Raw genomic sequence first — 55,120 nt, 5'->3', positions numbered from 1 at the left:
GCTCGGCGCGAGAGCCACCGGCATCGGCAATCCGGCCGGGCCGCTGGTGCGCGCGCTCACCGAGCGGGTCGGCGGTGCGGCCGCCGGCTACGTCCATCTCGGCGCGACCAGTCAGGACGTGATGGACACCGCCGCGATGCTGGTGACCGACCGCGCGCTGGCCGTACTCGACGAGGACCTGCGGGCCGTGGCCGCGCGCCTGGCCGAACTGGCCGAAACCCACACCGCCACCGTGCTGGCCGGTCGCAGCCTGCTGCAACAGGCGACGCCGGTCACCTTCGGATTCACCGCGGCCGGCTGGCTCGGCGGCATCCTGGCCGGCCGGGACCGCCTGACCGCGGTCCGCGCCGAGCGGCTCGCGGTGCAGTTCGGCGGCGCGGTCGGCACGCTCGCGGCCCTGGGCGACCACGGGATCGAGGTGTCGGCCCGGCTCGCGCGGCGGCTCGGGCTCGCCGTGCCGCTGCTGCCGTGGCACACCGAGCGCAGCCGGATCGCCGAGGTCGCCGCCGCGCTGGGGCAGACCTGCGGGGCGGTCGCGAAGATCGCCCGCGATATCGCGCTGCTCGCGCAGACCGAGGTCGCGGAGGTGTTCGAACAGGGCCCGGCCGGGACCGGCGGCTCGTCGACCATGCCGCACAAACGCAATCCGGTCGCGGCGGTACTGGCCGCCGCGGCCGCCGGGCAGGCGCCGGGCCTGGTCGCCGATCTGCTGGCCGCGGCCGTCCACGAACATCAGCGCGCCGCCGGGTCCTGGCACGCCGAATGGCGGCCGTATCGGGAACTGTTGCGTACCACCGGTTCCGCCGTGCACTGGCTGCGGGTGAGCCTCGACCGGCTGCGGGTGGACGCGGATCGCATGCGCGCCAACCTCGATCGCACCGGCGGTCTGCTGCTGGCGGAGAATGTCGCCGTCGAGGTGCTCGCGGCCTCCGGGGGTGAGGTGGGCCGGCAGGCCGCCGGGGACGCCGTGGCCGCGTGCTGCCGCGAATCCCTTTCCGGCGCGGGCGATCCGGCGGACCTGCTGGCCGCCGACGCGACGATCGGAAAGTATCTGAGCCGCGGCCGGATCGGCGAACTGCTCGATCCCGCTGGCTATCTCGGTTCGGCCGAGGCGTTCGTGACGCGAACGGTGCGGCACTGGAACGAGATTCGCGACGTGCCGGAGTCCGGAGAGGACGTGGTCCGATGAACGCCGTTGCCGTGCACCATGTGGTGGCGGGCCCGGCCGGTGGTACGCCCGTGGTGCTGTCCGGATCGCTGGGCAGCGATCTGCGCATGTGGGAACCGCAGGTGCGGGCATTGACGGCCGCGGGATACCGGGTCGTGCGCTACGACCATCGGGGACACGGGGATTCGCCGGTGCCGAGCGGGCCGTACACCCTGGGCGATCTCGGCGCCGACGTGGTCGCCCTGCTCGACCGGCTGGACGTGCCGGCCGCGCACGTGGTCGGCCTGTCGATGGGTGGCATGGTCGGCATGTGGCTGGGGGAGTATGCGCCGCAACGGATCCGGACGCTGACCCTGTGCTGCACCTCCGCCGCGCTGGGACCGCCGGAGAGCTGGGCCGCGCGGGCGGCGACCGTGCGCGCCGAGGGGATGCGCTCGATCGCCGAGGCCGTCGTGCAGCGCTGGTTCACCCCGGCCTGGCGGGCCGCCCACCCGGACCGCATCCGCTGGTTCGAGGATATGGTCGCGGCGACCCCGGCCGAGGGATATGCCTCCTGCTGCACCGCGATCGAGCGGATGGACATCGCCGGCGGCCTGCCGGACATCACCGCCCCCACCCTGGTGATCTCGGGTGCGGAGGATCCGGCGACACCGCCGGAGCACGGCCGGCGCATCGCCGCGGGCATCGCGCGGGCCCGGTTCGAGATCGTCTCGCCCGGAGCACATCTGGCCACCGCCGAATCGGCGGACGCGGTCAGCGACCTGATTCTCGGCCACCTGAAGGAGAATTCGTGAGCAGCAGCGCCGACGAGGGTATGCGGGTGCGCCGTGAGGTGCTCGGCCACGCCCACGTGGATCGGGCCGTGGCCCGGACCACCGAGTTCACCCGGCCGTTCCAGGAATACATCACCGAATCGGTCTGGGGTTCGATCTGGACCCGGGAGGGCCTGGATCGCCGCACCCGCAGTTGCGTTACCCTGGCGGTGCTCACCGCCCTCGGGCGGCACGAAGAGATCGGGATGCACGTGCGTGCGGCCGTCCACAACGGACTGACCGCCGCGGAGATCGCCGAGGTGCTGCTGCACACGGGGGCCTACGCGGGTGTGCCGGCGGCGAACGCCGCGTTCGCCATCGGCCAGCAGGTACTGGCCGAGCTGGGCGACGAGGCCGCGCGCATACGCCCGGCCGAGGAGGATGAGGATGACCAGCACCGAGCCGGACAACACGAATGACGACGGCGGCCGCGGCGCGCACTATGTGCAGTCGCTGGAGCGCGGCCTCGCGGTCATCCGTGCCTTCGACGCGGAACACCCCGATCTGACCCTCTCGGATGTGGCGCGCCTGACCGGCCTGACCCGGGCCGCCGCGCGCCGATTCCTGTTGACGCTCACCGATCTCGGATACGTCCGCACCGACGGGAAGCGGTTCTCGCTGACCGCGAAGGTGCTGGAACTCGGCTATGCGTACCTGTCCAGCATGACGTTGCCGGAAGTGGCCCAGCCACATCTGGAGCGCTTGTCCGCCGCGGTCCACGAATCGAGTTCGGTCTCGGTACTCGACGGCTCCGACGTGGTGTACGTGGCTCGGGTCGCGGTGTCGCGCATCATGACCGTCAGCATCAACATCGGCACCCGGTTCCCGGCGCACGCCACCTCGATGGGCCATATCCTGCTCGCGGGCCTCACCCCCGAGGAACTGGACGGCTATCTGGCGGTGACCCCGCTGGCCGGCCTGACCTCCAACACCGTCACCGAACCGGCGCAGCTGCGCGCGGAACTGGAAAAGGTTCGGGTGCAGGGCTATTCGCTGGTCGATCAGGAGCTGGAGGCCGGCCTGCGCTCGGTGGCCGCCCCGGTCCGCGACAATGCCGGTGCGGTGATCGCCGCGATCAACATCTCCACCCACGCCTCCCGGCGCGGTGTCGAGGAGATCCGCGGCGACCTGGTCCCGCACCTGCGGGCGGCCGCCCGCGGCATCGAACAGGACCTGGCCGCCACGCGTCGCGTCACCCGGCTCGGCTGAGCGGCCCGATCAGCTGACCTGGGTCCCCGACCAGCCGAAACTGAAGGAGTGCCCCTTCGAGGTGCAGCTGATCGCGCCCCGGCCGCCGCCGTTGCAGCTGGCCCCCGCATAGGAGATCGTGCTGTCGTATCCGTTGGCGTCCGAGGGCAGCGACGGACTGCCCGGCCGGCCGTGCCGGACCCATTCCGGATGCGCGGGCAGGAACGGGATGTCGATCGCCAGGTCGGTGACGGGAAGGATGTCGTACCAGCGTGCGACCCCCGCGGGCATATCGCATCCCACGCTGCCGTCGGCGTGGATGGCGCAGTCGGCGCTGCCCGCACTGAAGTAGGCCGTATCGCCCACCAGGTACGGCCCCGGGTCGACCTGGAGATCCGTCGCCCGCAGCGGCGACGCGCCCGCGACCGCACCGCCGGCGACCGCCAGTCCGGTCGCCGCGACCGCCGCACCCAGAATGCCTCGTACTCGCATGAACTCTCCTGTTCCGCACCGCCCCTGGGGACGGCAAATCTGAAACATCTTCTGTCGCTATCACTTTCGCCACCCGCAAGCACGGGATGTTCGGAGGTTACCCGAAAGCGGGCAATACATAGGACGTCCGGTGACTCGTGGCCGGTCTCCGCTGGTGCCCGTGCCGAATTCCCGCATGCGGGTGGACCACCGAGTGGCCCCCGGCCGGAAATCGAAGTGGCCCAGCGTCGTGCGCGCCGCCGCACGGCGGTCACCGGCACGACCGCGCTGATCAGCGCCATGGCGACGGGCCATCGGGGCATCCACCCGACCGTGGTGCCCGGATGTGCCGGATCCGAAACCGGAGGCAGTCGTATCGGGCGTTCCGGCCGAGGTCCGATCCGTCCGGACCGCGCGACCCTAGACTTCTCGGCGTGGTCCGAGTCCTGTTCTTCGTCCCGCTGGTCTGCTGGATCCTCGCGACGGGGTCGCGGCGGTCCCGGCCGCGCACCGGGCTGATCCTGGCGGCGATCGTCGCGGTCGAACTCGTGGTGACCTTGCTGCCCTGGCCGCTGCGGTACTGCCGGGACAGTGTCGAGGTGCTGCTGATCCTCGCCGGAATCGGCGTCCTGGCAGCGGGTCTCGCGGTCGATCGGGGATCGGGCGTGCGCGGCCGGGCGGGTGAGATCTTCACGGTGTTGTGTTGTGCCGGCAGTCTGCTCGGTGTGCTGTGGGTCGCGGCGATCGACTCCGGAATCGTCGACGGGCCCGGTGGTCAGGGTGGCGCCCGGCCGCCGGTGCCGAATGCGGACGGGTTGCTGCCGCTTCCGGCGGGCCTCGGGGTCCGGTCGGATTCGACCGTGTGCGCCGGCAGTATGTGGGGTCCGTTCTGTACGCGGACGTTCTCCGTGGACAGTACCGACGGCACGCCGGACGCCGAGGTCGCCGACCGGGTGCTCCGCCACCTCCATGATGCGCACGGCCTCGACCTGCCGCAGATCGCCGGTGGGCTGGAGGGCCGGCAGTGGGGGCGGTGCCGGACCGTCGGCTGGTGGCTCGACCGGGGGACCGAGACGGTCCTGGTCTTCAGCGCCACCCCGGGCCCGCCGCCGGAGGGGGCGACCGCCGTCGCCTACCGCGGCGCCGGCGCTCCCCGAAATGCCACCACCACAGTCGAATTCAGCCGGCACCACGAGGGATGCGGATGAGGCGGCGCCGGCACGATCGGGCCGCCGATCGGATAGGTTGAGCGTATTGTCCGGAACGAGGGGAGTCTGCGCCGATATGGCGACCATCCGCCACGAAGTTCTGATCGATGCGTCGCCACGGCACATCTGGGATGTGATCCGCGATGTCGGCGCCGTGCATCGGCGGCTGCTGCCGGGCCGCGTGGTCGGCACCCGGATCGAGGGCGTCGAACGGTTCCTGACGTTTCCGGACGGGCATGTGGTCCGGGAACTGATCGTCGCCGTCGACGACGAGGCGCGGCGCCTGGCCTATACCGTCGTGGACGGTGCGCGACCGGCGCTGGACCATCACCACGCCAGCTTCGAGGTGCAGGAGGCGGGGGAGCGAGGACGACTGGTCTGGACGACCGACATCCTGCCCGACAGCGCCGCTCCTGCGGTGCGGCGGCGCACCGGATTCGGGATCATCGATATGAAGCAGGCGATCGAGACCGCGGCGCCGGACCGTGTGTTCCAGTTTCGGACGCAACGGCTTTCGGATCACGACTGAATCCGCCGGCCGGTCACCCCGCCGGGGTGTAGTGGCGGGCGTCCGTGACGTACTCGGCTCGTCCGTAGGTGATCAGGCGGCGTTCGACCAGCGCGGTGGTGTAACGGTCGACGGCCCAGCGCAATCCGGGAATCCGATCCGCACCGTGGACGGCCAGTAGCCGTCCGATGAGGAACGGCGCCGTCGCGGCGATCCGGGCGATGTCGCCGGGCCCGATGGTGACGCCCATGGCGCGGGCCGAGTCCCGGTTCCCGTTACAGAAGGCGAGGATGAAACCGGCTCTGCTGTAACTCTTCTCGACCGCGTCGGCGATCCGGTCGAAGGGGGTGCGGCCGGGACGGAGGTAGGCGTCCATGGTGGATCGGATCAGTTCGCCGCAGGTGGCGTCGTCGAATCCGTCGCGCAGCAACGCGGCTCGTGCGTGGAAGACGTGGATGATGCCTGCCGCGGTGGTGGGCAGCAACTCCTCGGGCAGGCCGAGCAGGAAGCACCGGTAGCGGCCGAATTCGACGAGAGCCCGTTCCTCGTCGGTGAATTCGGTGCGGCCCTGCCGGCGCGCGCGGACGGCGAGCAGGTAGAGGTTGATCATCCCGGCGGGCATCTGGTCGACCTGCGGGACCGGCATCCCGTAGATGTCGGGGTCCCAGCGGCCGGAGCGGCGCAAAGCGTTGTAGCGCACCATCGAATGCATCAGGCGGACCATGGCCGCGGCCTCGAAACCGGGGCCGTGGCGGTCCAGTGCACCGGGCAGCGTGGTGACGGCGAAGAAGCTCGCGGTCTCGTTGACCCGGCGGGCCGCGCGCCTTCCGGACAACGCTCCGGTCAGCGCCATCGGCAGTGCCGCATAGGTATTGGTGAACGTGGCAATGAACGCGCCGCGAGTCACGAAGGGCGCCAGCAGCGCCGCGTCGATGCGCGCCTGCCGCGCGCCCTCTCGGACCAGCTCGGCGTCGACCCAGTCCGGTGTGGCCGCCATGGCCTCGATGAACGACACCAGCTCCGGCGGTGCGCCGAGCACGGCGTCGACCCCTTCGCGACACGCCAGCCGCACCATGGCGATCAGCTCGGTCACCCCGTGGCCGGCGGTCAGCGCCGCGAGCGGATCGGCGACGGTGTCGCCGAGCATCGTCGCGGTGGAGATCAGCTCGATGGTCCGCTCGTCGGCGAGGATCGGTTCCCGGTCCGCGACCCAGCGCGGCAACGCCGACGGCACACCCGGCTGCGTTGCCAGCCGATACGGCTGTTTGTCGAAATCCATGTCTCCGTAGAGATCCGGCTGCAGTTCGCGCTGACTGCGAACACGTCGAGCGAGCGTGGGGTAGTGCGTGGTCACCGCATCCTCCAACTAACAAGGTGTTAGTAAGATACTCACGCAGTGTTAGTTATGCTGTCAAGCATGACCTCGCAGCACCGACGCCGGATGACCGCCGAGGCGCGCCGCGAGCAGATTCTGGATGTGGCCCACACGATCATCGCCGCGGCGGGCTTCCACGCCGCGACCCCGCATCGCATCGCGGACGCGGCGGGTGTGAATCGCTCGTTGCTGTATCAGCAGTTCGGTGACCTCCCCGGCCTGTTCGTCGCGCTGATCGACCGCGAGGCCGCCAGGGCGGCAGCACAATTCACCGCCGCGATCGCGGCGGACGACGACTCCGGCGACGACCCGCTGCTGCACGCCTTCGACGGCGTGGTGAGCGCCGTCGACGCCCACCCCGAAACCTGGCGCCTGTTCCTGTTCCCGCCCGAGGGCGCACCGCCCGAACTGTATGAACGCCTGGCCATCTCGCAGGCCGTGGTCTGCGAATACTTCGTCGGCCAGCTCCTGCGGATCAACCCGGATCTGGAGGACCCGGAGTACACCGCCCGCGTATTGCAGGCCTCCGGCCGGGAACTGCTGCAATTGCGTCTCAGCGACCCGGAGTCGGCCACCCGAGAACGCCTGCGCGCCCTGGTCCGCCGCCTCAACTCCGAACTGCTGCACCGAATTCGGTAGCACTCACCATCGCCGCGGCGTCCAGCCGCCGGGATCGTGCAGGATGCCCGCCCGCAACCGCGACCCGAAATTGCCGATGGCATGGCGGAACAGCTTCTCGTCACCGACGAGTATCGCCGCGGCAGCCAATTGCAGAGTGAACCCGGCACGATGGCGCAGGGCCCGATCCAGCAGGGCGGGGTCCCCGCTGAGCGCGCCGACCGCGGCGGCGCCGTAGAAGCTGATCAGTGACGCGTAGTCGATGGCCGGATCGCCGACACAGCTGTGGTCGAAATCGATGAGCGAGCGGATCTTCGAACCGTGCCAGAGGATGTTGTGCGGCCCGAAATCCCCGTGCACGAAACAGGCCGGCACCGCCGCCTCCGCGGTGAGGATGTCCGCGACCACCCGGTGCGCGGCGGTGACGCCTTCGGCCGGTAACTCCGGAATCACGGAGTCGGTGACGATATCCGGCCACCGCGCACCGCCACACCAACTCCGCGGCGCGGGCATCGGCCCCACGGCCGTGCCGTGCAGGTCACGCAGCAGCGCACCCAGCTCGTCCGCGACGGTGTCCCAATCCGGTTGCGGCCCTTCGGCTCCGGGTGCGACGGTGACCAGCATCGCCGAACGGTCCCGGCGGTCGACCACCTCCGACAGCGGGCGGGGGTGTTCGACGGGCAGATTCGCCGCGGTGACGGCGGTGAGCGCGGCGTGCTCGCGGGCGAGGCGCTGCGGCTGGGAACCGTGCCGCGACACTCGCGCGACCGCGGAGCCGGTCACCGCGACATCGTGGAAACAGCCCTGCCGGACGGTGGCCCGCTCCCAGTCGTGGTCGGGCCAGACGTCCAGGAGCCAGGTGATCAATTCGCCACGCATCGACAGCCTTTCGACCGATGCCCGCATGCCCGTGGTGACCGAGCGCGAGTACCTCACGGGTAAGTATCGCCGCGGAGCGCCGGCCGGTGCTGGCCCCGGCGCCGCGGAGATGCTTCGATGATCAGATGTCGACGGAGTTCGAGCCCTACCGGGGTGAGCTGGCGGCGTACTGCTACCGGATGCTGGGCTCGGTCCACGAGGCCGAGGATGTGGTGCAGGAGACGATGCTGCGTGCGTGGCGGGCGCGGGATCGGTACGACAGCACCCGGGCCTCGATGCGGACGTGGCTGTACCGGATCGCCACCAACGCCTGCCTGACCGCACTCGAGGGACGCGGGCGGCGGGCGCTGCCGTCCGGCCTCGGCCAGGCCTCCGACAACACCGCCGCGGAACTGCTTCCGGCGCTCGACATTCCGTGGTTGCAGCCGTATCCGGACGCCCGATTCGAGATCGCGGCCGACCTGCGCCTGGCCCTGGTGGCGGCGATGCAGGTGCTGCCGCCGCGGCAGCGGGCCGTGCTGATCCTGCGCGAGGTACTGGAATTCAGCGCCGCGGAGGTCGCCCGGCAACTGGAGACCACGGTCCCGGCGGTGAACAGCGCTCTGCAACGGGCGCGGGCGGCGCTGACCGACGTGCCCGGCCCGGACCGGATCAGCGAACCCGAGGATCCCGAGGTACGCGCGGTGATCACGCGCTACGCGCGGGCTTTCGAGGCGGCGGACGTGCCCGCGCTGGTCCGGCTGGTGACCACCGACGCGATCATGGAGATGCCGCCCGTGCCGCTGTGGTACCGGGGCAGCGACGATTACGGCCGGTTCATGGAGCGGGTGTACGCGATGCGCGGAACGGATTGGCGCGCACGGCCGCTCACCGCCAACGGTCAGCCGGCGCTGGCCGCCTACGCGGGGGTGCCGGAGGGCGGCTACGAATTCCACTCGCTGCAGGTCTTCACCGTCACCGGCGGCCGCGTCGCGGTCAACGTGGTGTTCACCGACACCGCGCTGGCGAAACTGTTCGGCATCCCGGAGCACCTCCCCGCGTGAACCGGCGGCGCCGCAATCTCTTTCGCGGCCGCCGCCCGGCTCACCTCTTCGTGGCGGTGAAGACGAGAACGGCGCCGACCATCGCCGCCACGCCGCCGCCCAATTCGAGGATCGTCTTGTCCCGGTGTGCATCCCCGTCCCGGCGTGGCGCCACCGCGGCATCGGTGGCGCCGGGGTCGCGCGGTTCGGCCGCCTGCGGGTGGCAGATGTCGGCGGTCCGCGTCGGCCGAGGTTGGCAGTCGGGGCCGCCGATATCGGCACCCGGCAACCACAGGCCCCACAGGAAAGCGATGGTGCCCGCGAGCGCCAGCAGGCCACCCAGGGCATGATCCCTCTCGACGGTCTCGTTCTCCACCATCGGCCGAATTCCTCCCCTGGCGACGCGATTCCGGGCGCACCGATCGGCGCGGCCTATATGCCGACGATGTCACGCCGCCACGGAACTGTCCCCTGAATTTCGTGAAGTTCGGGCAATCGCACCTGCTCAGGCGCGAATCCGGTTGTTCCGGACCGGAAACCGACCGCGCGGGTCGGCGATGCCCGGATCGGGTACGGTGAGATATGGATTCCCGTTCGGGCCGTGCGGAATCGGAGCGGTCCGGGCTGCGGCCGACCAGGTGGCGCCGTCCGTTCGCGATCGTGTTCGGGATCGTCACGGCGCTGGTGGTGGCGGCCCTGGTGCCGGCGTGGTGGTGCGGCCGCGACGCCGACGGCTGGTACCGCGGCGAGGCCACCCGGGTGCACGGTCTCGCCGAGGAATTGGCGGCCTTCGAGGACGAGGACGACCACCTCCGCGCCACCGGATCGCCGGGCGCACTCGACGGGATGTGGGGCCTGCTGACCCATCAGATGGCGGCCCTGGGTCTGGCGCAGGTGTGCCTGTCTCATCCCGAATGGCGGAATCGGTACGCCCCCATTGCGACTCGCGCGGCGGCCAAGAGCCTCTCACCCGCCCTGCGCACCCTGTTCACCGATACCTGGCACGGCGAGGACGGCGAAACCGGCCTCGACGGTCCGCACGGCCACGCCTATCTCGCGTATCCCGCTCTGGCACTGGGGATGGCGCGCATGGTCGATCCGGCATTCCCGCCCGACCTCGCGCGGCGGCAGGACGCGCTGGTCGCCGCCTACGAACGACGCCTGCTCGCTTCACCGACCGCCCTGCTCGACACCTTCCCCGGCGAGGCCTACCCCACAGACGTGGCCGCGGTCGCCGCCGCGATCGCGGTGCACGGCCGCGAGACCGGCACCGATCACGCTGTGGTGCTGGCACATTGGGCACAGCAGGTGCGCGCGGTCCAGATCGATCCCCGCACCGGACTGATCGTGCAGCGCATGGGCACCGACGGACGGATGCACGACGCCCCCCGCGCGTCCGGAACCGGACTGGCCGCGTATTTCGCCGGTTTCGCCGACCGCGCCCTCGCCGGGGACCTCGCGGCCGCGCTGTTCCGTCAGGAGCGAACCGTCCTCGGCTTCAGCGCGATCCACGAGTACGGCAGCGGATACCGCGGCGCCGGTGATATCGACAGCGGTCCCGTGATCCTCGGAATATCGGTATCGGCAACGGGTTTCGCGCTGGCCCTGGCCAGATCGCTGGGTCGCCGCGATGTGTTCACCCGCCTGTTCCGCACCACGGATCTGGTGGGTGTGCCGCTGCGCAGCGGTTCCCGGCTGCGTTTCGCGACCGGCGGGGCGATCGGCAACGCATTGCTGCTCGCCTTCCTCACCTCCGGGCCGGAGGTGGCATGACCGGACGTACCGGCCTCGCGCGGCTCCGCCCGCTGGTCCTGTTCCTGCTGTTGGTCCTGCTGTACGCAGCCCTGCATGTGCTGCTGACGATGTTGTCGGGACGGCACGGTCTCGGATCACCCGGCGGGCTCGGCCTGCCCTATCCGGCCGTCGCCGCCGCCTTGGTGATTCTGCGCGTGGTCCTGCTGGCGGTCGTCCCGGCCGTCCTCACCTACCGCATCGTGTCGTTCCTGATCACCCGGCTGCTGCGCCGCACCGAATCTGCTGCGCTGCTGCGTCGTGCCGAATCTGCTGTGCTGGTCCGCGGTGCCGAATCTGCTGCGCCGGTGCGCGGTGCCGAACCGCCTGCGACGGTGGGGGATACGGGCACAACCACTCCCGTGGAGAGTTCCGGCACGGCTACGCGCCATTGAAGATCCGTGGGGGAGGATCCGCGGCCAGCCGACATCGGCAACAGGCCACTCAGTGGACGTCCTGCCGCTGCTCCCCGGTTCCACCGAGCCGCTTCACGAGAAAGCCGATGATCTCGTCGCGGGCCGCGACGGTCGGCTCGCCCGCCGCATCGATCAGATGCGCGGTGACCACACTGTGCGGGCAGCCGACGATCTCCGAGAAGAACGGGGGCGGAGCGGGATTCGCGGCATCAGCAGGCAGAACCCGTGACTCGAAACGCGGGCCCAGCGCCGCGGCATAAGCGGCGAAACGCTGTGCGGTACAGAAGCGGTCGCCTTCGAATCGGTAAGCCCGCACCACGAGATCCTCGCGATCGAGCCGCTCCCGCACCGCCGCCAGCTCACCGGGGGAGATCTCCAGCCCGTCCGGCCGGTCCAGTGGCAGCGACGGCTGGCACAGTACCGGCGCCAGCATCGCGGGCTCGAGCATCATGGTGAGCGCGAAATTGCCGGTGAAGCACATCCCCAGTGCCCCGACACCGTGGCCACCGCATTCGCCGTGCGCGAAGGCCGCCAGAGCACGCAGCCACACCGCAACCGGGCTGGACCTGCCCGCGCCGAAGGCGCGGAATTCCGCACTGACACAGGCGCGCCGGAAAACCTCCCTACCCGCTTCGGCCTCCGGATAGGCCCCGTCGCGGCCGAACAGCGAGGGCAGATAGACCGTGAGCCCGGCAGCACGCACCCAGCGGGCGAAACGCGCGACATCCGGACTGATGCCGGGCATTTCCGCCATCACGACGACCGCCGGTCCGGAGCCGCCGACATACACCGTCCGGGTGACTCCGTCGAGCGTGATCGACCGGGCTGTGAAATCGGCGAGGTCGTCATCGCGGGAGTCCTGAGGGGGAGTCTGCTGCACATACGAACCCTCCCGCAGCAGGTCAGCGCATCGCCAGTGGCGTGATCGACACTATTCGGTCTAATCTCGCCACATGATCACCCACCTCGCACTGGACGGTGTGCTGGAGGGCGCACTCGGCCTGGGAATCGACATCGTCGACACGGCCGCCGCCATCGCCGCACGACCGATCCCGTCGGCATCCGGCCCCCGGCGGAAAAGACCTGCCGCAGATGGTGAACCGCGAAACCCGCTGCGGCAGCGCGTCGTATCCCTCGACGGCGCACCGGTCCGATCCGGCGGCGGGCGACTCGTCAATGTCGACACCGAAACACCGTTCGGCTCGGTCGATTTCGGAACCGGCGACATCCTGGTGATACCGGGCCCGTCCGCCACCGACGAGAAGCTCGTGGACGAACTGCTGGCCCGGCCCGAGACGATGCGGGCAGTCGAAACCATCCGGCGGGCAGCCGATTCCGGTGCCACGGTCGCCGCCTCCTGCTCGGCCACGTTCGTACTCGCCGCCACCGGACTCCTGTCGGGCCGCGCCGCCACCACGAACTGGTGGCTGGCGCCCCTGTTCGCCCGCCGCTTCCCCGACGTCACCGTGCACGTCGACCGCATGGTCGTCGACAGCGGCGAAGTGCTCACCGCCGGTGCGGCTTTCGCCCACACCGACCTGCTGCTGACCCTGGTCGCCCGCCTCGGCGGCGCCGCCCTCGCCGAGCAGGTGGCCCGCTATCTGGTGCTCGACGCACGCATGTCGCAGTCGCGGTACATGGTGCTCGAGCATCTGCGGGGCACCGACCCGGTGGTGCGCGCGGTCCGGCAACACGTGCACGCCAACCTGGACCGGCAACTGTCCCTCGGCGAATTGGCCGGAGCCGCAGCGGTTTCCCCGCGCACCCTGGCCCGCCGTATCCGCGATGAACTCGGGGTCTCACCCACCGAGTACGTACATCGCCTGCGCGTCGGCCACGCCGCGACCCTGCTCGCCACGACCCGTGACCCCGTCGACGTGATCGCCGGCGCCGTGGGTTACGCCGATCCGGCCGCCTTCCGCCGCATCTACCGCCGGCACACCGGTGAGACTCCGACCGCCACCCGCACCCGCGCAGCTTGATCGCCGACAGAACCCGTTCACGACAGCGGGAATGCCTCCCGCGGCATCGCCCCAACACTCCGGCAGGTCACGCAGCCGGTAGCCACGAGGTTACCGAGGCGAAAGCCGGGGAACCCAGCAGACATGAATCCGGATTTGAAGCCCAACCCGATCGAGGTGCAAGCATTCGAAGCCCACGCAACCGACGCCGACCTCGATGATCTGCGCGCGAGATTGGCCGCGGCGCGGCTACCGGAGGCCGAGACGGTCCATCGCGCCGCACCCGGCCCGCGCCGCTGGGACCAGGGCGTTCCGCTCGCCGACCTCACCGACGTCGTGAACTACTGGCGCACCGAGTACAACTGGCGGTCGTTCGAAGACCGCCTCGACCGGATCGGCCAATTCCGCACGACCATCGACGATCTGGGGATCCACTTCCTGCACCGCCGATCCGCGCGGGCCGACGCCACCCCTCTGATCATGACGCACGGCTGGCCGGGAAGTATCGCCGAATTCGTCGATGTGGTGGCCGATCTGGCGAATCCGAAAGCAGCAGACGCGCCCGCCTTCCACGTCGTGGCGCCGTCGCTACCGGGCTTCGGCTACAGCGACAAACCGGCCGCCACCGGATGGGGAACCGAAAAGATCGCTGCCGCATGGGTGGAACTGATGGGAAGGCTCGGCTACGACAGGTTCGTGGCCCACGGCGGCGACTGGGGAGGCAACATCACCACCGTCCTCGGCGGCCGATTCCCGGAACACGTTCTAGGCATCCACACCACATTCGCGGAGGCACCTCCCGGGCTGACAACGGACGGCCTGACAGCGGTCGAGCGCAGCTGGACCGAGGAAACCCGCCATTTCTGGCGCCACCGCGCGGCATACGCGAAGCAGCAAGCGACCCGCCCGCAGACCATCGGCTATTCACTGGTCGACTCACCCGTAGGACTGCTGGCCTGGATCCTCGACAAATTCGCCGAATGGAGCGACACCGAGGACAGTCCCTTCGAAACCATTTCCAGAGACCGCATTCTCGACGACGTCACCCTCTATTGGCTGACCCGTACCGGCGCCTCGGCGGCCCGCATCTACTACGAGAGCCACAACTCGCTGGACCCCGAACTACGGGTCGATATCCCGTCGGCCGTCACCATCTATCCCCGCGATATCGAGAAATATCCGCGCCCCTGGTCGGAGCAGCGCTACCGGCAGATCGTCCGATGGAATTCTCCCGAAACCGGCGGACATTTCCCGTCGCTCGAGGTTCCCGAATATTTCGTCGAGGACCTGCGAGAAGGTCTCGCGGCAGTGCTGGCCGCCACTCGCTGAAGCGGTCCCGGCGCGGTTATCGAGATGCTCCCGGAACCTCGAGCCCGACGAGTTTGCGCAGGAAACGATCGAGCTGTTCGGCAGCGGGCGGCCACGGCATATCGGGCTCGTTGATGCGTTGGGCGAGCATGCCATTGACAGCGGTACGCAGATCGATCGCGACCGTGAGCGCGTCGTCGGCAGGTGCGAGCCCCGCGTCCATACACCGCTGAACAGCGTCGACGGTGCGCGTGACCATCACCTCCTTGAACGGCATACCGAGCCGCCGATGCACCGAACTCTCGTGCAGCACCTTGTAGAGCCCCGGATGCTCCTGAGCCCAGGCGACCTGCGCCAGCATCCGCGCGCGCAGGCCGCGGCCGGGATCCGGCTCGGCGGCATCGGCCGCGTCGCCGACGCCCACCAGTTCCTCATGGCAGCGCTGCGCCACCGCGATCACCAGCGAATCCCGGTCGGGGAAATGCAGATACACCGAGGTGGCGGCGATCCCGACCGTGCGGGCCACCGCACGCAACGACAGCGACTCGTCGTCGGCCAATTCCTCGAGTATGCCCATCGCCGTCCCCACGATCTCCTCACGGAGCACCTCACCGCGCCCCCGGGCGTTCGGGCGGCGGCGCGCGGCCGGCATCTCGTCCATGACCCGCATTGTAACTGGACAGCCATTGCGCTACATTCATAGCGCTACAGCTGTAGCGCAACACATGTTCATAGAATCAGGAGTGGTCGCCATGACCGCAATCACCCCGCCCTCCGGCGCCGATGTCGCGACGCTGGACGCGATGTTCGCCCAGATGGCCGTCGCCACCGCCCGGCACGCCGACGAGCTGTCCGGCCTGACCGACCGCGAGAAGGTGCTGCTGCGCCTGACCGCCGACGTGTGCGCCCAGGCCCTGGGCCACCCCTTCGAACTCCACCTGCGCACCGGCCTGAAACAGGGCGTCACCACCGCGGACATCCGCGCCCTGCTGCGCCTGATCTCCTACGACAGCGGCTATCACACCGCCTCGGCCGCCTTCGACCGCCTGGCCGAACTGGAAACAACCCTGGGCCTCCCGCACCCGGACACCGGGGAACTACCCGCCGAACTACTGACCAGCGGCCCCGACGCCCCACCCACACCGCTCCCGGACCCGGTCCGCACCACCCTGGCCCAACTGGATCCACACTTCCTGGACTACTTCGACCTCCAGTCCCGAATGCGCACCCCCACCGGCCCGGGAACCCTCACCGTCCGCGAAAGAGCCTTCGCCACAATGAGTATCGACATCCACTACCAAACTCTCGGCGATACCTTCCGCATCCACACCCAACGGGCCCTCGGCGCCGGCGCAACCATCGACAACGTCCGAGACGTACTGCGCTTCAACGCCCAAATCGGCGCAACGCGAGTCTGGCAGGCCTGGAAGGCATTTCACGTCCACGCCGCCGAGGCAGGCTGGGACCTCGGCTGACGCTGCGCCACGCGGGTTTCCGCGGCCATCGCGCACACGGTGCGATCCCGCCCCGCGCCGGTGTGGCCGAATTCGCGGTGCCTGCGTCGTTTCGTGAGTAGCTTCTCGATCATGGAGAACGAGGGACCCAGCCGGACGGCGCTCACGACTGCCTACGCCCGCGCCTATCACCAGATCGCAGACCAGCCGAGGATTCTCACCGATCCACTGGCGGCGCGTCTGCTGGGTGTCACCGCGGAGGAGCTGTCCGAATTCGGCCGGCCCGAAGCGGATGGTCCCGACAGCGGTGGCGGCCTGGGACTCCTGCGGATGGGTGTCAGTGATCGGCCGCGCCGGCTGTTCTTCGCTGCTCGTGCCCGGTTCGCCGAGGATCGGGTGGCCGCAGCGGTCGCGGCCGGTGCACGGCAGGTCGTGATCCTCGGCGCGGGCCTGGACACCTTCGCCTACCGTAATCCGCATCCCGGCCTGCGGGTATTCGAGGTCGACCATCCCGCTACCCAGGCGTGGAAGATCGAGCGCCTGACCGCGTCCGGTATCGACCTGCCCGAGCGGCTGACGTTCGTGCCGGTCGACTTCGAAACCGACACATTGGCAACACAATTGGCGGACGCCGGGTTCAGCCGGGCCGATCCGGCGGTATTCGTGTGGCTCGGAGTCGTCTTCTATCTGACCCCGGATGCTGCCCGCTCCACGCTCGAATACATTGCCGGCCAATCCGAGCGGGTCGAGGTGATCTTCGACTACCTGGCAGACACCGACGAAGACCGCGCACAACTGCGGGACCGCGCGAATCGAGCGGCGGCTGTCGGCGAACCCTGGTTCAGCTACTTCGCTCCCGACGGCATCGCCGTACAGTTGCGCGCGCTCGGTTTCACCGGCATCGAAGACCACGCCGCTGCGGACCTCATCGCCGGATACCTCGACGGGTCAACGGAATTCGCGGGCGAACCACCTCGGTCGTTGCGGCCGGTCCGCATGCTGCGGGCGAGCCGCTGAGGATTTCCGTGAAAGCGTCGGCCTGGGATCAGTTCATCGCGGAGATGTAGGGGCGCAGGCCGAGGGTGATGTCGACACATGCCGCCAGGAGGATGTCACGCACGATCGGGTCGGGTTCGGTGTGCAGCATGAGGCGGGTGCCGAGCAGTGGTACCGGCAATGGTTCGCCGGCGTGGTCCCACCATATGTAGGTGTTCCACAGCTCGTCGGCGATGCTCCAACCGGCTGCCCGGCGGACCACGTCCAGGCGGCCGAGTTCCTGCTCGTTCGCGGTGCGCAGCAGTATCCGGAACAGGTCCGGTGTGCGGGCGTCGGCGGGGTCGGGCACGAAACTCAATAGTGTCGCCCCGTCCGGTCCGAGTGCGGTCGAGGTCTCGCCTCGCTCGATCTTCGCCACCGGAGAGCCGTCGCCGCGGGTGATCTCGGTGGGTTGCCGGGATTTGGATTCCACCCAGACGATGTCACCGTTGCCGTAGGTGAGCCGGTGCTTGCCGGTACCGCCGTTCTTGAAACCGAACAGGACCGCCGTCTTCGCGGCGAGGCCGTCGCCGGCGCCTTGGATGCCGGTGGCCAATGATTCACCGGGGCCGCCCGCGAAGACGATCCTCAGTGCGTTGGAGCTCTTGTGCGCGACCCGCCCTTCGATCAGGGCAGCGCCGTCTTGCGGAACGGGCACGACGCCAATCGTAGGACCGGCGGCGTGACGGCGCTGTCCGATCGGCCATACGGTATGGCCGACAAGGGATCTCCGGGCAGAGCGCCGGTCACTGCGGTATGCGGGGCAGGCCGGCCAGTTCCTGGTTGCGATACAGCTGCATGGGAGTACGGCGATCCATCGGCCCAGGTTATTCGCACAGTGCGCCGCGGATCGGCCGACGACTATCGGTGGTAGGCCGCACGGCGGGCCTGCTTCAGGAAGGTCGGCAGGCCGGGGTGCGGTCCGTTCTGCGCCCAGGCCAGGCACAGCACAGTGGCCGGGGCGTCCGGGACGGCGAGCGTGCGTAGCCGATCATCGAGCGGAAGGGGCAGATCCCCGGCCACGAGTATCACGGCATTCTGCAAGAGAACGCGATCGACGATCTCGTCCAGCGGCAGATCGGGGCAATCCTCGAGAAACCCGTCCGTGCAACGCAATTCGTCCAGAGTGACGGTGGCGTGGGTGGCGAGGGGATGCGCAGCCGCGGTCAACGCCAGGGTCGGCTGCTCATCGAGTTCCTCGACCGTGAGTTCGTCTGTATCTTCGGTCGTGCATGCCAACGCCACGTCCGCCACCTGTTCGCGCACAGCGGTGGTCGGCCGGCGGGTGAAGTGAATGCGAATCGCCAACGGCTCCCGAAGTTCCCCGCAGCCTCGGATGATCGCGTGCAGTCGGCCCGAGCCGGTCGCCGGTCGCGCAGCCACGACCAACGGCCGTGTGCGATCGGCGTATCGGGTGTGGTGGACCACGTTGTCCAGGGAATCGAGTATCGCCCGGCCTTCCCGCACGAAGACCGCACCGGCCTCCGTCAAACTGACGGATCGGCTTGTCCGGTAGAACAATTCGACACCCAACCGGCGCTCGAGCCGTCCGATCGCACGTGACAACGGTGGCTGGGCTATCCCGAGCCGGGCCGCTGCCTTGGTGAAATTGAGTTCGTCGGCCAGGGTCAACGCGTACTCGATTTCCCTCGTCTCCAGACGATCCATACCCTGAGGGTATCGCTGGATGCTCGGATGTGCATGGCCGCACCTGCCGTCTCCGGCTGAAGTGGTCCCTATGAGCAATAACGAACGCATCCCCGACGATCACCGCCTGGTCGCGGAGGTGATCGCACGCTACGTCCGCGCTGCCGACCACCGCGACCCCGTGACCATGGCCGCCGTGTTCTGGGACGACGCCGTTGTCGAGATCTACTATTCCGGTGCCGGGCAGCACGAATTGCTGGCCCGGTTGACCGGTGTGGAGACCATCGCCGCGGCGATCGCCACCGGGATGGCGCCGCATCCGGAACTGGGCTGGAGTCATCACACTTCGCTGAATCCGATCGTCACCGTCGACGGCGACGATGCCGTCTACGACTCCCAATTCCTCGTCTACAACGTGCTCGGCCGAGCCCGACCGAGTGCGGGCTGGCCTGCCGGATCCGTTGGCGCACAGGGCACGATCGTCCCCGTCGAGTCCGGGTATCTCGAGTCGACACTGCGGCGCCGAGCCGGTCGATGGCGGATCGCGAAACAGATCATCAAACACGATCTGCCCTATGCGTTTCCGGCGGCCTGACCGCGAGTGTCCGAGGCCACCTACAGTTCTCGGCCGTCGGCGGCCGCGATGAGCCGGCGGCCGAGGGCGCGGACGGCGTCGTTGAGGGCGTCGGGGTGTTCGATGACGAACGGGCGATCCACGCGGGAGAGGAGCAGGGGAATCCAGTCGAGTTGCTCGGCCCGGATTCGGACCCGGACCCAGGGGCGGGTGTCGTCCGGCGGCGAGTCGATCTCGTGCACGGTCGCGATCGTCGCGGGCAGCAGCGGGCGGACCTGGCCGAGCGTGCCCTGCACCCGGATCGATATGTCGTGTCGGTAGGGAGTGGTGGCAAGTGCGGCGAGCAGGGCGGCGGCCGGCTCGAAATCGGCAGGCACAGTGAATGTTCCGGACAATGTGGTCACCGCGGTGATGCGGTCCACCCGGAACTGGCGTAGTTCGCCGCTCTTGCTGTCCTGCCCGGTGAGGTACCACCGGCCGGCGTGATCGACGAGCCCGTAGGGGTGCACGGTCCGCTCACTGGACTGCCCGTGCCGGTCGGTGTAGCCGATCGCGACCGGCCGGTGCTCGCGGGTGGCCTCGGCGAGCCGGAGCAGGACGGCGCCCTCGACAGCGACCTCCGGGGGAGCGTCGGCGGTGAACTCGGCGGTGTCGATCAGTGCGTCCAGCCGGGCCGTCAGGCGGGCGGGCAGGACGCGGCGGAGTTTGGCCGTCGCGCTGTGGGCCGCGGGGGCGGCAGCTGCCGATCGGTCGGCGCCACGATTGGTGAGCAGCCCGAGCAATACCGCCACAGCCTCGTCGTCGGTCAGCATCAGCGGCGGCATCCGATACCCGGCGGCGAGCCGGTAGCCCCCGTAGCGGCCGCGCACCGATCGGACGGGAATGTCCAGGTCGGTGAGGTGGGTGACGTATCGCCGGACGGTGCGTTCGTCGACGCCGAGCCGTCCGGCGAGTTCACCGACGGTATGGGTACCGCCGGCCTGCAACAGCTCGAGCAGGGCCAGCACTCGGGCGGTGGGACGCGTCATCGGGAAATTCTCGCATCCATACCGGGCGGAAACTGTCCGGTATCGACTCTACGGTGGCATGTGGTGGCGGAACTCCCGCCGCATCCGACAGCAGGAGCACACCATGAAGCTCGTCTCGATCCGCCTGATCACCGATGACATCCAGCGGCTGGTCGGCTTCTATCAGAACGTGACCGGTGTCGAAGCAACGTGGGCTACACCGGATTTCGCCGAAATCGTCACACCGGCCGGCACACTCGCGATCGGCAGCGCCCGCACCGTGGCGCTTTTCGGGGCAGGCAGCGCACGCCCGGCCGACAACCACACCGCGATCATCGAATTCCTGGTCGCCGACGTCGATGCCGATTACCGGCGGTTGCGGGGCCAGGTCGAGGATTTCGTCAACGAGCCCACCACGATGCCGTGGGGGAACCGGTCGCTGCTGCTCCGCGACCCCGACGACAACCTCATCAACCTCTTCACCCCGGTCACCGCGCAGGCCGTCGCGAGATTCGGGGTGTGACACGGTAGCGACCGACACTCGTAACCCGTTGTCGTATCTGCCCGTATGAAGGCAACCACATCGGGCCGTGCGGTCGTCGTGCCGACTTACGCTGTCCGTCAACTGATCGCGGTGGCGGTGCTGCTGACCGGCGCCGCGATCGCAGTGACACTCGGCGTGCTCGGCACCCACTTCGGACCCGCCCCTCGGCCGCTGCCCACCTGGGGCTTCTCCGCGCCACAAACCTTCAAGGCATACCTGAGCAGCCTGGTGCTGATCCTGATCGTCGCCCAATTGTGCACGGCGGTATGGATTTACCGATTTCGTGCGGGCCGATGGGTTCATCGGTACCACCGCATCGCCGGTGCGCTGACCTTCACCGCCAGCCTGCCGGTGGGCTACTACTGCCTCTACAGCTTCGGTTTCCACCTCGACGCCGGAATCCCGATGCGCATCGTCGTGCACTCGATCGCCGGCACCGCCTTCTACGGCGCGTTCGCCGCCAAGATGCTGGCATTGCGGTTGCGCAACACACCTTCCTGGCTGGTACCGGTGCTGGGTGGACTCGTCTTCGGAACCTTCGTGCTCGCTTGGGCAGGGGCGTCACTGTGGTGGTTCCACACCGTCGGATTCGCCCGCTGAATCGGATCGGTCACACGTGCCACGGCCCGGTAGCCGCGCCGGTGTCCCCGTTCATGCGTGCGTTCCAGCAGACGAGTCGGAGCAACCCTGTACCCGGACAGAGGGATCCGCCGCCTGCTGGACGACCAGGATTCCGCGCTCGCTCAACTCGTGTGACGGACCGGAAGCGGCGTGATCCACGTCGGCGCTCGCTCAGGAGCATGAGCGGACGTCGTTCCGGCGCACAGGGATTCGCTCGACCAGCGGCATTCTGGAACGTTCGGGGCTTCGCGTTGGCGTGAAAGTGGTTGCTGGGCATGGTACATCGAGCTGTCGGCCGGTTCGTGGTGATGCTGTCCGAGCCGCCGTCGCGGATGGCGACGGTCATCGACATCGACGGCAACCCGATGAAGTTCTGGCGTTCTGATGGACCGTCCGAAGGAGTTGGCCCGAGCGCTGATCGGTGCTGCTCACCCTGCCCGGCCGGGCCGGTCGACTGAGTTCACGCGGCGGACGGCAGGGAGCCGACCCCGACGTCGGCGCACGTGTCATCCTGCTCGAGTGACCCGCCGGCGATGGCGATCGCACCGACGACCGCACCGTCGCGCCAGATCAGCCGAGCGGCACCGCCCGCCACAATCGGTGTTCGGGCCGCATCGATTATCTGCGCGAACACCGCAGGGTAAGCCTCCTGCAGGTGCATCAGGTCAGTGCTGTCGCGACGAAACAGCGCAACGCTGGAAGCTTTCGCTGGGGCGACACGAGCCGACATGGGAGATGCGCCGTCCATGCGATCGAGAACCTGGAGGTGCCCGCCGTCGTCGACGATGGCGATCGTGACTGCCGCGCCGAGTCCGAGGGCGTGTTCGCGGACCCGGTCGCTGACGGCCCGAGCTTCGTCCAGAGTGAGTGACATCGTTCCACCTTCGATAACTTGGTTCGACCAAGCTTGGTCGAACCAAGGATAACAGGGTTCATTGGTGGCACCAAGAGATTGGCTACACTGCGCGCATGGAGATGGGCGAAGCGCCGACCCGCCTGCGCCGCAAACCGAGCTGGCTGATCAACAAGGTTTCCGCGCGAGCACATCGGGTCATCGGAGAAACGATGGCCGCTTTCGACGGGCACGCCCATCACTTCGCGATCCTCGCCGCGCTGGACGAGTTCGGCCCGGACAGTCAGGTGCGGATCGGCCAGCGGTGCGGAATCGACCAGAGCGACATGAACACGATGCTCAATGAGCTGACAGAACGAGGCCATGTCGCGCGCACCCCGGACCCCAGCGACAGGCGCCGCAACCGGATCACCCTCACCGCCGCCGGGCGACGACGGCTCGAAGAGCTGGACACGACACTCACTGCGGTTCAACACGACATCCTGCGTGCCTTGTCGGCCAGTGAGCGCGACATGCTCACCCAGCTGCTCACCCGCATCCTCGAGTAGACCGGGCTCGGGAAGCGGACAGCCGGAGGTTGACGGTGGTTATCAGGGCTGGACGAAGGGTTTGAGGAAGGCGATCACCTCGTCGGGTGACGGTGGCGCGTAATAGGTTTGGACCTGCGAGTTGCTGTCGAAGAACACGAACATGGGGCAGGATTCGTCCGCGCTGGTCAATGTGGTGGTGCCGAGCACCTTTCCGGTGGTGGCCTCACGGACCGATACGCGGTATGTCGCGGAGTTCAGCTTCACGGTGTTCCCGGTCGGCTTGTCACCGTCCTTGTAGCCGTCGCAGGTCCGGATTTCGTCGGACGTATCGATCTGCACACAGGCGACCGTGTCGATCCGGGCGTAGGCGTCGCCGGCGGGGTCGAACTGCACCATCCAGTCGGCCGGCAGGGTCGACGTGTCTTCCACCAGGCTCGCCTTGTTGTCCGGTGACAGCATGACCACCTTGTGCGACCCCGTCGCCGAATACGGTGCGGCGCGCGACACGGTAGCGCCCTGGCACACGCCCTTGAAATCGCTGCTCGTCAACTTCAGCGGTGCTGCCGGCGTCGCCGTGGGTGCCGCGGCATCCCCGGGCGTGTTGTGCCCGCACCCCGCGACCGTCAGTATCGCAACCGGGACCAAAGCCCATACCCGCCATGCTCTTCTCGCGTTCGCCATCATCTCGACCATGCCTGAATATCGCGGGCGTGACCGCCGTTGTGATCCTCCGCCGGGTGGAATATTCATCTTCCTCGTCTCTGGTGACGGACTGCCGGCCGCGCCGGCCTGGGCGGAAACGTCGGGATCCTCGACCCCGACGCAGGGGCCCGGAGGACACCCCCGGTCCCGTGAAGGTGTCCTCCTCGATCCCGTCCCGCACTGCGGGACGGGACATTCGTGCTGGTCGTGACACCGCGCTCGTGCCGCCGTGTCAACCACCTCGCGCCGGACCGTCGTGCGGGTTCACCGCCGGCCGACCCTCGGATCCAGGTATGCACCGGGGTTACACACCCAGCACGCCACCGCCGGCCCGCACGTCCCTGCCACGTCGTCGGCTGGTGAAGGCCGGAAGCCTGTTCGAGGGTCGCCGCTATCCTGTAGTCGCGGCGAATCATGCTAGCTTGCAAAGTATTTCGTGATTCGAAGAGCAATTGTCAAGACCTGTGGATCATGATCACCTTTTGGGCGTTTACTCGGTTGTCTGGTCGGGGTGTTCGAGCTTGCCGTTGTCGAAGCTGTGTGCGCGGCGCCGCTGCGCACGTTTTCGACGACCGAATGTCGAAGACCGTCCGCTGGCTCCGTGGTACCGGCGAAGGAACCATCAACCGAAAGGAACTCTCGTCATGAGTACCTCGATCTCCGACCTCGATCGTCTCGTCGGTACCTGGCGGGTGTCCGGCGGCGCCGACGGCACCACGACGTACGCGTGGCTCGACGGCCGTGCCTTCTTGTCCCAGCGCGTGGACATGGACCGCGACGGGCACCACATCACCGGACTCGAAATCATCGGCCACGAACGGCCGTTCGACGGCGAGACGAGTGAGGCGGTCACGTCACGCTTCTACTCGAGCGACGGCGAAACGCTCGACTATGAGTACGAACTCGACGGCGACGTGCTGACGATCTGGGGTGGCCGCAAGGGCTCGCCGGCGTACTGCCGGACCACGTTCAGCGCCGACGGCAACACGCTGTCCGGCGCGTGGGTGTGGCCCGGTGGCGGTTACGAGGCGACGATGACGCGCGTCGGTGGATAGCGGGAGGATGGAGCCGTGAAGTACATCCTGCTGGCCTACACCAACACGGCGGACTGGGCGTCGGTCGACTACTCGAGTCCCGAGTTCGCCGCGATGTGCAAGTTCTACGAAGAGCTCGGTGCCGAGCTGACCGAGTCCGGCGAGCTGGTCACGACGATGGGGCTCGCCGATCCGTCGTTGACCTGGACCGTGCGGAAGACGGCTTCGGGTCCGGTCGCCAGCGACGGGCCGTACGCCGAGGTGAAGGAGGTCCTTGCGAGCTTCTCGGTCGTCGACGTCGACTCCCACGACCGCGCGATGGCAATCGCCGCACGGGTCGCCGACAACATCGGCGACACGATCGAGGTCCGGCCGCTTCCCGACGGACCGCCCGCAGACCTGTGATCGCCCGGGAGATCGAGGACCTGCTGCGCGACCTGGCGCCGCAGGTCCTCGGTGCGCTCGTCCGCCGGTACGGGCACTTCGACCTTGCCGAGGACGCGGTACAGGAGGCATTGGTTGCGGCGACGACACAGTGGCCCCCGTTGCCGGACGAACCACGCACCTGGCTGATCCGGGTGGCCTCGCGGAAATTGATCGACCTGCTGCGCAGCGAGCAGGCGCGCCGTGAGCGGGAGGAAGTGCCGGTTGCACCGTCCGGACCCGTTTCGGCACAGGATGATTCGTTGCTCCTGCTGTTCATGTGCTGCCATCCCGCGTTGCCGCGCACCGGTCAGATCGCGCTCACCCTGCGCGCGGTCGGCGGCCTCACGACGGGAGAGATCGCCCGCGCGCTGTTCGCGCCCGAAGCGACGATGGGGCAGCGGATCAGCCGGGCCAAGAAGACGATCAAGCAGTCCGGCGTGTCGTTCGCGATGCCGGCCGAGCACGCCGAACGCCTCGACGCCGTGCTGCAGGTGCTGTACCTGATCTTCAACGAGGGCTACACGAGCACCTCGGGGCCGGTGCTTGCGCGGGTCGAATTGTCGACCGAGGCCATCAGACTCGCCCGGATGCTGCACCGCAGCCTGCCCGGCGACGGCGAAGTTGCCGGCCTGCTCGCGCTGATGCTGCTGACCGACGCCCGCCGTGCCGCGCGGACCGGGCCGGGTGACATGCTGATTCCGATGGCCGAGCAGGACCGGACGTTGTGGGACCGCGCGCAGATCGCCGAAGGTGTTGCGCTGGTAACTGCCGCGATGTCACGAAACAAGCCCGGTCCCTATCAGATTCAGGCCGCGATCGCGGCAGTCCACGACGAGGCGCCGACACCGGACGCGACCGACTGGGAGCAGATCCTCGCGCTCTACACCTTGCTCGACCAGATGTCGGACAATCCGATGGTGACGCTGAATCGTGTTGTCGCCCTGGCGATGGCACGTGGCGTGGCCACCGGGCTCACGTTGCTCGAGCAACTGCGCACCGACCGGATCCTTGCCGAGCATCATCGTTTCGCCGCAGTCGAAGCGCATCTCGCGGAACTCGCAGGCGATCTGGAACTGGCTGCCGTGCAATACCGTTCGGCAGCACACAGGACACTGAGCGAACCCGAGCGGCGCTATCTCGTCACGAAGGCAGCGCGGCTCGAATCATGACCGAATGGATCTGTACCTCGACCCGAGCAGTTCTCAGCCGCGGTCGAGAGAGCGGCGCAGACACGAATTGCGTGACATGCCTGCTGGAGAATTTGTCAAATCCTGTGAATGGGTGAGTTTCAGGCGGCCTCCTGCTCGGACGAGTCGGCCGGTCGTTCTTTGAGTTTGCCTCTCTCGAAGGTGGCTCCGGCGCGGACAAGGGCGACCAGGTGTGGGGCGTTGACTGCGCGCCAGCGGGCCTGAGCGGACTCGATCAGCTTGAACACCATCGCGATGCCGGCGGCGCGCGAGCCCGGCCCCTTGGTGACCTTGCTCCTCAATCGCACTGTCGCGAACGTGGATTCGATCGGATTCGTCGTGCGTAGGTGTACCCAATGGTCGGCCGGGTAGTTGTAGAACTCCAGCAGCACATCGGCGTCGTCGACGACCTTCGCCACGGCTTCGGGGAACTTCGCGCCGTAGTCCCGCTCGAACGCCTTGATCGCCGTGCGGGCCATGTCGGCGTCCTCGGCGTTGTAGACCTCCTTCATCGCCGCGAGCGCGCCCGGATGCGCCGACTTCGGGAGCGCCGCAAGAACATTGCCCTGTTTGTGCCACCAGCAACGCTGCTCCTTCGTGGCGGGGAACACCTCGCGCAGCGCCTTCCAGAACCCCAGCGCGCCGTCGCCGACGGCCAGGACCGGGGCACGCATGCCACGGCGGCGGGCATCGCGCCGCAGATCCGCTCACGACTCACTCGACTCTCGGAACCCGTCGGTCAACGCGACGAGCTCCTTGCGGCCGCAGGTACGGCAGCGGCAACACCTGGCTCATCTGCGGCGACTTCCGTGCCCACGCCGGCAGGATCGCCGAGGAGAACCGCTTGCGCTCACCGGTTTCGGTGTCCGTCCGGTTGTCGTTCACCCGCGGCGCCCTCACCTCGACCGCGCCCGCGCTGGTCACCACGGTCCGCGGCTCGTGGTAACCGTTACGCACCACCAACCGGTGGCCGTTCTCGTCGACCTGGCCGGCGAACTGCTCGACATACGCCGCAACCTCGGCCTGCAACGACGCCGCCAGCATCTGCCGCGCACCATCACGCACGATCTCATCGAGCAGCGACCGAAACCCGGCCGCACCGCCGTCGGGCTCCTCGCCACCTTGGACTACCTCGAGCATCTGAACGTACCTTCCCACCCGGCGTTGGCGCGCCAGACTGATCAAAACCGTTGATTTCTAGATCATCCGGGAAGGTACTCCCTCCCCGGTCATCCACAGGTTTTGATCATGGCTCTGATTCCGAATGTGGTCGACTTCAACAAGATCTCGATGGACGAAGACCTCGAGCTCGCTGTTCTGGATCTCGATGCCGACACCTGTTAACGTCGGCCGATTTCGTCTCGATAGTTCCAATATATTGCTGGACAACAGAATTCGTTGCCATCGATTACGGCCCGGAATCCCGGGCCGACGCGGCGCTTCGCGTACACGACGGATTCGGATCGACGAAATACTTGGGGGAACCATGAAGGTCAAGCTGTCGATCGCGGCCGCGATCGCTGTCATCGCCGGCGCCGTCGCCGGATGCAACACGACAGAACAACCGGCTGCGGCGCCGGGTAGCACTGTGGTGACGAGCCGGGCTCCGTCGCCGGGCGGGATCGCCATCGTTAGCACTCCCGCGCCGTCGGCCGGTTCCGGGGCGGCCACCGCACAGGCGTCGCCGGTCACCGCGTCCTCGACCGAGAACGGCAGCGGCCACGGCCTGTGCCTGGACTTGAATTCGGCGCTCGCTCACTCCGCGGTCGTGAGTCTCGCACCGCAGCTGCCGGGTGATCAGTGGGTCGTGCAGGCTGCGAGCGACGATCCGATCGCGGCCGGCTGCTCCGGGGTGTTGTCGTGGCTGACGGTGAAAGGCCCGGGAATCCATCCCGTCACGCACATCCTGTTCTTCACCGGCGGAACCTATCTGGGCACCGCCACCGCGCAGCCGTACGCCTACACCACGGTTCTCGGGAAGACCCGCGACACCGTCTCGGTACAGTACAAATGGCCCGAACCACAGGACCCGTTGTGCTGCCCGACCGGAACGAGCACGGTGACATTCACGCTGAACGGCACCACCGTCACCGCGCAGGGACAGTTCCCGCCGAACTGATCCGCGCGGTCGATTTCGGGGTGGACACCGGGCACCACGGTCCCGGCGGCAACTCCACACAGTGCCGCTCGGTACCTGGAACAGGCTGTGCCGGAACGAATTTCGTTTGCTCTCACGATGAAGCGGATGGTGACGCGGACGCCAGTCTGCACCTGATCACTGAATTGCACAGGGGCGGTGCTTGTTTCGGCGGCCACGTTCCCCAGCAGTCCGCAGCGGATCGTCACCTGGCCGGGGCGGAGGTGACGTAGACGGGCCGAGGTATCGGGCGGACCTCATGACAAAACCGGCCCGCGGCGAGAAGACTCTGCTTCGGGTGACCGACGGAAAGCCGTGTGCGGAGGCCGGTTTCGATGCGCGCTACGGGCCCTGGCCGTCGGCCGGCGCCTCGGATGACGAGGTTGGCGTGGAAGCGAACTGTGTCGATGCGGGCTGTCGGCCGAAATCGGTGAGTTTCGCGCGGATTTCGTCGGCGTCGGCGTACCCGAAGCCTTGCCGGCCGGGTGGGGCGAGGTCGTCGATGTTGTCGAGAGCCTGCCGCCAGGCTTCGCGAGCGGCGGCGAGATCGCCCAGGGCGAAATGGCTTTCACCGAGGTGATCGAGAACTGTGGCTTCGTGATAGCGGTCGTCCAGTTCTCGATTGGCATCGAGCGACAGGTGGTAGTACACGATCGCTTGCCGATGGTCACCGAGGTGGTGGAGGGCGTAGCCGAGGGTGTCGAGGGTGCGTGACTCGCTTCGCCGGTTGCCGAGTTCCCGGTTGAGCGTGAGCGCCGACTCGGCACAGGACACGGCCTGCCGGTAGTCGCCGAGCAGGGCGTGAAACCAGCCGAGGCTGTTGAGAACCATGGCCTGGCCACGCGGGTCGTGGGTCGACCGGAAGAGCCGCAGCGATTCCTCGGCCGATCGCATTGCGTCCGCGTGCCTGTTCTGAAACTCGTACAGGGTCGAATATCCCCGATGGACGAAGGCCTCGCCGGTGCGGTCTCCGACGCTGTGGAAGAAGCCGAGGGCCTGGTCGAGATGGGTTTCGGCGACAGCGTAGTTGCCCAGATACGCGCCCACGCGCCCCAGGCCGATATGCGCTCGCGCGATCGCGGACGTCTCGGCGCTGTGCTGGGCCGCGGCCAAGGCGAGGTGTTGGGTGTCGGCCCAGTCACGCCAATGTCCACGGCTGCTGAAGAATTCGACCAGCATGTGGGGAAGCTGGGTGGTGTGCGCGTCCTGTCCCGACGTCGCGGCCAGCCGCAGGACTGCCAGGAGCACGGCGTGCTCGGCGTCGAACCAGGCCAGCGCGGCCGCCTCGTCGGCGATCGGCTCGGTGGTGATCGGGTCGGCGGGCGCCGATGGGGTTACCGGCGGCAGGCGAGGATGCATCGACATCTCGGCGGCGTATGCGGTGTGCAGGTAGTGGTCCAGCATGCGGCGCCGCGCTGCCTGCTGCTCGCTGGCGTCGTGGGTGTGGGCGAGTTCTGCGGCGTAGGCGCGTAGCAGGTCGTGGAAGCCGAATCGGCTCTCACCGCTTCGGGCGACCAGGTGGGTGCGGGTCAGTTCGTTGAGCAGTTGCCGTGCGTGCCGGAGGTCGATTCCGGCCAGGCTCGCGGCGGCGGGTGCGGAGATGTCGGGGCCGGGGTGTATTCCCAGCAGTCGGAACATCCGGGCTGCGGGTGGCGCGAGTTGTCGGTAGGACCAGGAGAAGACTGTGCGCGCGTCGGTGGCGGGGTTGCCCGTGTCCAGTGCGTCGAGCCGCGTGTGTTCGTCGCGCAGTTCCTGGGACAGTGCCGTCAGTGGGACTTCCGGATTCAACGCGGCCCGCGCCGCGACGATCGCCAGCGCCAACGGCAGCCGGGCGCACTGCTCGATCAGCACTGCGGCGACGTCGGGCTCCGCGGCGATCCGATCGCGGCCCAGGCGGCCGGCCAGCAGGGCGCCGGCGTCCTCGGTGGCCAGAACGTCGAGCGTGATCGGATGCGCGCCGTGGTGAACGATCAGGTCGGCCAACTGATTACGGCTGGTGACCACCACCCGGCACGACGCGGTACCGGGAAGCAGCGGTAGGACCTGGTCGCCGTCACGAGCGTTGTCCAGCACCAGCAACATGGTGCGCTCTGCCACCAGGCGCCGATACAGGGCGGCTTGCGCCTCGGCCTCGACAGGGATCCGATCCCGCGTCACCCCGAGTGCATCCAGGAATCCGCGGATCGCCTCGGCAGGAGCGACCGGCGGGCCGGCCGGGTCGAATCCGCGCAGGTTCACGTACAGCTGCCCGTGCACGAAACGGTCGGCGACCAGGTGCGCCCAATGCACCGCCAGAGTGGTCTTGCCGATCCCGGCGGTGCCGTCGATCGCCGAAATCACCACCGGCGCCGCCGTATCGGCGTCGTCCAGCAAGGCGGTGAGCCGTCGCAACTCTTCTCTGCGACCGACGAAATGTGGCGACCGCAACGGCAGTTGGTGCGGCACCGACACTTCGAAATCGTTCCGCGCCACCGCGACTGGGTCCGTATGCACTGCCGCGCCGGATTCGCCGGTCGAGGCGACCACTTCGGGCAGGGATAGCCGACGTGTCCGCGATGCTGCCACACCGCCGCCGCAACGGCGAGCAGGGTCAGTCCGACGACGATGGGCCACAACCAGATCGAGGGATCGGCCGCGGTCGCGTAGTTGACCGCGACCGCGAGGCCGGTCGTGCACACGGCGGTCGCCAGGATCGGGGCCGTGACCATCGGCAGATCACGCCGAGCCATCACACCTCCAGCGCGGACGTCCGAGTGCTGCGGCACCACGAAATCGGCCATCGACCTGCGGATCACCGTTCGCGCCATTGTATCCGGGCGAGGGGGCGGCCGGAGCCATCCCGCAATCGGCATTACAGTGCGGCGCCTACGGTCGAGATGAGCTCGGCTCGTTGATCTTTCGGAGCTCGATGTACCCGGGCTCGGCGTCAGCTTGCGGCCGCCAGCACCCTCCACTTCTTTCTGGCACGCGCGCGGGCCTGCGGAGCCGCGTATTCGATTCGCCGGCGCGCTTCGTGAGCGCTGATCCGCAGCAGGTCGGTCAGCAGTTCCACGGTGTCCCGATAGCCGGTGTCCGAGGCGAGGCCACGGCGCTCGGCTTCGGCGACGGCCGCGCGCATGGCGGCGTCCAGTCGCCTCCGGCGGCGTTCGGTTTCGACGAGGGTGCGCAGCAGGTCGACATCGGCCAGTTCCGGCCATTCTGGGCTTCGAGTATCCGGCGCCAGCGCGGTCGAATGTATGTTCACCCGCGGCAGCCTACCGCACTCGTAGAACATATGTTCGACAACTCGGCGACCCGAGTCGGCGGCGCTGTCGGTGCGCTGCCGCGGGCCCGGCCGGCGCGGCGCATGCGCAGGAAACTGGCGGGTGGGTGCGTTCGACCGGCCATCGGTCACGCGCACATCGGCATGAGTGGATGTCGTGCGGTGCAACGGGATTCGCGCGATCGGCGGTATGCGCGGATATTCCTGGAGCCCTGTGGACGAGCGTGTCACCTCCTGGCCGTCGCCCGGTCGCGCGCACAATGGACCGATGTCCGCTCTGTCTCCGCTCCGTCACACTGCTGGCTATGCCCGGTATTTCCTCGGCAAGAGCGCTCGTGACCGTGAGGATGCGCAGGCATTGCGCGAACTCGAGGCCCGGCCCCTGGCGCTGCCGGCGGGTATGGAACTCGAGTGGCTGGGCACCGCCGGATATCGGATGACATACGAGGGCCGGACCTTGCTGGTCGATCCGTTCCTGAGTCGGGTTCCGCTGTCGACGGTCGTGCGGCGCCGTGCCGCGCTTCCCGATCCCGCGTCGATCGACCGCTTCCTGCCCGATCCGGGTGAGGTAGCGGGAATCGTTGTGGGACACGGTCATTGGGATCACGCCTTGGATGCGCCGGAGCTCGCACGCCGGTTCGGCTGCGCGGTCTACGGCTCGCAATCGGTACGCAACCTCATGGATCTGCACGGGCTCGGCGATCGGGGCGTGGTGGTGGAACCGTACCGCCGCTACGAACTCGGACCGTTCACGGTGACGTTCGTGCCGAGCACGCATTCGAAGATCCCCTTCGGCACCCGGATCCCATCGCCGGGCGACACCAGTTGCGAATCGCTGGCCGCGCTGTCGCCGATGGCCTACGGCTGCGGGCAGACCTGGGGCATCCACATCGCGGTGGCCGGTATCGAGATCTACCACCAGGGCAGTGCCGACCTCGTCGACGAGGCGATCCGGCACCGCGACGTCGACATCTTTCTCGCCGGGGTCGCGGGGCGATCCGTGACACCGGACTACTGGCACCGGATCCTGACCAGATTGCGTCCCGCCACCGTCGTGCCGATGCACTACGACAATTTTCTCCGTCCGTTGGACGCACCGATGGGATTCACGGTCGATATCGCACTGGCCTCGGTACCCGACGAGATCGGTGCCGTGAGTCGCACGATCGATGTGGTGGCGCTGCCTGTGATCGGCCCTCGCGAACCGGGCAGCACAACTCGGCGTGCCTGAGCAGCTTCATCGGCAGTACGATGCCCTGAATACGTTGTCGGCCAATCGAATCTGTGGCCGGGAGGGACATCGCGAATCGCGTGGCCGGCCCGCCCGTTTCGTCAAATGCTGGCGACGGCGGTGATCGCGCGCGGGGTGATCTCGATGAGCCTTCTGCCGAGGCTCGCGGTGCGTTCGACCGTTCCCGGCGTGACGGAGCCGCCGATGTACTTGGCCCGGATGCGCTGGGTCCAGATCTCGTCCGGATCGACCGAGACGGTGGCGTCGCCGATCAGCCGGACCTGCTTGTTCGGCCGCTCACCGTCGGCGCGCAGTTCGGCCTCGATGTCGATCACGAACCCCACCTTGGGATTTCGCATGATCCTGGCCAGATGTGGACGGCTCGGATAGCTGGTCAGGTAGATGCGCTCGTCGTATGCCAGGAACCAGATCGGGGTGACATGGGGATAGCCCTGAGCGTCGATCGTGGACAGGTGCGCGACGACATCCAGGCTCAGTATTTCCCTGATCTCGTGATCTTCGAGAGGGCGCATGGTGTCCTGACGTTACTCCAGCCGGCACTTCGGACGTGTGACCGCGATGGCCGACCTAGGCGGGACCCGTTGCTGGACAACAGATCAGCGTAAGGCATATGGATCTACAGTCATCGCCCGGTTCGGTCGGACGGCGAGTTATCGGTCGCTCTGGTGGGGTGGGTTCGGTCCTGGGGGCTCGTCGCCGGCCTCTAGAGAAGCGAGTCGCTTTCGTGCTTTCGCCGTCAACGGGTGGTAGCGCCCAAGGATTCGTTCCCCATCGGTGAGGGTTTGCTCGAGCAGGGGGATCGCGTGTGTGCGGTCTCCGGCTTCGTGATAAGCGGCGGCGAGGTTGCTGCGAGTGGTGAGCGCGCCGAGGTGATCGGGTCCGAGGACACGTTCCACGTCGGCGAGGGTCCGCTGGAACAGGAGGATCGCTTTCGCGATATCCCCTGTCGACATGTACGCGATGGCGAGACTGTTGCGGGATTTGAGGGTGTCGGGGTGATCGGGCCCGAACACTCGCTCCCAGTTGTTGAGAGTCGTTTCGTGCAGGGAGATCGCTTTTGTCGAGTCTCCGGCGTCTTGGTAGGCGTCGGCGAGGGCGTTGCGTGAGAAGAGGGTGTCGGGATGGTCGGGTCCCAGTACCCGTTCCCGGTCGGCGAGGGACTGCTCGTGCAGGGGGACTGCCTTCGACGGGTCTCCGGCATGCTGGTACCCGATCGCAAGGTTGTTGCGGGATGCGAGGGTCCTGGGATGGTCCGGTCCCAAAACTCGTTCCCTGTCGGCCAGGGTCTGTTCCAGCAACGGGAGTGCATGTTGCCAGTCCTCGGCGTCGTGGTAAGCGGTGGCGAGGTTGTTGCGGGAAGTGAGGGTGTCGGGGTCGTCGGGTCCCAGTACCCGTTCCCGGTCGGCGAGGGTCTGTTCGTGGAGTTGGATCGCCTTCGAGAAGTCTCCGGCGTGCTGGTAGGCGAGGGCGAGGTTGCCTCGAGATTTGAGGGTGTCGGGATGGTCCGGTCCCAGCACCCGTTCCAACTGGGCCAGCGTCTGTTCGTGCAGTGAGATCGGTTTCTCGATGTCCTCAATGGTCTGGTAGGCGGTGGCGAGGTTGTTGCGCGAGATGAGGGTGTCGGGGTGGTCGGGTCCCAGTACCCGTTCTCGGTCGGTGAGGGTCTGTTCGTGCAGTGAGATCGCCTTCGCGGAGTCCCCGGCTTCCTGGTGGGCGAGGCCGAGGTTGTTGCGGGAGGTGAGGGTGTCGGGATGATCGGATCCGAGCGCTCGTTCCCGTGCGGTCAGGGCGCGCTCGGCCAGAATGGTCGCTCTCACCGGCATGCCCTGATTGCGGAGAAAGCCTGCGATGTTATCGAGGACGGTCGCGGTGATTTCGGTATCGGTGTCCGGACGGGCATGTCCGGCAAGGGCTTCCGCGTGGGGTATCAAGCTTCGCCACGTCGGCCATGTTCCAGGATCGCCGTAGTCGTCCGGTAGCGCGTCGGCCAGGACGGTTGTGGCGCGGGCACGTGCATGCGAGATCGTGCCCGGACTGCGGTGCGGGTCGCTGGTGTCGGGCGTACGGGCAACCGCCTGTACCAGCCGGTGCATCGAGATCGCAGCGGTGATCGGATCCACGGTGATATCATGCTGTAAGCGGCCAGGACCCCGACCGCAGCGTCGACTGTCGGTGGATCCTCCGGTTCCGACCCGTCCACGAGTACCGCGGGGATGGCGTCAGGGGCGTACCAGGCCAAAGACAGCAGTAGGTCGACTGCAAAGGGTTCCACCTGGGCGATCCGGTCGAAAGTCACTCTCCAGACCCGGGCCAGTGTCCGTTCCGGTGCCGTGCCGACGGCCATGCGGGCGTACATCGCCGCTGGATAATCGCTCAGCAGTCGAAGGTATGCGCGGGGTGTAGTGGCAGGGCTCTGGGCCAGGTACGAGGCGCTCTGCTCTATTGCCAGCGGCAGAAATCCCAGCGCGGCACACAACTCGGCGGCGCCGTCGAGGTTGCGCGGCCGGGTTGCGGTGATCGTACTGGTCAGAAGGGTTACTGCGTCGGCCGGGTCCAGGACGTCGAGGGCGACCACGGTGGTGCCCGGTTGCCAGCCGGACGACAGCCGGCTGGTGATCAGGATCCGTCCGGTACGAGCACGAGCCAGTACCTCGGCGATATCGGCGGGGTCATTGACGTTGTCGAGTACGACCAGCCATCCACTGTGGGTGGACAGCCACTGCAGGCCGCGCTCGGCCAACTGCTCCACCGATAACGCCACCGCCAGTATCGGTTGCAGCGCGGCAGCGAGATCGGCCAACCCCTGCCGTACCTCGACAGCACTGGCAGCGGTGATCCATCGGATCGGGGCGTGCCTGTCTCCACGGGTGGCGGCCCACTCTGCGGCCAGGGTGCTTTTGCCGATCCCGCCCAGCCCGTGCACCGCCTGCACCACCATCCGACCATCGGCATCGGTAAACACAGAGTCGAGTCGTTCGAATTCGCGGTTCCTGCCGACGAACCGGCCCGGGCGCAGCGGTAAATTGTCCAACCCGGGTGGGGCATCGACCTGGGCAATCGGGACCAGTACCTGCGACGTCAGGAAGATCGCATTTCCGCCGGCTTGGACGACATAGTTGCTGTCACCGGTTACCTGTGCAGATTGATACATCGGCACCGCGGATCCGCTGGCGTCAGGAGTGTCTGCGGAGGTCATGGCGTTGGGCGGATATCGCGACCGGCTCGGGTGACGGTATGACCTTCACCGGTTACCTCGGCGTCCTGGGTCGTATGGCCCTTGTCGGCCGGACGCTGCTGTGCTGGTGCAGGCCCGGGCGGAGATTGCCTGGGGTGCAGCCACAATGAGGTTGGGAAGCCGGTCGTTGTCGACGCGGCGGTCGCCGGGTCCACCACTGCCGACAACTTGGTAGCCATGATCGTCGTTACCGCGATGGGTGCCGCCATTCGCACAGCCTCTCTCGAATCCACTACATACCCTCCCAATACGCCGAGAAGAGCCGCCGCCCAATCCTTCTCCGCGTCGACACGGCCTTCCAACGGTAACGGTCCAGTTGGGCCGGTCGCCTGTCGCCGAACCTGACAGCCGACGGACGTCTGGGTGGCAATCCCTTTGCTCGGCACTGATTTCTGTTCACACGGCGGTACGGCCGCCGTCGACGGGGAGGATGATGCCGTGGACGAAGTCGGCGTGTTCGTCGGCGAGATAGGCGATGGCTTGGGCTATTTCGGTCGGCTCGGCGATGCGGCGGGCCGGGGCCCGTGCGGCGAGGGCTTCCAGGCGATCGATGCCGTATTGGGCGGTTGTGCCCTCGGTGCGGGTCGGTCCGGGGGCGACGGCGTTCACTCGCACTCCGTGGGGGCCGTATTCCGCAGCCCACGATTTGGTGAGCAGTTCCAGTGCGGCCTTGCTGGACGCGTACACCGCGGATCCGGCAGTGCCGAACGAGGCCACCATGGTGCTCACGTTGACGATCACGCCTCGTCCGCGCTCGGCCATTCCGGGTGCGATGGCGCCGACCAGGAAGAACGGTACCTTGACGTTGATCGCGTAGCAGGCGTCGAAGTCCGCCTCGGCGATGGCGGCGGTTGCCCCGAATACGGCGATTGCGGCGTTGTTGATCAGGATGTCGATCGGGCCCGCGAGTTCGTGTGTGGCGTCTGCCAGTGTGCGCGCGTCGTCGGCGGTGGTCAGGGCCGCGGCCAGGAAATCCGCGGTGCCACCGATCGCGCGGATCTCGTCGACCACCTGTTCACCGCGGGTGGTGTCGCGGCCGGTGACAACGACATGCGCCCCGCGCTCGGCCAGCAGGGTCGCTGTGGCGCGACCGATTCCGCTGGTCGCTCCGGTCACCAGGGCGACCTTTCCGCTCATCGACACCGGTACATTGTAAGGCGTTGTCCTTCAACAATTTCGGTGATCATGACCGACCGGTGGGGCCGGGTGTGTTGTCCTCGGCGAGCAGGTCTCGGGCCAGCAGGGTGGCGCCGGCGACTGCGCCCGGCATGAGGAATACCGCGACGACCGGGACGAGGAATGCGGCGGCCAGTGGGGCGCCGAAACCCCATACCAGGGTCTTGCGGGAACGTAAGAGGGTCAGTCGATCCCGGAGCGCGATCGAGCGTCGTTGCAGTGCGATCGCGGTCAGTTCTTCGGTGAGGAAGAATCCGGTCACCATGATCGCGGCTACCGGTATCACGGTCTGTCCCACCACCGGTAGGAAGCCGAGGGCGAACAGCAGGATGCCCCACAGTGCGGTCCGCAGCAGGATTCGCAGGCTGTCCCGGGCCGATATCCAGAGTTGGCGCCACAGTGGCAGATCGGATTCGGGGGCGGTGCCGTCCGGCGAGACGGAGCGGTCGACGCGTTGCGACAGCACCTCGTAGAAGGGCTGGCCGATCAGCAATGTCACCGCGGCGAAGGCCGGGACGGCCAGGAGCAGCAACAGGGCGAACATCAGTACGGTGAGGAAGCCCCGGACCAGGCCCTGCCACGGGCTGGACCAGTTGTCGGCGAATGTCGTCAGGGCCGTGGACAGGTCGTAGCCCCACGTGATGAGAGCGACCAGTGCGAACAGGTACAGAACCAGGGTGAGGAGGCCGGGTAGCAGTCCGAAACCGTAGTCGCGTGTATGCCGGGCCATCCATCGCTGACCGTTCAACAGGTGGGTGAAGCCTGTCCCGAAATCTCGCACGGCGCACACCCTACCTGTGTGCTTCGGCCCTATGGTGGTCTGCGAGAACGAGGGTCGGCGCGGGCCGCCTCACCGCTGTCGAGAGGAAGACATACCGTGCAACGGAATTCGCTCCAGCAACGCCGGTCGGCATTCCGTCGGCTGCACGAGAGCGGGTGTTTCGTGATCCCCAACCCGTGGGACGTCGGGTCCGCGGTTGCGTTGGCGAGCCTCGGTTTTCCGGCGCTCGCCTCGACGAGTGCGGGGGTGGGCTTCTCCCGTGGTCTCCCGGACCACCCACAGGCGTTGAGTCTGCGGCCGGTGCTGGATCATCTGGCGGAACTGGCTGCGGCGACGGATCTTCCGGTCAACGCGGACTTCCAGGCGGGGTATGCGGCCGATCCGGCGGCGCTGGCGGCCAATGTCGCGGCCTGTGTCGATACCGGTGTCGCGGGCCTGTCGATCGAGGACGCCACGGGTGACCCGGGGGCTCCGCTGTACGACATCGCCGAAGCGGCCGGCCGGATACGGGCCGCGCGAGCGGGGATCGACTCGCGGCACGCGGAGGTGCTGCTGACCGCGCGGGCCGAGTGTTTCCTCGTCGGTCATCCGGATCCTCTGCGCGAGTCGATCATTCGGCTGCAGGCGTATGCCGAGGCCGGGGCCGATGTGCTCTACGCGCCGGGTATTCGTACCGAGGCGGATATCCGGGCGGTCGTCGAAGCGGTGGCACCGAGGCCGGTCAACGTTCTGGTCTCCCGGGACATCGGGCTGAAGGTCGCGGACCTGGCCGGCCTCGGTGTGCGACGCGTGAGCCTCGGGTCCGCGCTGGCGAGGGCCGCGTGGGGCGCGTTCCTGCGCGCGGCCGAGGAGATCGCACACGAGGGCACCTTCACCGAACTCGACCAAGCGGCGCCCTTCACCCGGCTCGACCAGATGTTCGGCGGCACAACATAACTCGTGGCCGGTGGTTGATCCGCGGGAAGGCATCGAGCCGTGCGGAGACACGCCGGTGGGTATTGTGTCCGGTTCGAGAGGTCAAACCGGTGTGGTTGCGCCGGGGGAGCGGGCATCATGGGGACGGCCTGTTGATCTTGTGGCGTGAGCCCGGTGTGGTCGCGCGACAGGCTCGGTGATCGTGGTTATCGGTATGTGAGATGCATGGGCACAGCGACGCGGATCCCCTTCTCCGAAAGGAATCTCTCATGGGTAACACGCTGCACGTGGGCGAGGAGCTCGGTCTCGGTCGGTCCCTGACCGACGACACGTTCGCACTGACCCTGCGCGACGATGGTGACCTGGTGATCTCCGACGGCGATTTCGTCGTCGGGGGGACGGGCACCGGCGGTCGGGGAGTCGTCCGGGGCGTACTCCGTAAGGACGGCAACTTCGTGCTGGTCGACGAGAACGACGAGGTGAAGTGGTCCACGGGTACCGACAACGCCGTGAAGGTGGTCGTGGAGAACGGCGTTGTGGTGCTGTCGGACAAGAAGGGCAACACGGTGTGGTGCACGCAGCGGTACACCGGCAGGAGGATCGCGGATTCGGCGCGGGACGGGGGGAACATCACCACGCTCCGTCCAGGCGATGAGCTCGGTCTCGGTCATCGCCTGAGCACCGGCCAGTGCCACGTGACCTTGCAGGACGACGGCAATCTGGTGTTGTCGCATGTCAGGGGCGTGATCTGGCAGACCGGTACCGGTGGGCGGGGAGTCGTGCGGGCCACGTTCCAGAAGGACGGCAACTTCGTGCTCTACGACCAGTACAACCGGGCGACCTGGGCCACGAAGACCAACGGCGCATCAGCCGACCGGCTGGTCGTGCAGAACGACGGCAACTTCGTGCTCTACGAGAAGAACGGCAATCCGATCTGGTCCAGTAAGCAGCACGCGGCGCTCAACTCCAGCATGCTGGAGACCGCCTCCCGCATGATGTGAGCGCGGGCGCGTCCGAGGTCGGGTCCAGCCGGCCTCGGACCGCGCTTCGCAGCGTCGATGTTGCACGAGCCACGCGGCTCGCTGCGGTGATGAAAAGGTTTGGGCCGCAACGGTTGCGGGATATCAGGGCAGGGTTACGCAGCTGCTGCCGAGGTTCAGTCCGGTGCCGACGTTCACCTTGACCGATGCGCCCTCGCGGTATTGGTTGTGTCCGGCTCCGAGGTAGTGCTCGCCGGTGGCGTTCGGGGTCCAGCTGACCGTGAACTTGCCGGGTTTGCCGGGTACGGCGCTGACCGGTCCGAACACGCCGGTGGCGGCATGGTCCCACGAGCCGTTGCGGTACACCTGATCCTCGACCCAGACGACCTGGTCGCCGGGGTCTCCGGTGATGGTGACGGGGTAGGTGCAACCCGTGCCGTAGGAGTTGGCGCCCAGGCTCAGGCCCGGGGTCGGGGTGATCGCGGTGATGTAGGCCGAGGCGGCCGGCGCGGTGACGACCACCGCTGCCGCAGTGGCCGTGAGGACAGTGAGGACCGCTCGGGTACCGGGCATCATGCGTCGATCCTTTCGGAACAATTGCGGACGCCGATCGAACGGGTTTCGGTGGAGCCGACGCCTCGTAATCGTCACGCTAGCACGCGATTTGCTCTCGATGGTCGGCTTCGATGAGAACCACTTCGGTGCGGGCCGTGCGCGTGGGAGACTCGGTATGGCTGCGGCTTCCACTCCTCCCACCGGATATCGTTCGGTGACACCACGTATGGTGGTCGATGATCACGCTGGCGCAGTTGCGTTCCTGCGGACGGTGTTCGGGGCTGTCGGCGAGGTCGAGCCGAATCGGCCGACCGAGGTCCGCATCGGGGACTCTCTGGTCATGGTGTCGGAATCCGGTGAGCGCGAAGTGTTTCCGGCCTTTCTGTATATCTATGTCGATGATGTCGCCGCGACGTATCAGCGGGCGTTGAGTGCGGGTGCTTCCAGTCTGGAGGCGCCGGTCGACACACCCTACGGTGACCTTCGGGCCATGGTCCGCGACCCGTTCGGCAACGTCCACCAGATCGCGTATCGGTACCCGACCACGGCGTGAGGCGATGACTGCTCGCCTCATACCGCCGTGGTCCGGGTCACCCCAGGGCGAGCATCGCGGTGGCGACCCGGTCGGTTGCGTTGGGGCGCAGGGCCGTACCCATGTCGTCGAGGACCAGCAGTCGCGCGCCGGCGATTTCGGCGGCGAGGGCCTCGCCGTTGCCTACCGGGAAGAACGGGTCGGTGCGACCGTGCACCACGAGGGTGGGCAGGTCGAGTTCGCCGAGCCGGTCCCGCCAGCGCGGGCCGCAATCGATGCGGGAGAAGACCGTTCCGAGCTGGTTCGCCCGGTGCACGGCGGGATCGTCCGACGGCGTCCGGTCCCAGATCCGGGTCGCCGTCTCCCGCGCCTGCTCCGGGTCGTTGCCCATCGGCGCGGCTCCCGCGGCGGCGAACGCCGCGACGGCATCGCGGTCGGTCCAGTCCGGTAGCGGGCCGGCGAACAGCGCGCCCAGGACCGCGTGGTCGTGGTCCGGCAGGTCCTCGTCGATCGGGCCCGGTGCCACCGGCCTCGTGCTCACGAGGGTCAGGGCCGAGAACGCGTCCGGGTGGTCCAGCGCGGCGACCTGGGCGACCATTCCGCCGACGCCGATTCCACCGAGATGAGCGGTCCCGGCACCGAGCGCCTCGGCCAGCGCTACCGCATCGCGGGCGAGATCACGCAGGTCGTAGGCCGGATTCGCCGGGTCGACGCTGGTCGACGCGCCGCAGTCGCGCAGGTCGTAGCGGACCACGCGCCGCCCGCCCGACGCCAGCCGCTCACACAGCGCGTCGGGCCAGGACAGCATCGTCGTGCCGCCGGCCAGCAGGATCAGCGGATCGTGCTCGCGGCCGAAGCTCTCGATACCGAGATCCACGCCGTTCGCCCGCACCGAGGTCGTGCCCGATCGAATCGAACCTGTCATGTCTGGACTCCTGTCTGTCGATGTACCCGGAGTATCGACGGCTGGGTCACCCGGAAGTCATCGGTGGGTCACCAATATCGGAACTGCTTTCCGTCGGTGTCGGCGATGAAGACGACCGCGTCGGCGCCGGACAGGTCGGCGAGGGTGAGTGGAATGTGGCCGCGCACAACGGGTTCGGTCGGTTCCAGGGACCGGGGCAGGGCTGCGCGCAGGGCCGGTGCCGGGAACAGGGCGCGGCGGGTGGTCGCCTGGGCGAGCAGGTGGTGGAGGGTGCCGGGTGCGCTCGCCGGTGCGGCGTCGGCGGCCAGGAACATGTAGCGCTCGCCGAGTGCCGCGGCGACGAGAGTGCCTGCGCTGCAACGGTTCATGTCGGCTCCCGATCTTGCGCGCTGGAGATGGGCGTTGTGGGCGAACACCAGGGTCGGTCCGCGGTGCTGCTCCTGTGCGACTATCGCGAGGAGGTTGTCGGCCATCATTTCCGATCGCACGGCCATCAGGTCGGCGATGCGGTCGGGGGCGGGACGGGCCATCGTCGCGTGGTAGCGCAGCAGGCCCACGGCGGTGCGGGCGTGGGTGACGGCGCGGTCGTAGCCGATCGGGTCGGCGGCGCGCAGGGGCCGCGCCGCGCGGCGCAGTGCCCCGGCCAGGTCGTCGGCGATCAGGCGCAGGGCCCGGGCGCGGTCGGAGTCGCCGATGGAGGCCGCCGGGTCGTACATCGCCGCCTCGTTCGACCAGTCCGCGTCGGCGCCGGACAGGGTGTCGAGGTCGGAGGCCGAGTCGGGGCGCAGGGCCTCGGGCAGGTGGTCGGCGGCGGCGCGGAGGTACCGCCGGGGGCTCGGGGCGGCGGCGTATTCGGTCGGTGCGTCGAAGCCGTGGAAGTGGATGCGGTCCTGGGGTGACCGGTCGTTGTTGTATGCGCGAAGCCATTGCAGCAGTTCACGATTGCCGGGTATCGCGCCGAATCCGTGGCTGAATCCGGTCGCCGGTGCGGTGTCGAGGTTCGTGACCCCGGTGACGTGATCGTCGACGAGGGTCGCGGCGACGATATCGGTCTCCAGTGCGATGGACCGGTAACCCCGTTCGGCGAGGTGCACGAGAAAGTCGTTGCGCAGCAACGGGAATGCCTCGATCCCGTGCGTCGGCTCACCGAGGGCGAGTACGGTCGGCGGTTCGGTGCGGGCTTCGAGCAGATCGTCGACGGCACGGGCCAACTCGGCCGGATCGTCGAGTCCGCGCGCTATCTCGTGCAGTGGTACGGCAGTGGTCAATGGACACCTCTTTCGGAACTGGCTACCCCCTCGACGGTATCGTTGAAGAATCGAGTGAAACTTGCACCGATCGCGCCTGCATTTTCCGATGGAACCCTCAAACGGAGGTACAAGCTGCGCCCGATCGACCTCGCCCGCGAGCACGGACTGTCCGCACAGGCGATCCGCAATTACGACGACGCGGGCCTCCTGCCGCCGGCCGAGCGCAGCGCGACCGGCTACCGCCGTTACACGCCGCTGCACGCGCAGGCGCTGCGTGCCTTCCTGGCGTTGCGCGCAGGTCACGGGTACCGGCAGGCGGTCGAGATCATGCATGCGACCAACCGTGGCGATCTGGAATGCGCCTATCGGCTCGTCGACGCCGCGCACGTCGCGCTGCTCGCCGAGCGAGGCACCCGCGCCGAGGTCGCCACGGCGCTCGGCACGCTGGCCGGCACGGCGCCGCCGGTGGTCGACGGTCCGCCGCTGACCGTGGGCGAGCTGGCCCGGCGGCTCGGGATGCACGCGGCCACGTTGCGCGCCTGGGAAACTCAGGGCATCCTGCACCCGGGACGGGACCGGGCGACCGGGTATCGCGAATACGGGCCCGACTGTATCCGCGATGCCGAGATCGCGCGGCAGTTGCGTCAGGGCGGCTACCAATTGTCGCAGGTGGCACAGTTTCTCGACTCGCTGCGCACGGCGGGCGGCGCGGACGCGCTGGCGATCTTTCTCGCCTCCTGGCAGGAGCGGCTGACCACCCGCAGCCGCAACCTGCTCGCCGGGGCGGCCCAGCTCGACACCTATCTCACGATGCTCGATCGGGTGCGCTGACGCCGCGCGGGCGGCTCAGTGCGGGGTGTCGGCGGGCAGGCCGAGCACGTGCTGCGCGAGGTGGTTGAGGGCGAATTCGTTGCTGACCGGGCCGGAACGGGACAGGCGAGCATCGAGGAAGACGTCCAGCCAGCCCGCCCGCTCGTCCCAGGCGTCGGCGCCGAACACCTGGAGGGCGCGGTCGGCGGCGTCGAAGGCGAGGTCCGCGGCGAGTACCTTGGCCGCGTTGCTGTCACCGGCGATGACCTGCGGGTCGGCGCCGGCGTCGATGCGGGCGGCGGTGCGGTGGACCAGCAACCGGGTCGCGGCCAGCCGGGCGTGCAGGGCGGCGAGGGGATGCGCGACGGCCTGATGGACGCCGATCGGCCGGTCGGCGGCGATGACGCGGTGGCGGGCGCGGTCGACGGCCCGGGTGAGGCTGTAGGCGGCGGTGCCCGCGCACAATGCGGCGGTGAGGGTGCGTTCGATGTGGGTGAACGGCCACATCACGGCCGTCCCGCGGCCCTCCGCACCCACGAGCGCGTCGGCGGGTACGACGACATCGGCCAGGTCGAGCCGGAATTGGCGCACGCCCTCGCGAAAACCCATGGGTATCTCCGTGATCGACGCACCCGCGGTGCGCGGATCCAGCAGCACGCAGGTGTGGCCGGCGCCCGTGCCGGCGCGACCGAACACCAGCACGCGATCGACCACATCGAGTGCGGAGGTGATCTGCTTGACCCCGGTGATCGTGAAATGGTCACCGGCACGGCGGATCTCGGTGCGCACGCCGAAAAGGTTGTGGCCGCTGTGCGGTTCGGTGGCGGCCATGCCGAGATGCGCCGTGCCGTCGGCGATCCGCGGCAGCCACACGTCCCGGAGTTCGCGGGGACCGGTCTGTGCGAGGGCATGGGCGACGGCGGTGGACAGCACCGGCAGCCACAACACGATGCCCTCGGCCGCGAACGCCTCGAGTACCAGGGCCAGGCCGAGCAGGCTGCCCTCGGCGCCGGGCAGTGCGAGGCGGGTCCAGCCGTTGTCGCGGAACGCATTCCACAGTTCGGGATGTATCTCGGCATGGTCGAGCAGGTGCCGGCGCACCTCCGCCGCGCGGTCCGCGAATGTCGCGGCGACCTGTTGTGCCCGGGTCTGTAGCCGGGTGAGATCGGCTGGTAGCTCGAAGTATTCGGTCCGGATCGGCGATGCGACGGTCATCGGGCTGCTCCCTGTTGTCCCCAACGATGCGGACAGAGTAACACTCCGGAGTATTGCTCGGTAGGGGTTGCGGAGTGTCACTCCGGCGGGTGTAGCCGGGCGACACCGTCACCCTCGCCGACCACCGCACCGTCGGCGTCGAGCAACTGGATCCGGATGCGGCCCTCGACCGGGCCGGGGCGGCTCGGCGGCGCGGCGGGTGTGCCCGTCAGCCCGGCGACGGCCGCGGCGATCAGATGTTCCGCGAATTCACTCGCCGAGCCGGGTAGCTGGCCGGCCAGCCACTGCTGCGCGATGGCGTGCGCGGGGCCGGTGACGAGCGCGACGACGACGGTCATCGGCAGCTCCCGCACCTCCCCACGCTCGACGAAAGGCGCCAGCCAGCGCCGATATTCGTGGTTCAGCTCCTCGTTCATCTCCCGCAGGCGCAGGCCCGCCTCGGTCGACCAGTCGAGCCGGCCCTGCGAATACACGAACCGGGCCCGATCGGGATGCTCCTCGATCCAGCGCAACTGGTGACGGATCACCCCGCCGACCGCATCGGCCAGCGCGGCCGGATTCGCGGCGAGCACCTGCCGATACCCGTCCTGGACCGAGGCGATCGAGTCCACGTACAGCGCGCTGGCGATCGCCTCCTTGGTCCGGAAATGGTGGAACAGCGCACCGTTGGACACCCCGCTGCGCTCCCGGATCCGCGCGATCGTGGCGCGCTCGTACCCTTCCTCGATGAAGCAGGCGAGCGCGGCCGCCAGAACTCGTTCACGGATGCCCACGGCAGACAGAGTAATACTCCGTCCGGTCAGGGATGGGCGATCCCGTACCAGCAGACCTTCCGTAGGGTGTGCGGATCGAGCCAGAAGCTGTCGCCGAGGCCCGCCAGACAGACCGCGGAGGCCACGAGGCCGATACCGAGCACGATCCACAGCACCGGATCCCGCGAGCCGCGAGCCCACCACACCTCCAGGGCTCCCCGGATCGTGGCGGCGGTGATGAGGGCCACGACCAGATATATCGCCCAGGTCAGCCCTGCGGCCGGGTCGATCCCGTGCTGGTCGCGCGGGCCGCGCAGCCAGCCGCCGACGACGGTGCCCGCGGCCGCGACGATGGTGGTCAGCGTGCGGAACGTAGCGTGGACGTCGCGGAACCGCCCGTCCCGAAGGGTCCGGTCGAGGGGCCACAGCGCGATGGTGAACGCCGCCACGCCCGCTGCCACCGCGAGCGACGAGAGCACGGCTTCCGGAATCGGCAGGGGTGCGGTCCAGGTGCAGCCCATGCCCCGATAGGCGGCGTTCTCGAGCGCGGTGGCGGCGACCGTCGCGGCCATCCCGACGCAGATGAGCAGGGCCGGTATCAGGGCAACCGAGTAGGCCCGCAACGAGGTTCGCGATCCCATGATCACCGTGCCGAGTATGTCCCAACCGCGCGGTCCGGCGTCACCCGGCCCAGCAGATCTTCTGCAGCACTTCGGGATCCAGCCAGCAGCTGTCGACGATCTTGCCCAGTACGGCCGCGGTGGCGAGAACGCCGATGCCGACGACGATCCACGACGGGCCTTCCTTCGAACCCCGGGTTCGCAGGATCGAGCGGCAACCCCGCGCGGTGACGACGGTGAGCAGTGCGGCGATCGACCACACGGCCCACAGCGGCCCGGCCGTCGGATCGATTCCGTGCTGATCCCTGGGCCCCCAGAAGCATCCGGGGATCACCGTCGCCGCGAACGTCACGATGGTGGTCCAGGTGTGGAGCGCGTTCGGCCCGGCCCGAAACCGCCCTTCCCCGGGCCGAAATACGAGTGTGAGCGCGAGGATCGCGGCCGCCAGCGCCAGCGAGAGGAGAACGGCCGCCTGCACCGGCATCGACCGGGTGCCGCCGCAGGTCATGGTGTGGTACGCGGCATGATCGACTGCGGCGGCGAGTATCGTCGCGCTCATCCCCGCGCAGACGAGCAGCGCCGGCGCCAGCGCGATGAACCGCATGCGGAGGGATTCGGACGCTCTGATGATCACAGTGCAGCGTATGACAATTCGTGGCGCCGGCCGCTTCGGAACCGGCCGACCGGCCCGTGGCGGATCGGGTGCCGAGTTCCGCTGGTGGCCGGGAGAATTCGGCCTGTACTCCGGTATCGGCGCCGTGGATCGGTGCGAGGGCGGACGTCACAGGCCGTCCAGGAATTCGTCCGTGTCCCGGCGGGAGCGGAGGCGGACGAATCTCAGATGCCGGTATTCCGGTGCGTTCTGGGCGGTCAGATAGCGATCGCGGTTGGTGGAGTGGGTGTTCCAGGCCCACAGGATCACCGATCGGTCCGGGTCGCGGGAAACCATGTTGCGCAGGCTTTCCCGGTTGCCGTTCCACAATTCGCGGCGGGTCAGCGCGCGGCGCAGCGTCCGGCCGGTGATCCGGCGCATGACCACGGCGCGGGGGAGGTCGAACCACACCACGGTGTCGGCGCGGGCCCAGACGAGGTCGCCGAGCTTGCCGAGATAGTTGCCGTCGACCACCCAGGCGTCACCCGCGATGCGTCGGGCCACCGTGGCCCGGAATTCCTTCTCCGGCATCGCCGTCCAGCCCGGCTGGTGGTGAATCGCGTCCAATTCGATGTACGGAATTGCGAGCCGGTCGGCGATGTTTCGCGCCAGCGTGCTCTTACCCGAACCGGACGTCCCCACCACCGAGATTCGCTGCATACCGGTCACCCCGACATTATCCACGCCGGTTGCGCGGGGCCCGGATCAATCCCACGGGGGTGGTCCGGTGCGGGTGTCCCACGCCGCCAGGGCTTTCGCCGCGACCAGCCGGATCCCGGCCCGGTCCGCGTAGTCCTGGGCCTGCGCGGTGAAAGTCTGCGCGGTGGTGACGACCGCGGCGATATCGGCCCGGTGGATCGTGTGCGCGGTGCCGCCGAAGCGCTGCACGTCCTGACTGCCCACCGCCCGTCCGTTGCGATAGCGCTTGGCCTGCAACACTATTCGGCGACCGTCCGGCGCTCGGGCGATGACGTCGGCGCCGAGATCGCCGGCGCCGCCGACCACCCGGACCTCGGTGCAGCCGTCGCGGCGGCACAGTGCCGCGAGCGCTTCCTCGAATTCCCTGGGGGTCAGCGCGTTCTGCCGTAGCGCCGCCAGCGTGCGGGCATCCTCGCGGGCTCGTGCCCGGAACCGGTACCACGCCCGGAGAATCACGGCGACGACGACGGCGGTCAGCAGGCATACGGCGACGGTGATCAGGATGTGGGCCTCGGCGGCGGCCGCGTGCACCGCGCGCGGGACGAGCACCGTAGCGGCGGCGGCCGCCATGATCAGCAACCCCAGCGTGTTCGACGTCCGGCGTCTGCGCCGCCTGCCCATCCCCGCACTCCTCTCCACCTCGCCGTCCGGAGGTCGGTCCCGCGGTCGCGAACGAGAACCGTATGCGCGCAACCGAAGTCCGGCCTCACCGTCGACACTATCGTGGCCCGTCAGCCGGGCGGGCGGGCGAGTAGTGCTCCCCAGTGCGGATCGAGTGGGCCGGCGCCGATCAGCCGGAGGCACCACCACAGGGTGACGGCGACGGAGTCGAGGACCGGGATGCCGGTTTCGGCTTCGACGCGGGCCGCGATCGGCGCCCCGTACATGTTGGTGCACAGGTAGACCAGTGCGTCGGGTCCGGTGGCGGCCAGCCGGCGCGAGGGCAGCAGCAGTTCCTCGGGGGTGATGCGGGCGAAGGATTCGTTGTCGGTGTGGCCGAGCGCGCACGAGGCCCCGACGGTGATGCCGTCCTCGGCGTAGCGCTCGGCGATGCGCGCGGCGACGTCGGCGGTGTACGGGGTGAGCAGGCCGACCGTGGTGATGCCGAACGTGTCGTAGGCGGCGGTGCAGGCGAGGGTCGAGGTGGTCGCGGGAATGCCGGTGGCGCTTTCGATGTCGGCGACCATGGCGCGGTCGTGGTCCGCGCCGAGCCAGGAGCCCGCGGTGCCGTTCCAGACGATGAGGTCGACATCGGCGGTCGCCAGCAGTGCGGCCGCGGCGCGCATGGCGCCGAGATCGAATTGGCGGTCGGAGTCGTCGTCGACGGCGATGCGGGTGACCGCCACCCGGGTCGCGTGGACGGTGACATCGTCACGGCCGGTGAGCATCCGGTGGGTGGTCGGTTCCAGGCAGGTGTTCGACGACGGCACGATCATGCCCAGGCGGGCCGGTCGCCGCGCGGTGGTCACGCTCGGTCCCGGGTGGTGACCAGTGGGCGGCGGTCCCGGTAGCCGAGGCGGGGCAGGTAGCGGCCGACCGGCCCGGGGTCGTGGAAGCCGTTGCCGTCGAGCACGATTCGCCCGGCGGCGATCACCACCTGCGGCCAGCCGCGCAGTCGCATACCCTCGAACGGGCTGAAATCGCTGCCCATGTGCAGGTCCGCGGCGGCGACGGTGCGGGTTTCGGCGGGGTCGAGCACGACCAGATCGGCGTCGTAGCCGGGGGCGATCACGCCCTTGCCCGGTATCGCGTTGATGCGGGCCGGCGCGGCCGCGAACAGGTCGGCGAAGCGTTGCAGAACAACGGGATCCGAGCACGATCCGAGGGTGTCGGTGAGGGCGGTGAACGCGACCGGCATCCGGGTCTCGACCCCGGGCAGGCCGTGCGGCATCAGGCGGACATCGTCGCGGTGCGCGCGTTTCTGGGTGAGGTCGTAACAGGAGTGGTCGCTCGCGACGGTGTCGATGGCTCCCGCGGCGAACCGGTCACGCAGTGCGGCAACGGTTTCCGGTGAGCGCATCGGCGGGCAGCAGGCGTACCACTCGGGTACCCGCCCGGCGTACACGCGGTCGTCCAGCATCAGATAGTGCGGGCAGGTCTCCGAGTGCACCGCCAGGCCCCGGGCACGGGCGGCGCGGGCCAGATCCACCGCGCCGGGGGTGGACTGGTGCACGAAATACACCGGCGCGCCGGTGTATTCGGCCATGGCCAGCACCTCCCGGACCGATGCCTCCTCGGCCAGTTCCGGGCGGGTCCGGTGCAGGTGCTCGATGCCGATCTCGCCGGCGGCGGCACGCTCGTGGGTGCAGTCGACGACGATCGCGTCGTGCTCGGCGTGCACATAGGTGAGGCCGTCGAGGCGGGCCATCTCGCGCATCACCTTCAGCACCGTGTCGTTGCCGGCCATCGTGACGCCGCGGTTGGTCATGTAGAGCTTCACCGAGCGGACGCCGAGTGCGGCGAGCCGTTCCAGCTGGTCCGCGACGGTCGGGTCCCAGTCGATCACCGAGGCGTGCAGCCCCACGTCGCAGCGCGCCTGCCGGGCGAGGTCGAGCTTGTTCTCGATTGCCGCGAGCGGGGTTTCGGTCGCGTCGCGCGGGATACCGAAATCGAGGATCGTGGTGGTGCCCCCGCGCAGCGCGGCGGCGGTGGTGAGCGCGTAGTCGTCGAGAGTGCGGTAGGGGCCGGTGATCTGGGCGACGTGGCAGTGGCCGTCGACGCCGCCGGGGAGGACGACCCGGTCCGTGGCGTCGATCACGCGGTCGGCCGGCGGAACCGGTTGCCGGGCATCGAGGAGTGCGGTGATCCGGCCGTCGTCGACGACGACATGCGCTGTGGCGGAATGTGTCCCGCCGACGACGAGCCCGTGGGCGACGATCAGGTCGGTCATCGGCGGTCCTCTCCCGGTGCGGTGTGCGGATATTGGTCGCGGTATTTGCCGACGTGGTGCAGGGATTGGGCATCGGCGAGTTCGGGATCGCCGCTGGCGATCGCCTCGACCAGTGCGCGGTGTTCGTCCACCAGTTCGGTCATATCGGTGACATGCCGGAACAGCCAGTGCATCCGGCCCTGCAACGGTTCGAGTGCCGCGCGCAGGAACCGATTTCCGGCGATCCGGGTGATCTCGTCGTGCAGGTCGCTGTTGGCCCGGTGGGCCGCCTGGGCATCGCCGCGCTCGACCGCCGCGGCGGCCGTGTCGACCAGGGCGCGCAGCGCGGCGATGTCCGCCGGGCCGGCCCGCCGCGCGGCCAGCCGGGTGGCCAGCACCTCCAGGGCGAACCGCATCTCGAACAGATCCTCGACATCGCGATCGGTCAGTTCGGCGACGATCGCGCCACGGGTGGACCGCTCGGCGAGCAGGCCCTCCTGGATGAGCATCCGCACCGCCTCTCGCACCGGCAGGCGCGACACACCGAACTCGGCGGCCAGATCCCGTTCGACCAGCCGGGTGCCGACCGGGTAGTAGCCCTCGAAGATCCTGGACCGCACCGTGTCCCGGATCCGGACCCGCAGCGGTACGGCTCGCTGCGGGTGGTCGCCGGATGGCGAAGTCACCGGATGCTCTCCTCTCACCTGCCGTGTTCGCGGACGTTCACAGTGCCACGATCGCCGCGATCGGCGCCTGGCCGGGCGGCGTCTGGTGTTCCGTCCCGCCCGAGACGAAGATGCGCGCGTCGCCGGTCTGGGCGGCGATCAGCGCACCCACGGCGGCGCGGGAGTGCCGCTCGTAGTTGATGTCCGCGTCCGACAGCATGGTGGTCCGCTGCCCGCGCAGCAGCCCGCCGACCGGCGCCTCCGCCTTGGCGAACACCGCGGCGATCCGGCCGCGCTCGAATTCGCCGGGCTCGCAGTCGAATTCGAGCCCGGCGGCGCGGAGGGCGGCCCGCACGCCGGCGAGGTCGATCGCATCGGCCAAGGTGGCGTGGCCGATGCGGTACGGGCTGGTGGCCCGCGTGGAATTCGCGAGGACGATCACCTCGCAGGCGGTCAGCTCGCCGCCGGCGGAGGTGGAGGCGACATTCGAGTACAGGGTCAGGTCGGTGGCGATCGCCGCGTCGGTCACCGCCGTGGCGGCGACCTCGCCGAGGGCCAGTGCGACGCCGAGCGCGGTGGCGCCGCGGGCATAGGCCTTCGACCGGTTCGGGTCGGTCGTGACCACCTCGGCGCCCCGGGTGTGGGCGTCCGCGATACCGGCGGGGGTCAGTAGCGGGCCCTTCACCTGCACATAGTGGACGTCCTCGACGTCGCAGCCGAGGTCATCCAGCGCCCGGCGGACCGCGGCGGCGACCTCCTCGGCCGCCACGGTCCGCCCGACCTCCTCGGGGCGCAGGTCGCGGGTGCGCTGGACCGACAGGGCCAGCCGCTTCGTCCCGTCCGGGTCGCCGGCCGCGGTGTCCTCGCGGGTGAACACGGTGACATGGGGTGACAGCACACCCTCGCAGCCGCCGGACCACACGAACGCGACCTGCTCCTCGACCTCCTGCGGGGTCTGCTTCCGCACCGTCGAGAGATACTGTGCCAGAACCGTTGTCGCGTAGGCGCGGGTGAAATCGTTGGCGCCGCCGTTGCCCTCGGTCTTGCCGATGGTCGCCACGATCGTGCCCGGGTCGATCTCCCCGGATTCGACCAGGGCCCGCAGCGCCGTCACGTCACCGGGGTGGGCCATGGCCAGCCGGTGCACACCGATCCGCATGATTGTCCTTTCGTCGCCGATCCGGGTGATCAGATCGCGGTGACCGGGTTGACCAGGCTGCCGATACCGGTGGCCCGGCATTCCACCACGTCGCCGTCGCGCAGGAAGACCGGCGGCGTCATCTGGTAGCCGCAGCCGCCGGGTGTGCCGAGCGTGACGATGTCGCCGGGTTCCAGGGTGATGCCCCGGGACAGGTGGCTGATCACCGCGGCGGGGGAGAAGATCATGTTCCCCGCCGATTCCCGTTGGCGCACTTCGCCGTTGACCAGCAGTTCGGTCTCCACCGCGGCGAGGTCGCCGATCTCGTCGGCGGTGACCACGGCCGGTCCGAGCGGGCAGTAGGAGTCCTGGCCCTTGCCGTAGAAGAACTGACTGGTCCGCGACTGGAGGTCGCGGGCGGAGACGTCGTCGGCGAGGGTGTAGCCGAAGATGTGCCCGGGAGCGTCCGCCTCGCTGATCCAGGTGCCGCCCCGGCCGATGATCATCGTCAGTTCGACCTCGTAGTCCAGCTTCTCGGTCAGGCGCGGATCGAGGATGATCGGCTCACCCGGGCCGACGACCGCGGTGACCGGTTTGGAGAAGAACAGCGGGATGTCGGGTATCTCCACCGGCAGGCCCAGCGCTCGCGCGTTCTGTTCGACGTGGGAACGGTAGTTCATCCCGACACAGAACACATTCTTGCGGGGCCGGGGGATCGGCGACCGCAGCACGACATCGGTTGCACGGCAGACGTTCTCGTCACCGATCTGTGCCGCCTCGGCCCGTTTCCGGGCCTGCGCCAGCGCGTCCGGCCCGCCGTCGAGCAGCGACAGCAGCGAGCCGAAGACCGGGTCGCCGCCGGAACCGGTGGTCAGATCCAGGATGTCGCCGTCCGCGACGTGTACGCCGAGGTGGGTGCCGCCGTCGCGGTCGAAGGTCACGAATCTCATGCCGACACCGCGGGACTGTCGGTGGTTTCCGCGGGGGCCCGCCGGCGGCCGATCTTCAGTTCGTTGAACAGCAGGTTGAGCACGATCGCCGTGATCGCGCCGGAGGCGATACCGGAACCGAACACCGTTTGGATCCAGGACGGGAAGTGCGCGTAGAAGTTCGGCGCGGCGATCGGCAGGATGCCCATGGTCAGGGTCGCGGCGACGATCAGCGCGTTGATGGCGCCCTGCTGCTCGTCGTGGAAGTCCACCGTGCTCAGCGTCTGCAGGCCGTTGACCGCGACCAGTCCGAAGATCGCGATACCGGCGCCGCCGAGCACCGGCAACGGCACGATCGCCACCACCGCCGCGACGATCGGGAACAGCGCCAGCACGACGAGGATCAGCCCGCACGCGGCGACCGCGAACCGGCTCTTGACCCGGCTCATCACCAGCAGGCCGATGTTCTGGCCGTAGGCGCTGGCCTGGAAACCGTTGAGGCCGCCGCTGATCACCGAGCCCAGGCAGTCCGCGCGCAGGCCGTTCGCGACATCGGCCGGCGAGACCGGACGGTCGACGATGTGGCCGATCGCGAGCATGTCGGCGGTCGCCTCCGTCATGATAACGAGCATCACGATCGCCATCGACACGATCGCCGCGGGCTCGAAATGCGGTGCGCCGAAATGGAACAGCCCCGGCACCGCGAACACCCGCGCGGAGCCCAGCTTCGAGAAGTCGACCATGCCCAGCGGCATCGCGACCAGGGTGCCGATCACCATCGCCACCAGCATCCCGACCCGCTTGGTGAAACCCGGTACGTACGTGACGATCACGAGCGTGAGCAGCAGTGTCAGCAGGCCGATGAAGACGTTCTTCGCCGAGCCGAAGTCCTTGCTGCCCTGATCGCCCTGCAACCAGCCGATCGAGATGGGGATCAGGCTGATCCCGATCACCGTCACCACCGCACCCATCACCAGCGGCGGGAAGAACCGTAACAGCTTGCTGTACAACGGGGCCGCGAAGAACATCACCGCGGCGGCCACGATCACCGCGCCGACGATCACCTGCATCGCCGCCGCGCCGCCGGCGTGACTCTTGCCGATGGCGATCATCGAGGCGATGCCGGAGAACGAAACACCCTGCACCAGAGGTAGTTTGACGCCGATCTTCCAGATGCCGATCGTCTGCAGCAGGGTGGTGAGTCCCGAGGCCAGCAGACTCGCGCTGATCAGGAAGATCAGATCCGCGGTCGGCAGGTGCAGCGCGGTGCCGATGATGAACGGCGGCGCGATGATGCCGGCGTAGGCCGCGAGCATGTGCTGGGTGCCCAGCGCCAGCAGTTTGCCGACGGGCAGCATCTCGTCGACGGGGTCGGCGGTCTCGCCGGTCACCGGCCGGACCCGGACCGAACGCAGGGGATTTCTCATGGCTT

60 protein-coding genes and 1 pseudogene (1 of these 61 running past the window's edge) are annotated in these 55,120 nt (G+C 68.5%); 27 read left to right on the top strand and 34 right to left on the bottom strand.

Going from position 1 to position 55,120, the window contains the following annotated elements; translation table 11 throughout:
* The 4 genes in view from pcaB to G361_RS0109440 are tightly spaced (each overlapping or abutting the next) and all read left to right on the top strand, a layout consistent with a single transcriptional unit that may run on beyond the window.
* A protein-coding gene (gene pcaB / locus G361_RS0109455; protein WP_019926829.1) for a 3-carboxy-cis,cis-muconate cycloisomerase crosses the window boundary here: on the top strand, positions 1-1,189 show its 3' portion. The gene continues 209 nt to the left of window position 1, outside the view; only the last 1,189 of its 1,398 coding nucleotides appear in the window; its start codon lies beyond the left edge, outside the window; it ends in the stop codon at positions 1,187-1,189.
* A complete protein-coding gene (gene pcaD / locus G361_RS0109450; RefSeq protein ID WP_019926828.1) occupies positions 1,186-1,962 on the top strand; it encodes a 3-oxoadipate enol-lactonase in 777 nt (258 codons plus the stop codon). The genes pcaB and pcaD overlap by 4 nt, the downstream gene beginning before the upstream one ends.
* Complete coding sequence (gene pcaC / locus G361_RS0109445) at positions 1,959-2,399, top strand: 4-carboxymuconolactone decarboxylase (protein ID WP_019926827.1); 441 nt, start codon at positions 1,959-1,961, stop codon at positions 2,397-2,399. Before pcaD ends, pcaC begins: the two co-directional genes overlap by 4 nt.
* Positions 2,368-3,189, top strand: coding sequence for an IclR family transcriptional regulator (locus G361_RS0109440; protein WP_019926826.1), 822 nt, complete (start codon positions 2,368-2,370; stop codon positions 3,187-3,189). Before pcaC ends, G361_RS0109440 begins: the two co-directional genes overlap by 32 nt.
* Positions 3,190-3,198: 9 nt before the next feature.
* Here the strand turns inward: G361_RS0109440 and G361_RS0109435 are convergent, their stop codons facing one another.
* A complete protein-coding gene (locus G361_RS0109435) occupies positions 3,199-3,660 on the bottom strand; it encodes a hypothetical protein (RefSeq protein ID WP_019926825.1) in 462 nt (153 codons plus the stop codon).
* A 413-nt stretch (positions 3,661-4,073) separates the two neighbouring features.
* Here G361_RS0109435 and G361_RS0109430 point away from each other — a divergent pair, with 413 nt between their 5' ends.
* Positions 4,074-4,847, top strand: coding sequence for a hypothetical protein (locus tag G361_RS0109430; RefSeq protein WP_019926824.1), 774 nt, complete (start codon positions 4,074-4,076; stop codon positions 4,845-4,847).
* A gap of 76 nt (positions 4,848-4,923) precedes the next feature.
* Positions 4,924-5,376 carry an SRPBCC family protein gene (locus G361_RS43010; RefSeq protein WP_019926823.1) on the top strand — a complete coding sequence of 151 codons (453 nt, stop codon included), beginning with the start codon at positions 4,924-4,926 and terminating at the stop codon, positions 5,374-5,376.
* 13 nt (positions 5,377-5,389) lie between these two features.
* Here the strand turns inward: G361_RS43010 and G361_RS0109420 are convergent, their stop codons facing one another.
* On the bottom strand, positions 5,390-6,709 hold the full coding sequence (locus tag G361_RS0109420; protein ID WP_026342852.1) for an oxygenase MpaB family protein: 1,320 nt from the start codon (positions 6,707-6,709) through the stop codon (positions 5,390-5,392).
* An 87-nt stretch (positions 6,710-6,796) separates the two neighbouring features.
* Between G361_RS0109420 and G361_RS0109415 the strand changes: the two genes are divergently transcribed.
* Positions 6,797-7,369 carry a TetR family transcriptional regulator gene (locus G361_RS0109415; protein WP_019926821.1) on the top strand — a complete coding sequence of 191 codons (573 nt, stop codon included), beginning with the start codon at positions 6,797-6,799 and terminating at the stop codon, positions 7,367-7,369.
* A gap of 3 nt (positions 7,370-7,372) precedes the next feature.
* Here G361_RS0109415 and G361_RS0109410 read toward each other — a convergent pair whose 3' ends face one another.
* The gene (locus tag G361_RS0109410; protein WP_019926820.1) at positions 7,373-8,227 is read right to left on the bottom strand and encodes an aminoglycoside phosphotransferase family protein; all 855 of its coding nucleotides are present in this window, start codon (positions 8,225-8,227) and stop codon (positions 7,373-7,375) included.
* 125 nt (positions 8,228-8,352) lie between these two features.
* Between G361_RS0109410 and G361_RS0109405 the strand changes: the two genes are divergently transcribed.
* Entirely contained in the window at positions 8,353-9,270 is a 918-nt protein-coding gene (locus tag G361_RS0109405) for a sigma-70 family RNA polymerase sigma factor (RefSeq protein WP_019926819.1), read from the top strand.
* Between the two features lie 40 nt (positions 9,271-9,310).
* On the opposite strand, the gene G361_RS0109400 is transcribed toward G361_RS0109405, so the two are convergent.
* Positions 9,311-9,628 (bottom strand): hypothetical protein, encoded by a 318-nt coding sequence (locus G361_RS0109400; RefSeq protein ID WP_019926818.1) that lies wholly within the window; start codon positions 9,626-9,628, stop codon positions 9,311-9,313.
* Positions 9,629-9,831: 203 nt separating this feature from the next.
* On the opposite strand from G361_RS0109400, the gene G361_RS0109395 reads away from it, so the two are divergent.
* Both G361_RS0109395 and G361_RS0109390 read left to right on the top strand, forming a co-directional pair.
* Positions 9,832-11,022 carry a hypothetical protein gene (locus G361_RS0109395; protein ID WP_019926817.1) on the top strand — a complete coding sequence of 397 codons (1,191 nt, stop codon included), beginning with the start codon at positions 9,832-9,834 and terminating at the stop codon, positions 11,020-11,022.
* Positions 11,019-11,435, top strand: a complete 417-nt coding sequence (locus tag G361_RS0109390; protein WP_019926816.1) for a hypothetical protein — start codon at positions 11,019-11,021, stop codon at positions 11,433-11,435. The genes G361_RS0109395 and G361_RS0109390 overlap by 4 nt, the downstream gene beginning before the upstream one ends.
* A 49-nt stretch (positions 11,436-11,484) precedes the next feature.
* Here the strand turns inward: G361_RS0109390 and G361_RS0109385 are convergent, their stop codons facing one another.
* On the bottom strand, positions 11,485-12,336 hold the full coding sequence (locus G361_RS0109385) for a dienelactone hydrolase family protein (protein ID WP_019926815.1): 852 nt from the start codon (positions 12,334-12,336) through the stop codon (positions 11,485-11,487).
* Positions 12,337-12,409: 73 nt separating this feature from the next.
* On the opposite strand from G361_RS0109385, the gene G361_RS0109380 reads away from it, so the two are divergent.
* The gene (locus tag G361_RS0109380; protein ID WP_019926814.1) at positions 12,410-13,438 is read left to right on the top strand and encodes a GlxA family transcriptional regulator; all 1,029 of its coding nucleotides are present in this window, start codon (positions 12,410-12,412) and stop codon (positions 13,436-13,438) included.
* Positions 13,439-13,561: 123 nt separating this feature from the next.
* Complete coding sequence (locus tag G361_RS0109375; protein WP_019926813.1) at positions 13,562-14,746, top strand: epoxide hydrolase family protein; 1,185 nt, start codon at positions 13,562-13,564, stop codon at positions 14,744-14,746.
* A gap of 16 nt (positions 14,747-14,762) precedes the next feature.
* Here G361_RS0109375 and G361_RS0109370 read toward each other — a convergent pair whose 3' ends face one another.
* Positions 14,763-15,386, bottom strand: coding sequence for a TetR/AcrR family transcriptional regulator (locus G361_RS0109370; protein ID WP_196814451.1), 624 nt, complete (start codon positions 15,384-15,386; stop codon positions 14,763-14,765).
* Positions 15,387-15,477: 91 nt separating this feature from the next.
* Here G361_RS0109370 and G361_RS0109365 point away from each other — a divergent pair, with 91 nt between their 5' ends.
* Positions 15,478-16,200, top strand: coding sequence for a carboxymuconolactone decarboxylase family protein (locus tag G361_RS0109365; protein ID WP_019926811.1), 723 nt, complete (start codon positions 15,478-15,480; stop codon positions 16,198-16,200).
* A 111-nt stretch (positions 16,201-16,311) separates the two neighbouring features.
* Entirely contained in the window at positions 16,312-17,196 is an 885-nt protein-coding gene (locus tag G361_RS0109360; RefSeq protein WP_019926810.1) for a class I SAM-dependent methyltransferase, read from the top strand.
* Positions 17,197-17,224: 28 nt separating this feature from the next.
* Here the strand turns inward: G361_RS0109360 and G361_RS0109355 are convergent, their stop codons facing one another.
* Positions 17,225-17,872, bottom strand: coding sequence for a hypothetical protein (locus tag G361_RS0109355; protein WP_019926809.1), 648 nt, complete (start codon positions 17,870-17,872; stop codon positions 17,225-17,227).
* Positions 17,873-18,075: 203 nt separating this feature from the next.
* Positions 18,076-18,882 (bottom strand): LysR family transcriptional regulator, encoded by an 807-nt coding sequence (locus tag G361_RS50245; protein WP_019926808.1) that lies wholly within the window; start codon positions 18,880-18,882, stop codon positions 18,076-18,078.
* Positions 18,883-18,952: 70 nt separating this feature from the next.
* Here G361_RS50245 and G361_RS0109345 point away from each other — a divergent pair, with 70 nt between their 5' ends.
* Positions 18,953-19,456, top strand: a complete 504-nt coding sequence (locus G361_RS0109345; RefSeq protein WP_019926807.1) for a nuclear transport factor 2 family protein — start codon at positions 18,953-18,955, stop codon at positions 19,454-19,456.
* Between the two features lie 20 nt (positions 19,457-19,476).
* Here G361_RS0109345 and G361_RS0109340 read toward each other — a convergent pair whose 3' ends face one another.
* Positions 19,477-20,463, bottom strand: a complete 987-nt coding sequence (locus G361_RS0109340; RefSeq protein WP_155981382.1) for a YafY family protein — start codon at positions 20,461-20,463, stop codon at positions 19,477-19,479.
* Between the two features lie 103 nt (positions 20,464-20,566).
* On the opposite strand from G361_RS0109340, the gene G361_RS0109335 reads away from it, so the two are divergent.
* Both G361_RS0109335 and G361_RS0109330 read left to right on the top strand, forming a co-directional pair.
* Positions 20,567-20,965 (top strand): VOC family protein, encoded by a 399-nt coding sequence (locus G361_RS0109335; protein WP_026342850.1) that lies wholly within the window; start codon positions 20,567-20,569, stop codon positions 20,963-20,965.
* A gap of 45 nt (positions 20,966-21,010) precedes the next feature.
* Complete coding sequence (locus G361_RS0109330; RefSeq protein WP_019926804.1) at positions 21,011-21,586, top strand: DUF6529 family protein; 576 nt, start codon at positions 21,011-21,013, stop codon at positions 21,584-21,586.
* 481 nt (positions 21,587-22,067) lie between these two features.
* On the opposite strand, the gene G361_RS43000 is transcribed toward G361_RS0109330, so the two are convergent.
* A complete protein-coding gene (locus tag G361_RS43000) occupies positions 22,068-22,481 on the bottom strand; it encodes a heme-binding protein (protein ID WP_019926803.1) in 414 nt (137 codons plus the stop codon).
* A gap of 95 nt (positions 22,482-22,576) precedes the next feature.
* Between G361_RS43000 and G361_RS0109320 the strand changes: the two genes are divergently transcribed.
* Entirely contained in the window at positions 22,577-23,008 is a 432-nt protein-coding gene (locus G361_RS0109320) for a MarR family winged helix-turn-helix transcriptional regulator (RefSeq protein WP_019926802.1), read from the top strand.
* A 42-nt stretch (positions 23,009-23,050) separates the two neighbouring features.
* Here the strand turns inward: G361_RS0109320 and G361_RS49275 are convergent, their stop codons facing one another.
* Positions 23,051-23,674, bottom strand: coding sequence for a hypothetical protein (locus G361_RS49275; protein ID WP_155981381.1), 624 nt, complete (start codon positions 23,672-23,674; stop codon positions 23,051-23,053).
* Positions 23,675-24,336: 662 nt separating this feature from the next.
* Between G361_RS49275 and G361_RS0109310 the strand changes: the two genes are divergently transcribed.
* Genes G361_RS0109310 through G361_RS0109300 form a run of 3 tightly spaced genes read left to right on the top strand, consistent with a single transcriptional unit; the run spans position 24,337 to position 26,321 of the window.
* Positions 24,337-24,747, top strand: coding sequence for a hypothetical protein (locus G361_RS0109310; protein WP_019926800.1), 411 nt, complete (start codon positions 24,337-24,339; stop codon positions 24,745-24,747).
* 15 nt (positions 24,748-24,762) lie between these two features.
* Positions 24,763-25,131, top strand: a complete 369-nt coding sequence (locus G361_RS0109305; protein WP_019926799.1) for a YciI family protein — start codon at positions 24,763-24,765, stop codon at positions 25,129-25,131.
* Positions 25,128-26,321, top strand: coding sequence for an RNA polymerase sigma factor (locus G361_RS0109300; RefSeq protein WP_019926798.1), 1,194 nt, complete (start codon positions 25,128-25,130; stop codon positions 26,319-26,321). The genes G361_RS0109305 and G361_RS0109300 overlap by 4 nt, the downstream gene beginning before the upstream one ends.
* A 119-nt stretch (positions 26,322-26,440) precedes the next feature.
* Here G361_RS0109300 and G361_RS42995 read toward each other — a convergent pair.
* Positions 26,441-27,479 (bottom strand): annotated as a pseudogene (locus G361_RS42995) (transposase).
* Positions 27,480-27,825: 346 nt separating this feature from the next.
* Between G361_RS42995 and G361_RS48165 the strand changes: the two are divergent.
* The gene (locus G361_RS48165; protein ID WP_019926796.1) at positions 27,826-28,458 is read left to right on the top strand and encodes an LppP/LprE family lipoprotein; all 633 of its coding nucleotides are present in this window, start codon (positions 27,826-27,828) and stop codon (positions 28,456-28,458) included.
* A 360-nt stretch (positions 28,459-28,818) separates the two neighbouring features.
* Here G361_RS48165 and G361_RS42985 read toward each other — a convergent pair whose 3' ends face one another.
* Together G361_RS42985 and G361_RS0109275 are read right to left on the bottom strand one after the other, a co-directional pair.
* A complete protein-coding gene (locus G361_RS42985; RefSeq protein ID WP_196814450.1) occupies positions 28,819-30,927 on the bottom strand; it encodes a tetratricopeptide repeat protein in 2,109 nt (702 codons plus the stop codon).
* 475 nt (positions 30,928-31,402) lie between these two features.
* The gene (locus G361_RS0109275; RefSeq protein WP_231386824.1) at positions 31,403-31,720 is read right to left on the bottom strand and encodes a DUF222 domain-containing protein; all 318 of its coding nucleotides are present in this window, start codon (positions 31,718-31,720) and stop codon (positions 31,403-31,405) included.
* 286 nt (positions 31,721-32,006) lie between these two features.
* Here G361_RS0109275 and G361_RS0109270 point away from each other — a divergent pair, with 286 nt between their 5' ends.
* Complete coding sequence (locus G361_RS0109270) at positions 32,007-32,969, top strand: MBL fold metallo-hydrolase (protein WP_155981380.1); 963 nt, start codon at positions 32,007-32,009, stop codon at positions 32,967-32,969.
* A gap of 101 nt (positions 32,970-33,070) precedes the next feature.
* Here the strand turns inward: G361_RS0109270 and G361_RS0109265 are convergent, their stop codons facing one another.
* The 5 genes from G361_RS0109265 to G361_RS42975 form a co-directional block, all read right to left on the bottom strand.
* Positions 33,071-33,502 carry a pyridoxamine 5'-phosphate oxidase family protein gene (locus G361_RS0109265; RefSeq protein WP_019926792.1) on the bottom strand — a complete coding sequence of 144 codons (432 nt, stop codon included), beginning with the start codon at positions 33,500-33,502 and terminating at the stop codon, positions 33,071-33,073.
* 138 nt (positions 33,503-33,640) lie between these two features.
* Positions 33,641-34,921, bottom strand: a complete 1,281-nt coding sequence (locus G361_RS46805; RefSeq protein WP_255359832.1) for a tetratricopeptide repeat protein — start codon at positions 34,919-34,921, stop codon at positions 33,641-33,643.
* Positions 34,918-36,186, bottom strand: coding sequence for an ATP-binding protein (locus G361_RS50815; protein WP_155981379.1), 1,269 nt, complete (start codon positions 36,184-36,186; stop codon positions 34,918-34,920). The genes G361_RS46805 and G361_RS50815 overlap by 4 nt, the downstream gene beginning before the upstream one ends.
* Positions 36,187-36,621: 435 nt before the next feature.
* A complete protein-coding gene (locus G361_RS0109255; protein WP_081635492.1) occupies positions 36,622-37,362 on the bottom strand; it encodes an SDR family NAD(P)-dependent oxidoreductase in 741 nt (246 codons plus the stop codon).
* Positions 37,363-37,408: 46 nt separating this feature from the next.
* A complete protein-coding gene (locus tag G361_RS42975; protein WP_036494092.1) occupies positions 37,409-38,182 on the bottom strand; it encodes an EI24 domain-containing protein in 774 nt (257 codons plus the stop codon).
* 96 nt (positions 38,183-38,278) lie between these two features.
* Here G361_RS42975 and G361_RS0109245 point away from each other — a divergent pair, with 96 nt between their 5' ends.
* On the top strand, positions 38,279-39,118 hold the full coding sequence (locus G361_RS0109245; RefSeq protein WP_026342846.1) for an isocitrate lyase/phosphoenolpyruvate mutase family protein: 840 nt from the start codon (positions 38,279-38,281) through the stop codon (positions 39,116-39,118).
* A 248-nt stretch (positions 39,119-39,366) separates the two neighbouring features.
* On the top strand, positions 39,367-40,098 hold the full coding sequence (locus G361_RS46795) for a hypothetical protein (protein WP_019926786.1): 732 nt from the start codon (positions 39,367-39,369) through the stop codon (positions 40,096-40,098).
* A 123-nt stretch (positions 40,099-40,221) separates the two neighbouring features.
* On the opposite strand, the gene G361_RS0109235 is transcribed toward G361_RS46795, so the two are convergent.
* Positions 40,222-40,653 carry a hypothetical protein gene (locus G361_RS0109235; protein ID WP_019926785.1) on the bottom strand — a complete coding sequence of 144 codons (432 nt, stop codon included), beginning with the start codon at positions 40,651-40,653 and terminating at the stop codon, positions 40,222-40,224.
* 154 nt (positions 40,654-40,807) lie between these two features.
* Here G361_RS0109235 and G361_RS0109230 point away from each other — a divergent pair, with 154 nt between their 5' ends.
* Positions 40,808-41,185: a VOC family protein gene (locus tag G361_RS0109230; RefSeq protein ID WP_231386822.1), complete on the top strand. Its 378-nt coding sequence runs from the start codon at positions 40,808-40,810 to the stop codon at positions 41,183-41,185.
* A gap of 37 nt (positions 41,186-41,222) precedes the next feature.
* On the opposite strand, the gene G361_RS0109225 is transcribed toward G361_RS0109230, so the two are convergent.
* Together G361_RS0109225 and G361_RS0109220 are read right to left on the bottom strand one after the other, a co-directional pair.
* Complete coding sequence (locus G361_RS0109225; protein WP_019926783.1) at positions 41,223-42,089, bottom strand: alpha/beta fold hydrolase; 867 nt, start codon at positions 42,087-42,089, stop codon at positions 41,223-41,225.
* Positions 42,090-42,157: 68 nt separating this feature from the next.
* Complete coding sequence (locus tag G361_RS0109220) at positions 42,158-43,357, bottom strand: erythromycin esterase family protein (RefSeq protein WP_019926782.1); 1,200 nt, start codon at positions 43,355-43,357, stop codon at positions 42,158-42,160.
* A gap of 114 nt (positions 43,358-43,471) precedes the next feature.
* Here G361_RS0109220 and G361_RS0109215 point away from each other — a divergent pair, with 114 nt between their 5' ends.
* On the top strand, positions 43,472-44,170 hold the full coding sequence (locus tag G361_RS0109215) for a MerR family transcriptional regulator (RefSeq protein ID WP_026342845.1): 699 nt from the start codon (positions 43,472-43,474) through the stop codon (positions 44,168-44,170).
* A gap of 15 nt (positions 44,171-44,185) precedes the next feature.
* Here the strand turns inward: G361_RS0109215 and G361_RS0109210 are convergent, their stop codons facing one another.
* From G361_RS0109210 to G361_RS0109155, 12 genes are all read right to left on the bottom strand, one after another.
* A complete protein-coding gene (locus tag G361_RS0109210) occupies positions 44,186-45,364 on the bottom strand; it encodes an acyl-CoA dehydrogenase family protein (protein WP_019926780.1) in 1,179 nt (392 codons plus the stop codon).
* Between the two features lie 77 nt (positions 45,365-45,441).
* Entirely contained in the window at positions 45,442-46,137 is a 696-nt protein-coding gene (locus G361_RS0109205) for a TetR/AcrR family transcriptional regulator (RefSeq protein WP_019926779.1), read from the bottom strand.
* Between the two features lie 26 nt (positions 46,138-46,163).
* Complete coding sequence (locus G361_RS0109200; protein ID WP_019926778.1) at positions 46,164-46,763, bottom strand: hypothetical protein; 600 nt, start codon at positions 46,761-46,763, stop codon at positions 46,164-46,166.
* A 34-nt stretch (positions 46,764-46,797) separates the two neighbouring features.
* Positions 46,798-47,340 carry a hypothetical protein gene (locus tag G361_RS0109195; protein WP_019926777.1) on the bottom strand — a complete coding sequence of 181 codons (543 nt, stop codon included), beginning with the start codon at positions 47,338-47,340 and terminating at the stop codon, positions 46,798-46,800.
* Between the two features lie 177 nt (positions 47,341-47,517).
* On the bottom strand, positions 47,518-48,048 hold the full coding sequence (locus tag G361_RS42960) for a (d)CMP kinase (protein ID WP_036494811.1): 531 nt from the start codon (positions 48,046-48,048) through the stop codon (positions 47,518-47,520).
* Positions 48,049-48,093: 45 nt separating this feature from the next.
* Positions 48,094-48,708: a restriction endonuclease gene (locus tag G361_RS42955; RefSeq protein ID WP_081635338.1), complete on the bottom strand. Its 615-nt coding sequence runs from the start codon at positions 48,706-48,708 to the stop codon at positions 48,094-48,096.
* Positions 48,709-48,818: 110 nt separating this feature from the next.
* Positions 48,819-49,556 carry an aspartate/glutamate racemase family protein gene (locus G361_RS0109180; protein ID WP_019926774.1) on the bottom strand — a complete coding sequence of 246 codons (738 nt, stop codon included), beginning with the start codon at positions 49,554-49,556 and terminating at the stop codon, positions 48,819-48,821.
* The gene (locus tag G361_RS42950; protein WP_019926773.1) at positions 49,553-50,977 is read right to left on the bottom strand and encodes an amidohydrolase family protein; all 1,425 of its coding nucleotides are present in this window, start codon (positions 50,975-50,977) and stop codon (positions 49,553-49,555) included. Before G361_RS42950 ends, G361_RS0109180 begins: the two co-directional genes overlap by 4 nt.
* Positions 50,974-51,642, bottom strand: a complete 669-nt coding sequence (locus tag G361_RS42945) for a GntR family transcriptional regulator (protein WP_036494091.1) — start codon at positions 51,640-51,642, stop codon at positions 50,974-50,976. The genes G361_RS42950 and G361_RS42945 overlap by 4 nt, the downstream gene beginning before the upstream one ends.
* A gap of 37 nt (positions 51,643-51,679) precedes the next feature.
* Entirely contained in the window at positions 51,680-52,780 is a 1,101-nt protein-coding gene (locus G361_RS0109165) for a ring-opening amidohydrolase (RefSeq protein WP_019926771.1), read from the bottom strand.
* 29 nt (positions 52,781-52,809) lie between these two features.
* A complete protein-coding gene (locus tag G361_RS0109160) occupies positions 52,810-53,709 on the bottom strand; it encodes a fumarylacetoacetate hydrolase family protein (protein WP_019926770.1) in 900 nt (299 codons plus the stop codon).
* Entirely contained in the window at positions 53,706-55,115 is a 1,410-nt protein-coding gene (locus G361_RS0109155) for a nucleobase:cation symporter-2 family protein (RefSeq protein WP_019926769.1), read from the bottom strand. The genes G361_RS0109160 and G361_RS0109155 overlap by 4 nt, the downstream gene beginning before the upstream one ends.
* Positions 55,116-55,120: the final 5 nt, after the last annotated feature.

Origin of the sequence: Nocardia sp. BMG111209, from assembly GCF_000381925.1 — a bacterium.
Taxonomy (GTDB): Bacteria; Actinomycetota; Actinomycetes; order Mycobacteriales; family Mycobacteriaceae; genus Nocardia.
Note: the sequence above shows the minus strand (reverse complement) of the source record. Positions and strands in the feature narration are given on the sequence as shown.

Excerpts from the sequence above, each read along its gene's own strand:
- pcaD (WP_019926828.1), top strand. The coding sequence starts at position 1,186 with ATGAACGCCGTTGCCGTGCACCATGTGGTGGCGGGCCCGGCCGGTGGT.
- G361_RS0109440 (WP_019926826.1), top strand. The coding sequence starts at position 2,368 with ATGACCAGCACCGAGCCGGACAACACGAATGACGACGGCGGCCGCGGC.
- G361_RS0109435 (WP_019926825.1), bottom strand. The coding sequence starts at position 3,660 with ATGCGAGTACGAGGCATTCTGGGTGCGGCGGTCGCGGCGACCGGACTG.
- G361_RS43010 (WP_019926823.1), top strand. The coding sequence starts at position 4,924 with ATGGCGACCATCCGCCACGAAGTTCTGATCGATGCGTCGCCACGGCAC.
- G361_RS0109415 (WP_019926821.1), top strand. The coding sequence starts at position 6,797 with ATGACCGCCGAGGCGCGCCGCGAGCAGATTCTGGATGTGGCCCACACG.
- G361_RS0109410 (WP_019926820.1), bottom strand. The coding sequence starts at position 8,227 with ATGCGTGGCGAATTGATCACCTGGCTCCTGGACGTCTGGCCCGACCAC.
- G361_RS0109405 (WP_019926819.1), top strand. The coding sequence starts at position 8,353 with ATGTCGACGGAGTTCGAGCCCTACCGGGGTGAGCTGGCGGCGTACTGC.
- G361_RS0109400 (WP_019926818.1), bottom strand. The coding sequence starts at position 9,628 with ATGGTGGAGAACGAGACCGTCGAGAGGGATCATGCCCTGGGTGGCCTG.
- G361_RS0109395 (WP_019926817.1), top strand. The coding sequence starts at position 9,832 with ATGGATTCCCGTTCGGGCCGTGCGGAATCGGAGCGGTCCGGGCTGCGG.
- G361_RS0109390 (WP_019926816.1), top strand. The coding sequence starts at position 11,019 with ATGACCGGACGTACCGGCCTCGCGCGGCTCCGCCCGCTGGTCCTGTTC.
- G361_RS0109380 (WP_019926814.1), top strand. The coding sequence starts at position 12,410 with ATGATCACCCACCTCGCACTGGACGGTGTGCTGGAGGGCGCACTCGGC.
- G361_RS0109375 (WP_019926813.1), top strand. The coding sequence starts at position 13,562 with ATGAATCCGGATTTGAAGCCCAACCCGATCGAGGTGCAAGCATTCGAA.
- G361_RS0109370 (WP_196814451.1), bottom strand. The coding sequence starts at position 15,386 with ATGGACGAGATGCCGGCCGCGCGCCGCCGCCCGAACGCCCGGGGGCGC.
- G361_RS0109365 (WP_019926811.1), top strand. The coding sequence starts at position 15,478 with ATGACCGCAATCACCCCGCCCTCCGGCGCCGATGTCGCGACGCTGGAC.
- G361_RS0109360 (WP_019926810.1), top strand. The coding sequence starts at position 16,312 with ATGGAGAACGAGGGACCCAGCCGGACGGCGCTCACGACTGCCTACGCC.
- G361_RS50245 (WP_019926808.1), bottom strand. The coding sequence starts at position 18,882 with ATGGATCGTCTGGAGACGAGGGAAATCGAGTACGCGTTGACCCTGGCC.
- G361_RS0109345 (WP_019926807.1), top strand. The coding sequence starts at position 18,953 with ATGAGCAATAACGAACGCATCCCCGACGATCACCGCCTGGTCGCGGAG.
- G361_RS0109340 (WP_155981382.1), bottom strand. The coding sequence starts at position 20,463 with ATGACGCGTCCCACCGCCCGAGTGCTGGCCCTGCTCGAGCTGTTGCAG.
- G361_RS0109335 (WP_026342850.1), top strand. The coding sequence starts at position 20,567 with ATGAAGCTCGTCTCGATCCGCCTGATCACCGATGACATCCAGCGGCTG.
- G361_RS0109330 (WP_019926804.1), top strand. The coding sequence starts at position 21,011 with ATGAAGGCAACCACATCGGGCCGTGCGGTCGTCGTGCCGACTTACGCT.
- G361_RS43000 (WP_019926803.1), bottom strand. The coding sequence starts at position 22,481 with ATGTCACTCACTCTGGACGAAGCTCGGGCCGTCAGCGACCGGGTCCGC.
- G361_RS0109320 (WP_019926802.1), top strand. The coding sequence starts at position 22,577 with ATGGAGATGGGCGAAGCGCCGACCCGCCTGCGCCGCAAACCGAGCTGG.
- G361_RS49275 (WP_155981381.1), bottom strand. The coding sequence starts at position 23,674 with ATGATGGCGAACGCGAGAAGAGCATGGCGGGTATGGGCTTTGGTCCCG.
- G361_RS0109310 (WP_019926800.1), top strand. The coding sequence starts at position 24,337 with ATGAGTACCTCGATCTCCGACCTCGATCGTCTCGTCGGTACCTGGCGG.
- G361_RS48165 (WP_019926796.1), top strand. The coding sequence starts at position 27,826 with ATGAAGGTCAAGCTGTCGATCGCGGCCGCGATCGCTGTCATCGCCGGC.
- G361_RS0109270 (WP_155981380.1), top strand. The coding sequence starts at position 32,007 with ATGTCCGCTCTGTCTCCGCTCCGTCACACTGCTGGCTATGCCCGGTAT.
- G361_RS0109265 (WP_019926792.1), bottom strand. The coding sequence starts at position 33,502 with ATGCGCCCTCTCGAAGATCACGAGATCAGGGAAATACTGAGCCTGGAT.
- G361_RS50815 (WP_155981379.1), bottom strand. The coding sequence starts at position 36,186 with ATGACCTCCGCAGACACTCCTGACGCCAGCGGATCCGCGGTGCCGATG.
- G361_RS0109255 (WP_081635492.1), bottom strand. The coding sequence starts at position 37,362 with ATGAGCGGAAAGGTCGCCCTGGTGACCGGAGCGACCAGCGGAATCGGT.
- G361_RS46795 (WP_019926786.1), top strand. The coding sequence starts at position 39,367 with ATGGGTAACACGCTGCACGTGGGCGAGGAGCTCGGTCTCGGTCGGTCC.
- G361_RS0109235 (WP_019926785.1), bottom strand. The coding sequence starts at position 40,653 with ATGATGCCCGGTACCCGAGCGGTCCTCACTGTCCTCACGGCCACTGCG.
- G361_RS0109230 (WP_231386822.1), top strand. The coding sequence starts at position 40,808 with ATGGCTGCGGCTTCCACTCCTCCCACCGGATATCGTTCGGTGACACCA.
- G361_RS0109225 (WP_019926783.1), bottom strand. The coding sequence starts at position 42,089 with ATGACAGGTTCGATTCGATCGGGCACGACCTCGGTGCGGGCGAACGGC.
- G361_RS0109210 (WP_019926780.1), bottom strand. The coding sequence starts at position 45,364 with ATGACCGTCGCATCGCCGATCCGGACCGAATACTTCGAGCTACCAGCC.
- G361_RS0109195 (WP_019926777.1), bottom strand. The coding sequence starts at position 47,340 with ATGCGGTTCATCGCGCTGGCGCCGGCGCTGCTCGTCTGCGCGGGGATG.
- G361_RS42960 (WP_036494811.1), bottom strand. The coding sequence starts at position 48,048 with ATGCAGCGAATCTCGGTGGTGGGGACGTCCGGTTCGGGTAAGAGCACG.
- G361_RS42955 (WP_081635338.1), bottom strand. The coding sequence starts at position 48,708 with ATGGGCAGGCGGCGCAGACGCCGGACGTCGAACACGCTGGGGTTGCTG.
- G361_RS42950 (WP_019926773.1), bottom strand. The coding sequence starts at position 50,977 with ATGACCGACCTGATCGTCGCCCACGGGCTCGTCGTCGGCGGGACACAT.
- G361_RS0109165 (WP_019926771.1), bottom strand. The coding sequence starts at position 52,780 with ATGCGGATCGGTGTGCACCGGCTGGCCATGGCCCACCCCGGTGACGTG.
- G361_RS0109160 (WP_019926770.1), bottom strand. The coding sequence starts at position 53,709 with ATGAGATTCGTGACCTTCGACCGCGACGGCGGCACCCACCTCGGCGTA.
- G361_RS0109155 (WP_019926769.1), bottom strand. The coding sequence starts at position 55,115 with ATGAGAAATCCCCTGCGTTCGGTCCGGGTCCGGCCGGTGACCGGCGAG.